Here is a 57,671-nt window from a genome sequence, read left to right on the forward strand (position 1 = left end):
TGATTACTACAACAATAAACGAATTAAGGTAAAACTAAAAGGACTCAGTCCTGTGCAATACAGAACTAAATCCTTCGCATAAATTAATTGTCTAACTTTTTGGGGTCAGTACACTTATAGGGAAGGTTTTTATCTTTGCTGACAAAAAACATTTGAACTCTTGAACTAAAATCTTTATACTTTTTTATTATGATTTTAGTTGGGAGTGTTTTTAATTTGGATACAAAAATTATTGATGAAAGAGAATTTGTAGAGAAATTTAAAGAGAAAAATCTACAAGGATTTCATAAATTTGTAAGTGATTATGACAACTATATTGCTCCCACAATGAGAGCTAGAGGCTACAAATTTGTAAACTATGCTGAGAGAACCGTTACTTTTACGTTTGGCCAGGTAACTTTTTCAAGAAGGCGCTGGTATAAGAATGGGAAATGTAGGATTCCAGTAGATGAGAAGTTAGGTTTGGAGAAACGTATTGCCTATTCCAAAGAACTGCTGTATCAAATCACTAAACTAGCTACAATGTTACCGTATAGAAAAGTTGTAGAAGTTATTGAACTGATGTACCAGGTTTATATTACTAAAGACACAGTGTTAAAAGCAATTAAACTAGCAAGTCAGTTATTAAATGAAAAAGAAGATTATCGTTACTATAGTGATGAGGTAGTTGTCAAGAAAATTGAGGCACCTGTCATTTATCTTGAAGGAGATGGTGTTTGGATAAAGGTCAGTGGAAGAGAAAAAGAACAACAGAATAAAGAATTATCTCATTTTGTCATTCATACCGGAACGGAGGAGTATGGAAAGAGGAAAATTTTAAAAGATAAGGTGGAAATTGTGTCTCCCAATAATCGAATAGCAAGAAAAAGAGTAGTAGATTATATTTATAATCATTTTAAAATTACGTCAGATACTCTACTTGTGACAAATTCAGATATGGGCCACGGTTATACTCCACATTTATTTAAAGAGATATCACATGATCTAGGAATTAAACATCATCAACATTTTTGGGATCGATACCATCTGAACAAAGAAATAAAAAAGTTGGTCAAGCCGTATTCAGTAGAGCTACTAGATCAATTTATGAAAGCCATAGACAGTCATTGCAAGCAGAAATTGAAAACAGCTATTGATACACTAGAATCATTTGTCCTACTTAATCAGAACGAAAAGAAGATTGATACATTTAAGGTTTTTAAGAATAGAATCCTTGGAAATTTTAAATATACGCAACCTCCTGAGCAGAGGAATCTAGATACAGCAAGTTTAGGAATTATGGAAAGCCAGCATCGGAAAATCAGTTATCGGATGAAAAATAGAGGAATGTATTGGTCATTAAATCATGCAGATGCTATGTCCCATCTTATTTTGTTGTCTTACAATCAAGAACTCCGAGATTTATTTTTTGGTAATTGGAGAAATGAATATGAAAAATACCACTCAGAAGGAATGAGCAGTGCAAAAGTACGCAAAAAGATCGATCAAGCCCCAAGGAGTTTAGGAACTATTGTAAATGCTTCTTGGAAGGGTCGAAAACAGCGAGACAAACAACGTTTTGCAGGGAAAAAAATCAATAAATAAGATGCCATGGAGTCAGTAAACTCTTGACTTATAGTAATAAATATTGTATAATAATCTTATCAATAAAAAAAGAGGCACGCAGCAACGTACCTCTCATAAAGATAAACAATTGGTGCTTGTTTATCAGTAAGATTAATACTATCAGAAATTTTAGTAGATGTCAAGGCTGAGCAAGTAAATTGTTTAGCCTTGTTTTTACATTCCGTTTTTGATGTATTTTTTTACTACCTCAAAAGAATAGACACAAACTTCTGCTATAAATTTCTTTACTTTTTTATGGAAATTTGGTAAACTGTATCTTGTGTGTAATGGACGCACAAAAATACAGTTTATCCGCTGAGGAAGATTCCTCAAGATTGACAAAGATAGGAGAATAAAATGAATCCATTAATCCAAAGCTTGACTGAAGGTCAACTTCGTACAGATATCCCATCATTCCGTCCTGGTGACACTGTTCGTGTACACGCGAAAGTTGTCGAAGGTAACCGTGAACGTATCCAGATTTTTGAAGGTGTTGTTATCGCACGTAAAGGTGCTGGTATCTCAGAAAACTACACAGTTCGTAAAATCTCTAACGGTGTGGGTGTTGAGCGTATCTTCCCAATCCACACTCCACGTGTTGAAAAAATCGAAGTTGTTCGTTACGGTAAAGTACGTCGTGCGAAATTGTACTACTTGCGTGCTCTTCAAGGTAAAGCAGCTCGTATCAAAGAAATCCGTCGTTAATTCGACTAAAAAACTCTGCTTTTTCAGCAGAGTTTTTATCTAGCTCCCTTAGTTCAATGGATATAACAACTCCCTCCTAAGGAGTAGTTGCTGGTTCGATTCCGGCAGGGGGCATTTTTAGAAATGTAAAGAAAGACAAAGAAAATTCAAAATGTTTATTTGAAGGCAATTATCACAAGTTCATTTTTAAAAATAATTTAGTATTTTTTGTCTTTTTTGACCAAATTTTGAGCAAAAGTTATATTTTGATGAATGAGTACAGATAAAGTGGATCAGCAAAGTAACTTTGACATCTATTAGTTAAAAAATAAGGACTTCCTTTGTTAGAATGTCCTTATTTTTATTATGGAATTGGACAAATGAGGTTAAGGTTCAGCTTTATGAACTTAGAAAGCAAGTAAAAAACTTTAAACACCTTTCAAAAAGATTGGGTGTGGATTTTTCGGGCTAAGGTATGTGATAAAATGAATTGATTGTTATGAAATAGAGAGCCTAAAAAATGGGGAAAATCGAAAACTAAAAATTTATGTACAATTGACTAAACTAGAGCTAAACCATTGATACAACTGAATTAGAAGCACAAAGTACATTCTTTAAAAAGTGTACTTTATTTTTGTTTTATACATTATTCTGGAGTGGTGTTTTGTATGTTTTCTAGTACATAATATTATCCAATCTAAGAAATTGATTTGTACCTTTTTACTCTAATAGGTGTAGAAGAAGTGGTGGTTCAATTGTACATTTTTGTTTAAAATATTTATGGTTATAATAATAGTATTGAAGCATAAATAAAGTAGATGTAGTGGTATAATAGTGTCAAAAGACTTTCAGGAGAAATGACATGAGATCACATACAGTTATTCTAGGCGCTGGTGCTACTATTGCAGCAATTCCAGATGGTGATAAAAATGGCAAAAGTTCTTCAGTTATGAATGGATTGCTAAAAAAACTAAATTTAGAAGAAATTCTTGCTGGTGTTGAATTACAGACAAAGAGCGAAAATTTAGAGGATATCTATTCAGAATTATTTAAGAGAGAAGAGTGCTCCGAAATCGTTAGAAAACTAGAAAAAAGGCTCTATGATTATTTTGCTTCTTTGGAGTTACCTGATGAACCAACAATTTATGATTTCTTAATATTAAGTTTAACTAATAAAGATTGTATAGCTACGTTTAATTGGGACCCTTTACTTATACAGGCTTATATTCGCTGCTCAAAAATTACTCTGAACTTGCCACAAATTCTTTGTTTACATGGTAATGTAGCTGTTGGGTTTTGTGAAGAACATATTGAGTTTGGAGGAGTAGATTGCTACTGCTCAACATGTCATAATAAATTTTATCCAACAAAATTATTGTATCCAGTGAAAAATAAAGAATATTCTTCCGACGGCTACATAAATTGGTGTTGGAAAGGATTAGATTACTTTATCGATCATTCATATATGTTAACTATTTTTGGATACAGTGCTCCTAAAAGTGATGTAGATGCTGTTAATTTAATGAAAAAAGCATGGGGAAATATTGAAGACCGACCACTTGAAGAAGTTTCTGTAATAGATATTGTAGACGAAGCGACTATGCTAAATACATGGAAAGACTTTATTCATAGTCATCATTATAGGTATTCAAATTCATTTTTTGATTCTTACTTAGCAAAATTTCCAAGAAGAACTTGTGAAACCGTATTTGCAACATTTTCATTAAATGTTCCTTCTGATGGTAGTAGAGGATTTAAAGAGAATTTTAATTGGGACATGATAAAAGAGTTTTTATCTGATATGTTAGTTGAAGAACAGGAAAATAAAGGAAAATCAAATTTAAAATCGAAATATTTAGTTTGGGATGAAGATGTTAACAAATAATCCAATTAATCATAGTGTACTTAAATTGTCAATGGATTTCGATAATGCTTTTAAACATAAAAATATAGAGGAAATCTATAGACTAATAGAATTTGGAAAAAATATGGAAAATACTATTGATGATATTTCCAAAATTCAATTATTTTATTCTATTGGGACAGCATACGCTGATATATTTGAACTAAGTGATAACTTAGTTTTCAACATAGATACCGATTTTACAGTTCAACAAATTTATTACTTTAGAAAAGCTATCGAAATTTCAAATAACGTTGATATAAATTCTGAGAACAGTAGGTTTGTTTTCCCATTATTATGTTCACTTTACACTAATTACGCAAATTTATTAGATGCTTGTGGTAGAAAGCAGTTAGCTATTAAGATGTATTGTAAATGTATACAAATCAATCCAAGATTCACAATGGCTAGTGGTAACTTGGCTATTTGTCTAGATCATTATCGTAATTTTTTGAATGATAACGAACACCTCCACTTTATTAAAAAAATTAAAAATTTAATAGAAACAAGCATAACTGTTTCAGATCCAAACAGAGTTGATTATGCAGAAAAGCGATTTATTGAACTTTACGAACAATATCTTAATTATAAAGACTTAGATGAATGCTCTTGTAAAACCATCGATTATAATCCTAATTCACAAAAGTATCGCGAATGGTGTTGGAACAACGGGCTGTATCTTAATCCACTTAATGACTTACAAGCTGACGATATAAATAGATATGATGATAATCTTTTACTACCAAGTTTATTATTTCAATCGGATAAAGATTTAAACAAATATATTTCTATGTTTAATCAAATTAAGCAAGAATATGTTTATGCGCGTTATCTCTGTTTTAATAGCATTGAGATTGATTCGGTTCATTATGCTGACGAGAATGTTAATCTTATTGATGGTCTAGAATACGTACAATATTCTATCCGAGTAGAAGGATTAAAAGCAGCTTTTAAAACACTATATTCATTATTAGATAAAGTAGGAATGTTTATAAATGAATATTATTCTTTAAAAATTGAGACTCGACAAGTAAATTTTCATTCAATTTGGAGAACAGATAGCAATTTAGATAAGTTGTTGGATAAGAATATTGGTCTATCATCTATATTTTGGATATCGAAAGATTTTGATAATGGTAATAATTCTTTGACAGCAAATCCACACTCAAAGCGATTAAAAACTATTAGAAATTATTTAGAGCATAGGTTTACTAATATCACATTGAATTTTTTTGATGGAAGTGTAGATAATAACGAAAGTAGATTGTATCTAACTGAATTTGAATTGCAAGAGTGTACATTAGATTTATTAAATCTTGTAAGAGAAGTTATTTTTTCACTCAAAAATGCCATTCAAATAAGTGAAAATGAAAAACAATCTACTCTAAGCAGTGAAGTTGCTTTAATTCCGATAAATTATGAAGAAGTAGATTCTGAAGACAAATTATAGCATTGAGCATACAATTTATAGTCGTTATAAAAAGCAATAGTCTAAATTCATTGAACTAATCAACTTAAAAGTTGCTTAAAACCCGTTGTTTTATAGACAGAGTTATTGTAGTATACAGATAATAGACTTTTAATTAGGTGATAAATTTGTGTGATGAGAATGATGATTGCTGTCCTTACTGTTTTGGACGAAAAGTATTACCAGGATACAACTCATTTGATGTTACTCAGCCAATCTTAAGTTCACGAATGGGATTACTTAAATAATATTCTATTATCTAACCCTAGTGAAGTCAGTGAAAAGAGTCGGAACAATGTGTGGTGGACCTGCATAAATAATGATAAACATAGGTACAAGATGTCCTTATATAATAGAGCTTTATTTGAGAAACGTCATAAAGAACCATGTTTAATTTGCAAGGGTCGAAGAAGAAAAAGGAAACATTTCGTGCCTTTCAAGAAGATTTTGGGAGACCAAGTTGCTAAAATGTAGCTTGGTTTTTTCAGTTTAGGTCAATTTCGACGAGCATAGCAGCTACATAAAAACGCTTTGATATGTCAAAAATTTTATTTTAAAAAGTACATTTTTGGATTATGTACAATTGAAAAAATTTCCAGTTTTCACTTTGATAATGTACATCTTTAGCTATTTTTGTTCCAAAAAATTTTTTTAGTTATAAATCTTTATTATTCCCCTGAATTTGATATGTTGTAAAAGACTATTTCTGGTCTGTTAAATCTATCAATATCAAAATCTAAACGTGATAGTCTAACATCTAGTACATTTAACGTTAATAGTTTTATCAATCGTTTGAGTAAGAAAATTTCAAAAGAAGAAATGATAGGTTTTCAAAAATAACCTATTTAGTCATTGTTTATATATAATTTGTATCTTTTGGTTTATTAATTTGTATTTAAAATTTAATCATGTTACAATTGAAATTGATATCAAATTGAAAAGGAAAATGCAGACGTGGGCACACTGTTAGCAACAAGATTAAAAAATAGACGAAAAGAATTAAAAATGTCTCAGCGAGAATTGGCTGAGGGGATATGTAAACAGGGACAGATTAGTCGATTGGAGAATGGAGAATTTACTCCAGGAGCGGACTTTTTATATGCTCTGTCTAAGAAGTTAAAAGTTAGTATAGATTATTTTTTTAATGAGCAGATTGGAGAGGAGATTGATGAGCTATCAGAGTTTAAGAAGTTAGCCCAGACTTTTATCACAAATCGAAATTATGAGTCTTTGAAATATATATATGAACTAGAGAGTGTAAAGGTACATCGTTTGTCTTTAGTAGATAAGTTTTATATGGAGTGGATAAAATCTCTTATAGATTTTTATTTCTATGGGCAAAAAGAGGAGGCTGTGGCAAGATTGGAGAAGGTACTGTATCAGTTAAGTGTAACTGACTTGACCTACCTTCAAGTTGCAAATACTCTATTCAATTTTTATTATGATATTGAAGATTTAGAAAGTTTTAATGAAATTAGAGAAAAGTTAGAGTATCAAGTAAATCAACTCAAGTTAAACACAATCGAAGAATTAAACCTTTCTATTAAATTTAATTATAATGTTTGTCGCTACCTATGGTTGCAGAATAATACTGAAGAGGCTATTACTAAAATCACAGATACGATAAAGCAGTGTAAGACGTATAGAACAACATATCTTTTGGCTGATTTGTATGTATTGATGGGAAATGTCAGTAAGAATTTTTCTTCTAAAGTTGCAGTAAAAGAGTACTTTGAAACGGCTTATTTCCTATATAAGCTTGAGGGAAATATGTCAATGGCTCTTAAAATCGAGCATTACATTGCAGATATAACAGAATAGTAAAGACGATGTTCACTTAAGCATCGTTTTTTTAATCCAAAATAATACAAATATGTATTTAATAAAAATAAATAAAAAATATTATCAAAAATCTTGACATTATTATATTGAAGTGCTAAAATGACTGCAAGAAAATATTAGGCTTTTTGTCCATAAAACATCTACAGAAACTTACTATAGACTGAGTGAATGTAAAGAGACTTCAGCCTTTGAAGAATTGAGAGGTAAAATTAATGAATGAATTAGAAGTTAGATTTGAACTCAACGATGAGAAAGATTATACTAATGCTATTTCATATTTAGAAAAATCTTATAAATTTAAGAATGAAAATAAGCAAGTTGATAAATATTTTAAAACAAAAGGAAGAGAATTTGAAAATGATGAGGTAGGTAGCTTTATCTACAGAATTCGCCAAGAAGATGATAATAAAGCATGTGTTTTTACAAGAAAAGATACGATAAAACAAGGAATGTGGAGTGAAAGTGAAATAGAGCTAGAATCTAAAAAATTAGAATTTGTAAGAAATATCTTACAAGATGGATTTTCAAATATTTTCACAATAAGTAAACATAGAAAGACTTATCATGATGCATTAGAAAATAAAACGATCAATCTAGATAAGATTGATGGTCTTGGATTTTATCTTGAAATAGAGATTTTAGGAGATTTTTCAAAAGAAGATTATAATAATTTTTATGATAAAATGTGCGGAGAGTTCTCGTTTTTAAATTCAAAAATAGAAACAAAGGGCTATGTCCAACTAATGAGAGAAAAAAATGGACGTAATTAAAATTATCAAATAGTCTTGTTGGAATTGTTTACTCAATTGCTGGATTTGGAAGTTTGATAGCAGTTACCTTTCTTTCTACTTTTTTGAATAAGAAGGATGCCTTTATATTGTTGAATATATCAATGGCAACCATCCCACTTGTCATTATGGTGAGTGGAATAGTAGAAAATTGGATATTTTTTGGAATTTGTTATTCAATTTTGAGTGGATTAATTATCATTAGAAAAAATAATATTAATTCGTAGTGAAATAAAAAAATGAAAAAGGTTTTACATAATGTACTACCTTTTTCAGATTTAATAATTATTAAGGGAATAGAACTAGAAACCAAAAATACTGAATATTAAACTGCCCCCAAAAGTAAGATTTTTCTGTCTAACTTTTGGGGGCAGTACATTATCTATAACTTCTGGAGTGCTTTTTTACATTCAAATTATTTTATAGTACCCACGTTCGAATAGCATGGGCAACGCCGGATTCATCGTTAGATTTGGTGATGTATTTGGCGATTTTTTTGATTTCTGGATTTCCGTTTTCCATGACAACAGGGTTACCAACGACTTCCAGCATGGCACGGTCATTTTCTTCGTCACCGATAGCCATGGTTTGATCTTTGGTCAATCCTAGTTTTTCAGCTAGGTGGGTAATAGCTGACCCCTTATCTACATTCTTTTTAAGGAGTTCGAGGTAGAAAGGAGCAGACTTGTTGATAGAGTAGCGTTCGTAAAATTCCGCTGGTATCTTTTCAATGGCAGCATCCAGAATCTCTGCTTCATCGATGAACATACATTTGACAATTTCCTTGCCAGCCATTTCTTCAGGTGTGCGGTAGAAGATAGGCATGCTGACGAGGGTTGATTCGTGCACAGTGTATTTTCCGATATTGCGATTGGCTGTGTAGATGCCGTCCTTGGTAATGGCGTGCATGTGGACACCGAGCTTACGACTGAGAAATTCCATATCAAGATAATCCTCATAAGTCAAGGATTCGCTGATAATCTCATGCCCTGTAGCAGTTTCTTGGACAAGGGCACCATTGAAGGTCACCACATAATCACCCTCGTCTCTCAACTGCAAGTCGTCCAGAAGTTTGGCAACACCTGCGATAGGGCGGCCAGTTGCAATGACGACTTTGACACCAGCTTCTTTGGCATCTTGGATGGCAGAAAAGACTTCAGGAGTGATTTCCTTTTGGCTATTGACTAGGGTTCCGTCGATATCGACAGCGATTAGTTTAATACTCATAAATTTCCTCTTCTAGTTTTTATTTGGGGTAAAATGATCGTTTTCAATCAAGTGTAAAAATTGCTGGGTAATGCTAGCAAAGATACTGTTTTGGTCCAACATTTCTTTCGGGAAATAAAAACGATTATCTCCGTGGCGACTGCCAGCAAGGGATTGGACGATAGGAGACAGGCTAGAGAGTTCGGCCAGTTCTCCATTTTTTTGTAAAATTTCAATCTGTGTACGTGGATTTTCAGATTCGGGACGATAGATATCATAAGGGAGGTCGAAGTTCTTATGAATGGCAGTATAGTAGTCAGGATCAAAGCCGATGTCCTCAACCAATTTTCTCATGCTGGCGAGCTGGTTTTGATCTTCTTGTGAAAAGGTAATGGATTTAAAGACCTTGCGGTTGACAAAGCGTTGCGACAGGTCTGCAAGAATCTTATCAGGACTGGTCATCCAGAGCTGGAAGTAGGTATTCATCACACCATCATCTAGAGCCAGATAGTCAGACAAGGTCACATTTTTTTCAAAGAAAGGCAGGAGATGTGGAGAAGTTCGTGCAAAGAAATCTTTATCTTTAGGATAGAGTTCCTTGGCGCGCTTTAGAAGGTTCTGTAGGAGAACTTCCATGGCGCGTGTTGCAGGGTGGAAATAAACCTGCATATACATTTGGTAGCGACTAAGAACATAGTCTTCTATGGCGTGCATGCCATTGCGCTGAAAGGCGATACCATTTTCGACAGGACGAATGACTCGGAGGATTCGAGTCAGGTCAAATTCCCCATAGGATGCTCCAGTAAAATAGGAGTCGCGCAAGAGATAGTCCATGCGGTCTGCATCAATCTGACTAGAAATGAGTTGCACGACCTGCTTGTTAGGATAGGTATGTTCGATGACACTGGCTACCTTTTCTGGAAAATCTGGCGCCACTTGTAGCAGGACTTGGTGAATCTCTGTCTCAGGACTTTGGATAATCTCCTGAGTGATGGCTTCATGGTCTGTATCAAAGAGATGTTCAAAAGTATGGGAGTAGGCACCATGCCCAAGGTCATGTAGGAGAGCAGCTGTCATAGTCAAGAGAGACTCAGCAGGATTCCATTCCTCAGGATATTTTTCTTCAAAAATTTCTGTGATACGTCGTGCAATCTCATAGACTCCTAGACAGTGGGAGAAGCGGCTGTGTTCTCCACCGTGGAAGGTATAACTGGAAGTTCCCAGTTGCTTGATCCGGCGCAAGCGTTGAAATTCTTTTGTATTAATCAAGTCATAGATGATCTGATTATTGACATGGATGTAGTTGTGAACTGGGTCACGGAATACTTTTTCGTTCATATGACCATTATAGCAAAAAGGTAGAGTTTTTGGTAAAATAGTAGGACAAGAGACAAGAAAGAGGACTTGATGTGAAGATTCGGATGCGAAATACGATTCAGTTTGATGAGCAGTTGGAAGTGATTGACCAGCTTTATGACGTGGAAGTGCATGAAAAAGGAGATTATAGCTACCTGCTTTTCTATAATGAGGAAAAGGAAAAAGTGGTTATTAAATTTCATGGTCAAGAACTTGTGATGAGCCGTTTTTCCAATCCCAAGACCATTATGCGCTTTTTAAAGGATAGTGATAGTTTAGCCTATATTCCCACACCTATGGGCATGCAGGAGTTTATCATCCAAACGACTCATTATCAAGTTGATGGGCAAAAGATTGAGCTAGATTATCAACTACAAAATCAAGAGGGACATCCCTTTGCCAGCTATCAATTGGAAATTACTTGGGGCTAGGCTCATGTCTTTTTCAAATTTACCTGGCTATCTTCTCGGATTAGCCTGCTAATGTGGTAGATTAGGCTAATTTTTGGTATAATAAAAGTTATGGAAATTGAAAAAACCAATCGTATGAATGCGCTCTTTGAATTTTATGCGGCGCTTTTGACAGATAAGCAAATGAATTATATCGAACTCTACTACGCTGATGATTACAGCCTTGCTGAGATTGCCGAGGAGTTTGGTGTCAGTCGTCAGGCTGTCTATGATAATATCAAGCGGACAGAAAAGATTCTGGAAGATTATGAGATGAAATTGCACATGTACTCGGACTACATTGTCCGAAGTCAGATTTTTGACCAGATTTTGGAGCGCTATCCCAAGGATAACTTTCTGCAGGAGCAGATAGAAATTTTAACAAGCATTGATAATAGAGAATAAGAGGAAGAAGAATGGCATTTGAAAGTTTAACAGAACGTTTGCAGAACGTCTTTAAAAATCTACGTAAAAAAGGAAAAATCTCTGAATCTGATGTTCAAGAGGCAACCAAAGAAATTCGCTTGGCCTTGCTTGAGGCCGACGTTGCCTTGCCTGTTGTAAAGGACTTTATCAAGAAAGTTCGTGAGCGTGCAGTCGGGCATGAGATCATTGATACCCTTAATCCTGCGCAACAGATCATCAAAATCGTTGATGAGGAATTGACGGCTGTTTTGGGTTCTGATACGGCTGAGATTATCAAGTCACCTAAGATTCCAACCATCATCATGATGGTCGGTTTGCAGGGGGCTGGTAAAACAACCTTTGCCGGTAAATTGGCCAACAAACTCAAGAAGGAAGAAAATGCCCGTCCTTTGATGATTGCGGCGGATATTTATCGTCCTGCGGCTATTGATCAGCTGAAGACACTGGGACAACAGATTGATGTGCCTGTATTTGCACTTGGAACAGAAGTACCAGCTGTTGAGATTGTACGTCAGGGTTTGGAACAAGCCCAAGCCAATCATAATGACTATGTCTTGATTGATACGGCAGGTCGTTTGCAGATTGATGAGCTTCTCATGAATGAGCTTCGTGACGTGAAAGCATTGGCTCAACCAAATGAAATTTTGCTCGTCGTTGATGCCATGATTGGTCAAGAAGCGGCCAATGTTGCGCGTGAGTTTAATGCTCAGTTAGAAGTGACTGGGGTTATCCTTACCAAGATTGATGGGGATACTCGTGGTGGTGCGGCTCTATCTGTTCGCCACATTACTGGAAAACCAATCAAGTTCACTGGTACGGGTGAAAAGATTACGGACATTGAAACCTTCCACCCAGACCGTATGTCTAGCCGTATCCTTGGCATGGGGGATATGCTCACTTTGATTGAGAAAGCTTCTCAAGAATACGATGAGCAAAAAGCCCTTGAAATGGCTGAGAAGATGCGTGAAAACACCTTTGATTTCAATGATTTCATCGATCAGTTGGATCAGGTGCAAAACATGGGGCCGATGGAAGACTTGCTCAAGATGATTCCAGGCATGGCCAACAATCCAGCCCTTCAAAACATGAAAGTGGATGAGCGCCAGATTGCGCGCAAACGTGCCATTGTGTCTTCAATGACACCTGAAGAACGTGAAAATCCAGATTTATTAAATCCAAGTCGTCGTCGTCGTATCGCTGCAGGTTCTGGAAATACCTTCGTCGAAGTTAATAAATTCATCAAAGACTTTAACCAGGCTAAACAACTCATGCAAGGAGTTATGTCTGGGGATATGAACAAGATGATGAAGCAAATGGGGATCAATCCAAACAACCTTCCTAAAAATATGCCAAATATGGGAGGAATGGATATGTCTGCCCTTGAAGGAATGATGGGACAAGGTGGGATGCCTGACTTGTCAGCTCTCGGAGGAGCAGGAATGCCAGATATGAGCCAGATATTTGGTGGCGGACTCAAAGGTAAAATCGGTGAATTTGCTATGAAACAGTCCATGAAACGCATGGCTAATAAAATGAAGAAAGCGAAGAAGAAACGTAAGTAAGACAAAGGAAGGCCGCAGGGCTTTCCTTTTTTAGAAAGAAGAAAAACGAGCACTTCCGTAATTGGAAATGCTCGTTTTTTGATGTGTTTAGATTCTTAGTCTTTATTTTCGTATGGCAAGATTAAGTTCAAAATAATTCCTGTCATGGCTGATAAGGCAGTACCTGAAAGCGTAACTGGACCGAGTTTAAGGATAGCTCCTCCAAGTCCAAGGACCAACATAGCACTTGCGATGATGAGGTTACGCATTTGAGCGAAATCAACACGTTCTTTGATCAAGACTTTCAAACCGTTGCTGGCGATAACCCCATAGAGAAGGATTGACATACCACCAAGTACAGCGTTTGGAATAGTTGAAATCAAGGCTGTGAATTTACCAAGGAAGCTAAGGGCAATCGCGATAAAGGCAGCGTTACGGATAACTGAGACAGAAGCGATACGAGTCATACCGATAACCCCTGTATTTTCTCCGTAAGTGGTATTGGCTGGTCCACCAAGAAAGGCAGAAACAGAAGTTGCGATACCGTCACCAAGAAGAGTACGGTGAAGACCTGGTTCTTTCAAGAATTGACGGCCACAGATTTGACCCAAAACAGTATGGTCTCCGATGTGTTCAGAGATTGTTACGATAGCGATTGGCAAGATAGCGATAGTTTCTGGACCGAAGTAAAGATTGTATTCTTTAAAGGCACCACCTGTGCTAAATGGCAAGTAGAAACCAGGAATTTCGAACCAGTTGGCTTTAAGAACTGGTGTAAAGTCAACCAAGCCAAGGGTTAGTGCGAAGAGGTAACCACCGATAATGGCAAAGAGGAATGGAATGATTCGTAGGAAGCCTTTGCCTTTTGTATTGATAAAGGCAGCAATCAAGAAAGTAACAACTGCTACAAGAGCATTTTTCCAATTTCCATCAGCTACAAGACCAGCGTTAGTGACTGCTGAACCTGCAAGTCCAAGACCGATAACGATGATCATAGGTCCGATGATGATTGGTGGCAAGAGTTTATCAATCCACTTTGTACCCGCAAAACGAACACTTGCAGCCACAAGGACATAGACTAAACCAGTCAAGATAACCCCTGTTTGAGCAGCAGATACATCACCACCCATTTCTTTCATAGCCAGTGACATTGCTGTGATAAAGGCAAATGAAGAACCTAGATAAACGGGAACTTTAAAACCAGTTGAAATCATATAGATGAGTGTCCCGACACCTGAAGCAAAAAGAGCAACAGATACAGGCATTCCCAAAATCAATGGTACCAATATGGTCGCCCCAAACATGGCGAAAACGTGTTGGAAACTAAGGAGAATTCCTTTTCCAGCCGAAGGACGTTGGTCAACGTCTAGTAACAAATCAACAGTTGATTCTTGTTTCATATAAACCTCACTTTTGGGCATCAAAAAAGAGCCCATTATTTTACAGCAATAGGCCCTCAGAGTAAGACTTCTCTAAAATCTAGACTTTAAAGAGTTTCAAGTATTTCTGCGTCTTCGTCACCTCACGGGATGACATTAAAAACCTTTGCTTAGGATAGTATAGCAGAAAAAAATGATTTTGTAAATCATTTTTTCCCGAGCCTAAAAATAAAAGAGCGAGGCTAACTTTGTAAACATTTTTTACTAAAAAATTTAAAGTGGGCGTTTGTTGGGCATGCCAGCCTTTCTTGGATATTTATTTGGTGTTTCTTTTTTCTTTTCTACCACTGAGATATAACGCGAATCTCCATTAGGTAGAGCGTAGCTGAGATTGTCTTCTACTTTACTAAAAAGGAGGTTGAGGGCATTCTTAGCTTCTAATAATTCCTCAGGCGCATTGCTAGCCTTGAGTGCCAATAGTTTTCCGCCAACTTTAAGGTAGGGAATAGTTAATTCAGATAGGACTTGCATACGGGCAACCGCACGAGCCGTTACAAAATCATAGTGAGCACGGAAGTTTTTGTCTTGGGCCAAGTCTTCTGCACGTCCATGGTAGAAATGAACATCGTCCAAATCCAGTTCTTGAGCCAAAAGTTGGAGGAAGTTGATGCGCTTATTGAGTGAATCAATGATGGTCACATCTAACTGAGGATAGAGGATTTTCATTGGTAAACTAGGAAATCCTGCCCCAGCACCGATGTCAAGAAGTTTGATAGTTTCATTGGGAATCAAGCCTTGCAGAATAGGTGCAATCGAATCGTAAAAATGCTTGAGATAAACTTCATCCTTGTCTGTAATAGCCGTCAAATTAATCTTTTCATTCCACTCGACCAAGAGTTCAAAATAACGATCAAATTGTTTTTTTTGCTGGTCCGAAAGTGGAAGATTCTGCTCGGCAAGCAAGTTGTAAAATGTTTCTGGTTTCATAGTTATTTCCTTCTTTAGTATCATCTTATTTTACCACAATCATTAAAAATTTGATATACTGGTACTAATCTAAAAGTAGAAAGGACTTATATAATGACTTGGATTATTCTTGGAGTTTTGGCTCTTGTTGTTATTTTTGTGATTGTTAGCTATAACGGTTTGGTTAAGAATCGTATGCAAACAAAGGAGGCTTGGAGTCAGATTGATGTTCAGTTGAAACGTCGAAATGATCTCTTGCCAAACTTGATTGAGACTGTAAAAGGTTATGCCAAATATGAAGGTTCTACCCTTGAAAAGGTGGCAGAACTACGTAACCAAGTGGCGGCAGCGACTTCACCAGCAGAAGCTATGAAAGCTAGTGATGCACTTACTCGTCAGGTTTCAGGTATTTTTGCAGTTGCAGAAAGCTATCCAGATTTGAAAGCTAGTGCAAACTTTGTTAAATTGCAAGAGGAGTTGACAAATACAGAAAATAAAATTTCTTACTCTCGTCAACTCTACAACAGTGTTGTCAGCAACTACAATGTAAAATTAGAAACTTTCCCAAGCAATATTATCGCTGGGATGTTTGGATTTAAAGCAGCAGATTTCCTTCAAACACCAGAAGAGGAAAAGGCAGTTCCTAAAGTTGATTTTAGCGGTTTAGGTGACTAAGATGTTGTTTGATCAAATTGCAAGCAATAAACGAAAAACGTGGATTTTGTTGCTGGTATTTTTCCTACTCTTAGCTCTTGTTGGCTATGCGGTTGGCTACCTCTTTATGCGATCTGGGCTTGGTGGTTTGGTTATCGCACTGATTATCGGCTTTATCTATGCCTTGTCCATGATTTTTCAATCGACAGAGATCGTCATGTCCATGAATGGGGCGCGTGAGGTGGATGAGCAAACGGCACCAGACCTCTACCATGTAGTGGAAGATATGGCTATGGTGGCTCAGATTCCTATGCCTCGTATTTTCATCATTGATGATCCAGCCTTAAATGCCTTTGCGACAGGTTCTAACCCTCAAAATGCGGCGGTTGCTGCGACGTCAGGTCTCCTAGCTATCATGAATCGTGAAGAACTAGAAGCTGTTATGGGACATGAAGTCAGTCATATTCGTAATTACGATATCCGCATTTCGACTATTGCTGTTGCCCTTGCTAGTGCTATCACCATGCTTTCTAGTATGGCAGGTCGTATGATGTGGTGGGGTGGATCAGGTCGCAGACGAAGTGACGATGACCGAGATGGAAATGGTCTTGAAATCATTATGCTAGTGGTCTCACTACTAGCTATTGTACTGGCCCCTCTCGCTGCAACCTTGGTGCAACTAGCTATTTCTCGTCAGAGGGAATTCCTAGCTGATGCTTCTAGTGTTGAGTTGACTCGCAATCCTCAAGGGATGATTAATGCTCTACGTAAGTTAGATAATAGTAAACCGATGAGTCGTCCTGTCGATGATGCCAGCAGTGCACTTTATATCAATGATCCTAAGAAAGGTGGAGGGTTCCAAAAACTCTTTTATACCCACCCACCTATTTCAGAACGGATTGAACGTTTAAAACATATGTAAAAAGAATCCAGAGGTTGTCTCTGGATTTTTGCTATGTTCAAAGTTTATAAATCTTCTAAATTAACTATCTCCAAACCATGATCTGTCAAGCGATAGATGGTCGAACAGACCTCTTTTAAGAAACGACGGTCATGCGAAACAGTGACGAGACCGCCTGGATAAGTGGCAAAGAGTTTTCTGATTTCGGGTTGAGAAGTGGGAGAAAAGTTTCGTGTGGGTTCATCCAGAAGGAGAAAGTTTGGTTTGCGCAGGACTAAATCCAAAAGCAGGAGTTTACCCTGTTGCCCGCCAGATAAGGAGCGAATTTGATGTTGCATTTCTGGATAACTGAAATTGAGACTGGCTAAGTGAGATTGGATTTTCTGTAGTTCCTCTTTTTCTCCAGATTGGCTGAGATAGGTTATTGGGGATAAATCCAATTGCAGTTTCTTGTGATAATCTTGTGGCATAACACCAAGAGAAATCTCTCGTTTATCACCTAGTAGTTGTTGTAAATTGGCTAATAGAGTTGATTTTCCAATACCATTTGGCCCGATGATACCGATTTTTTCTTGGCCACGGACAGTTAGTTGAAGTCCTTGAGCCAAAACTCGCTCACCAATGGACAAAATCTCTTTCTCCAGTTGGATTAAGACTTTAGAAGCTGGTAATGGCTGTATATCTGAGAAGAAAAGTCTGATTTCTTCCTCGTCAAGTGGCTTTTGGATCATGGATTGAGTTGCCCTTTCGTAGCGTTTTTCTTGAGAGAGGACAGTTTTCATCTTTTTAGCCAATAGGCGACCGGCAGTACTGTCTTTGGTAGCTCGAAGGGCAGTTTCTACATTTTGCTTGACTCGGCGATGTTTTTCCATGGTTTTGTCATAGGCTCTCTGGTCGTTAGCAGCTTGCTGACTTTGTCTTGCAAAACTAGCCTTTCTCTGCTCACTATAGCGATCATAGTCTAAATGCTCGACTAGCGTTTCCGCTTCTTTTCGGTGCTTGACCAGTCGCAAGTGAACAATAGTGTCTGCCGTTTGAGAAAGAAAGTCTTCATCATGGGAAATAAAAATAACAGTTTGCCTAATCTTGCGAATCTTACCTTTTAGCCAATCAACCGTCTCAAGGTCTAGGTCATTTGAAGATTCATCTAAAAATAAAATCTCAAAGGGTTTGGCTAATTCATGGATGAGCTGAATTTTCAAAGCTTCGCCCCCTGATAGACTGCCAATCTCTTGGTTGCTAGCGAAACGATTGCTATCAAAATGCAATTCCTCAGCCAAACGATAGAGGACACTGTAATCTAAATCAATAGTATCTAAAAAGAAGTAGTCGTGTAGACTTTTCTTTTTCAGCTCCTCGGGAAGTTTTTGAGGAATATAGGCCAGTGACTGATAGTCAGACTGGATGTCTCCCTTGATAGTGAAATCAGACAAATATTCCCCCATTAAAGTTTTAAGTAAGGTTGATTTGCCATTTCCTTCTTCGCCAATAATAGCTACCTTTTCCCCGTCTTGGATAGTCATGTTTAAGTCTGAGACAAGGTCTCGTAAATCTTTGTTTTGTGTGATGGTCAGGTGATTGATTTTTATCATATCATTGCCTGATTGCCCTTTCTAGAATGTCCATAGTGCATAACAAAAAGCTCTACTTTACCTAGTAGAGCCAAAGTTTATGTCAAAAAAACTCTATTAATACTCTTCGAAAATCTCTTCAAACCACGTCAGCGTCGCCTTACCGTATATATGTGACTGACTTCGTCAGTCTTATCTACAACCTCAAAACAGTGTTTTGAGCAGCTTGTGGCTAGCTTCCTAGTTTGCTCTTTGATTTTCATTGAGTATAAAATGCCAGAAAAAGAGCATAAAAGAGCACACAAAAAGAGACAAAAACAAGATCTACTAAATAAAGGTTCTTTATTTGATAGACTTAGTTGTTCATGTCTCCCTTACCTCCGAGTATTAGTACCTCTATCCTATACCTTTCAGGATATTTTGTCAACAGAAAACTGACAATTCTAATCTCTAAAATCCGAAAACAGGTCCATAGAGAGTTAGTACGTGTTTGACATGCTCATAATGGAACTTGTCATAGTTGCGCCAAGCGGTGCGTGCTTGATCATTCAGTTTTAGGCTACCGAGACCAATCAGAAGACTGGTACGTTGGTAAAATTTCTCAAGGTCTATTAAGATACTGTTGTTCAACTTTTCCGCTTTTTTGAGCTCTTGCATAGTAGTGTTTAGTAGCTCTTGTAGTCGAATATCATCTGCCCTACCCTGTTTGCAGCTTTGGAAACTTTTATTTAACTCGGATAGGAGTTGGGTTGCATTAGTAATGAGTTCTTTGTCTTCCATGTGAGCATCCTCCTTGCTCTGATGTATTATTGCCTATAGTATAACACTAAAAAACAAAAATGTCATAGTAAATATGTTAAAAACTCGAATGTTAATTACAAAGTTTGGTGGGCTGATTTGTAGCCTTTTCATGGTATAATCAAAAGAGTAAATCTTTATGGAGGAAGTATGAAATTAAATATTCAAGAAATTCGTAAGCAGTCTAAAGGCTTGCATTTTGAACAAACGTTAGTCCTATCCGTAGACCTGCGTGCACGTAATCAAGAAATTTTAGATGTAAAAGATATCCTTGCAGTTGGGAAAGTACAGTACGAAGACCGTATGTATTTCTTAGATTATCAACTATCTTATACCATTGTTCTTGCTTCAAGTCGTAGTATGGAGCCAGTTGAGTTAGCTGAATCTTATCCAGTCACGGAAGTTTTCATGGAAGGCGCAACTAACCAGCTAGATCAAGAAGTGTTAGATGATGATTTGGTCTTGCCTATCGAAAATGGGGAACTTGACCTTGCTGAGAGCGTGTCAGACAATATCCTACTAAACATTCCTATTAAGGTTTTGACGGCTGAAGAAGAAGCTGGTAAAGGTTTTGTGTCAGGAAATGACTGGCAAATCATGACAGAGGAAGAATACCAAGCCCAACAGGCAGTTAAGAAAGAAGAAAACAGTCCTTTTGCTGGCTTACAAGGACTATTTGATGGAGACGAATAATGGTTTTATCAAAAAAACGAGCACGAAAAGTGCTAGAAGAAATCATTGCTCTGTTTCCAGATGCCAAGCCCAGTCTTGATTTTACCAATCATTTTGAACTCTTGGTTGCGGTCATGTTATCAGCTCAGACAACGGATGCAGCGGTAAATAAGGTCACACCAGGTCTCTTTGCTGCCTTTCCAACTCCACAAGCCATGTCTGTTGCGACAGAGAATGAGATTGCCTCACACATTTCTCGTCTGGGTCTGTATCGAAATAAGGCTAAATTCCTTAAAAAATGTGCCCAACAGCTACTAGACGATTTTGATGGTCAAGTCCCTCAGACACGTGAAGAATTGGAGAGTTTGGCAGGTGTTGGTCGCAAGACAGCCAATGTTATCATGAGTGTGGGTTTTGGAATTCCAGCTTTTGCAGTGGATACTCATGTGGAGCGTATTTGTAAACACCACGATATTGTCAAAAAATCAGCGACACCTCTTGAGGTGGAAAAGCGTGTCATGGATATCTTGCCGCCTGAGCAGTGGTTAGCAGCTCATCAGGCTATGATTTATTTTGGACGAGCCATTTGTCATCCTAAAAATCCAGAGTGTGACCAGTACCCACAGTTATATGACTTTAGCAATTTATAAGATGGATCATCAAAAGTTTTTGCTTGATTTTAGGCCTGCTTTGTGCTATAGTATTTGGTAACTAAATATTCCTTTAAACCTGTCCCGTGAGGCAGGCAAGGAGCGCGATAAAGTAGAAGGGTGAAGTCTATACTGTTTGCAGTAGGGCTCGCTTGGCTATACATTTCAAGTCTCCTTGTTTAAGGAGACTTTTCTTTTTGGAGGTTTGTCATGAAGGCAAAAGAAGTTGTAGACGAATTGACCGTCAAACGAGCGATTACGCGTATTACTTATGAGATTATCGAACGCAACAAAGATTTGAATAAGATCGTCTTGGCTGGTATTAAAACTCGTGGTGTCTTTATTGCCCACCGAATCCAAGAACGTTTGGAACAACTAGAAAATCTTTCAGTTCCTGTTGTGGAATTGGATACCAAACCTTTCCGTGATGATGTTAAAAGTGGAGAAGATACTTCTTTGGTTTCTGTTGATGTGACAGACCGTGAAGTTATCTTGGTGGACGATGTGCTTTATACAGGCCGTACTATCCGTGCTGCTATTGATAATATTGTCGGTCATGGTCGTCCTGCGCGCGTGAGTTTAGCAGTTCTAGTCGATCGTGGACATAGAGAATTGCCAATCCGCCCAGATTACGTTGGAAAAAATATCCCAACCAGTCGTTCTGAAGAAATCATCGTAGAGATGGCAGAACTTGATGGCCAAGACAGAGTTCTGATTACTGAAGAAGCTTAGAAAGCTAAAGGAGTAGCCATGTCAGAAAATCAACAAGCATTGAACCATGTGGTGTCCATGGAAGACCTCACTGTCGATCAAGTGATGAAATTGATCAAGCGAGGAATTGAGTTTAAAAACGGAGCTCAGCTTCCTTATGAAGACCATCCGATTGTTTCCAATCTTTTCTTTGAGGATTCTACACGGACGCATAAGTCCTTTGAAGTGGCAGAGATTAAACTGGGGCTGGAACGACTTGACTTTGATGTGAAGACCAGCTCGGTCAATAAGGGTGAAACACTTTATGATACCATTTTGACTTTGTCTGCTTTAGGAGTGGATGTCTGTGTGATTCGCCACCCAGAGGTTGACTACTACAGAGAGTTAATTGCTAGTCCCACGATTACGACTTCCATCATCAATGGTGGAGATGGTTCGGGACAACACCCTAGTCAGAGCTTGCTTGATTTGATGACTATTTATGAGGAATTTGGTCACTTTGAGGGTCTCAAGGTTGCGATTGCAGGTGACTTGGACCACTCACGCGTTGCTAAATCCAATATGCAGATTTTGAAACGCTTGGGAGCTGAACTTTATTTTGCTGGACCTGAGGAATGGAGAAGTCAAGAGTTTGCAGATTATGGACAGTTTGTAACCATTGATGAAATCATTGATCAGGTGGATGTCATGATGTTTCTCCGTGTGCAACATGAACGCCATGATAGTGGAGCTGTCTTTTCAAAAGAAGACTACCATGCCCAACATGGCTTGACTCAAGAACGTTATGACCGTTTGAAAGAAACAGCAATCCTTATGCACCCAGCCCCAGTCAACCGTGATGTAGAAATCGCAGACCACTTGGTTGAAGCACCAAAATCACGGATTGTCCAACAAATGACCAATGGAGTCTTTGTTCGAATGGCAATCTTAGAATCCGTACTGGCGAGTAGAAACGCCAACTAAAACACAAGACGTTAAAAGACGCCAGTGAGCGTCCACGAGAGGTGAAAATATGACAAAAAGACTTCTAGTATTAGAAGATGGCACAGTTTTTGAAGGTAAGGCCTTCGGAGCAGATATTGATGTTACAGGCGAAATCGTCTTTAATACAGGCATGACCGGCTACCAAGAATCCATTACAGACCAGTCTTATAATGGACAAATCTTGACCTTTACTTATCCTTTGGTAGGAAATTATGGAATCAACCGTGATGATTACGAATCCATTATTCCAACTTGTAAGGGAGTCGTTGTTTTTGAAGAAGCGCGTAGAGCAAGCAACTGGCGCAACCAAATGACCTTGGATGAATTTTTGAAAGCCAAGAAAATACCAGGTATCTCAGGTATTGATACGCGTGCACTTACCAAGATTATCCGTAAGCATGGTACCATGCGAGCAACCTTGACCCATGTTGGGGACAGCATGGACCATGTGACGGACCAGCTGCAAGCAACAGTCTTGCCGACAGACAATATCAAACAGGTTTCCACTAAAACTTCCTATCCAGCTCCAGGAGTTGGTTTGAGTGTTGTCTTAGTGGACTTTGGTCTCAAGCACTCAATCCTACGTGAACTTTCTAAACGCAACTGTAACGTGACGGTTGTTCCGTATTCGACAACGGCTGAAGAAATTCTTCATCTTAATCCTGACGGAGTGATGTTGTCAAATGGGCCAGGTAACCCAGAAGACGTTCCACAAGCACTTGACATGATTCGCGGTGTGCAAGGGAAAATTCCAATCTTTGGTATTTGTATGGGACATCAACTCTTTGCCATGGCTAATGGTGCAAAAACTTATAAAATGAAATTTGGTCACCGTGGATTTAACCATGCGGTACGCGAAATTGCTACAGGACGAGTAGACTTTACTAGCCAGAACCATGGTTATGCAGTCAGCCGTGAGGACTTGCCAGAGCACTTAATCATTACCCACGAAGAAATCAATGATAAGTCAGTTGAAGGAGTTCGCCACAGATACCAACCTGCTTTCTCTGTCCAATACCACCCAGACGCAGCCCCTGGTCCACACGACGCAAGCTACCTATTCGACGAGTTTATCGAGATGATGGAAGCTTTTAAACAATCAAACTAAGAACGAGTAAAAGCTCGTCGGAGAATTTATGTAACTGAACACGGACGGAAAGATCGGAATTTAGAGAAACCAATTTGGATTGTCAATCCTTCCTGGGTTTCCTAAAATTCAATCGCTTTCTATTCGTCCTTTGTATCTTATTTAATGGCAACCTGAGAGTTGCCGAATAGAAAGGCAGGTCGTTTCTTTTAGTCGCTATCAGGCGAACTAAAAACTCCCTGCACTAGATTTTTTACCGAAAAGTATCGTTTCGCTAAAAAATCGTCGGAGAATTTATTTAATGTCGCTCTGTGAGGCGACGAATAGAAAGGAGAAGGGTGCTCCGTATTTGCTGAACTGAATACGGGCTACGGACGGTGCTAAAAAGATAGTTATTCCTAGAACTGACAGTTCTTCGTCATAACTCCTATTTTAGCTTTGTCCGCTTGACGCCCTTAATATCTTATATATGCCTAAACGTACTGATATTCAAAAAATTATGGTGATTGGTTCTGGTCCGATTATTATTGGTCAGGCTGCTGAGTTTGACTACGCTGGGACCCAGGCTTGCTTGTCTTTGAAAGAGGAAGGTTATGAGGTTGTCTTGGTTAACTCAAATCCTGCAACTATCATGACGGACAAGGAAATTGCTGATAAGGTTTATATTGAACCAATTACACTTGAGTTTGTGACACGTATTCTTCGTAAGGAACGTCCAGATGCCTTGCTACCAACACTCGGTGGTCAGACAGGTCTCAACATGGCCATGGAATTATCTAAAAATGGTATCCTAGATGAACTTGGTGTTGAGCTTCTGGGTACTAAACTATCTGCCATTGACCAAGCGGAGGACCGTGACCTCTTTAAACAATTGATGGAAGAGCTCAACCAACCAATCCCAGAATCTGAAATTGTCAACACCGTCGAAGAAGCTGTTACCTTTGCAGCAACAATTGGCTACCCAGTCATCGTTCGTCCAGCCTTTACACTTGGTGGTACTGGAGGTGGTATGTGTGCAAACGAGGAAGAATTGCGTGAAATCGCTGAAAATGGTTTGAAATTGTCACCTGTTACCCAATGTTTGATTGAACGTTCAATCGCAGGTTTCAAGGAAATCGAATACGAAGTGATGCGTGACTCAGCTGACAATGCTTTGGTTGTTTGTAACATGGAAAACTTTGACCCAGTTGGGATTCACACAGGGGATTCCATTGTATTTGCCCCTGCGCAAACCATGTCAGACTATGAAAACCAAATGCTTCGTGACGCGAGCTTGAGCATCATTCGTGCCCTTAAGATTGAAGGGGGATGTAACGTTCAGCTAGCCCTTGATCCCCACAGCTTCAAGTACTATGTCATCGAAGTAAACCCTCGTGTGTCTCGTTCTTCAGCCCTGGCATCTAAGGCGACAGGGTATCCGATTGCAAAATTGGCTGCTAAGATTGCTGTAGGTTTGACCTTGGATGAGGTTATTAACCCAGTCACGGGTTCAACCTATGCCATGTTTGAGCCTGCCCTTGACTACGTTGTTGCCAAGATTCCACGTTTCCCATTTGACAAGTTTGAAAAAGGTGAGCGCCGTCTTGGGACACAGATGAAGGCAACTGGAGAAGTCATGGCAATCGGTCGAAACATCGAAGAATCTCTCCTTAAAGCTTGTCGTTCCCTTGAAATTGGTGTGCACCACAATGAAATGCCTGAACTTGCATCAGTTTCTGATGATGCCTTGATTGAAAAAGTTGTCAAAGCCCAAGATGACCGTCTTTTCTACGTATCAGAAGCTATTCGTCGTGGTTATACACCTGAAGAGATTGCAGAGCTTACAAAAATCGATATCTTCTATCTTGATAAACTCTTGCACATCTTTGAAATTGAGCAAGAATTGGGCGCTCATCCACAAGATTTAGACGTTTTGAAAACTGCCAAACTTAATGGATTTTCAGACCGTAAGATTGCTGAACTCTGGGAAACGACAGCTGACCAAGTCCGCCAACTTCGTTTGGAAAACAAGATTGTCCCAGTTTATAAGATGGTAGATACTTGTGCGGCAGAATTTGACTCTGAAACACCATACTTCTATTCAACCTATGGATGGGAAAATGAGTCTATCAAGTCTGATAAGGAATCCGTTCTAGTTCTAGGTTCAGGTCCAATCCGTATCGGTCAAGGGGTTGAGTTTGACTACGCAACTGTTCACTCGGTTAAGGCTATCCAGGCTGCTGGCTACGAAGCCATCATCATGAACTCAAACCCAGAGACCGTTTCAACAGACTTTTCTGTATCAGACAAGCTTTACTTTGAGCCATTGACATTTGAAGATGTTATGAATGTCATCGACTTGGAGCAACCAAAAGGTGTTATCGTTCAGTTCGGTGGTCAAACAGCCATCAACCTTGCGGAGCCATTGGCAAAAGCAGGTGTGACCATCCTTGGTACACAGGTTGCCGACCTAGACCGAGCTGAAGACCGTGACCTCTTTGAGCAAGCTCTCAAAGACTTGGATATTCCACAGCCACCAGGACAAACGGCTACCAATGAAGAAGAAGCAGTCCTTGCAGCTCGCAAGATTGGCTTCCCAGTTCTTGTTCGCCCATCTTATGTACTTGGTGGACGTGCCATGGAAATCGTAGAAAATGAAGAAGATCTTCGTTCTTACATGCGTACAGCGGTTAAGGCTAGTCCAGACCATCCAGTTCTTGTTGACTCTTATATCGTTGGACAAGAGTGTGAAGTTGATGCCATTTCAGACGGAGAAAATGTTCTCATCCCTGGTATCATGGAGCATATAGAACGAGCCGGTGTCCACTCAGGTGACTCAATGGCCGTTTACCCACCACAAACCTTGTCGCAAAAGCTTCAGAAAACCATTGCAGACTACACAAAACGCCTAGCAATCGGTCTTAACTGCCTTGGAATGATGAACATTCAGTTTGTCATCAAGGATGAAAAAGTCTACGTTATTGAGGTCAATCCACGTGCTAGCCGTACGGTTCCATTCCTTTCTAAAGTGACCAATATCCCTATGGCTCAAGTAGCGACCAAGCTCATTCTTGGTCAAAAACTTGAAGAACTTGGCTACCAAGATGGACTTTACCCTGAAAGCACCCGCGTTCATATCAAGGCACCTGTCTTCTCCTTTACCAAACTAGCTAAGGTAGACAGCTTACTTGGTCCTGAAATGAAGTCAACAGGTGAAGTTATGGGTTCTGATACTACTTTGGAAAAAGCTCTCTATAAGGCCTTTGAAGCTTCTTACTTACACTTGCCAACTTTTGGTAACGTTGTATTTACCATCGCTGATGATGCCAAAGAAGAAGCCTTGGACTTGGCTCGTCGTTTCCAAAATATTGGCTATGGAATCCTCGCGACAGAAGGGACAGCAGCCTTCTTTGCCAGTCATGGATTGCAAGCCCAACCTGTTGGTAAGATTGGTGATGACGATAAGGATATTCCAAGTTTTGTTCGCAAAGGAAGAATCCAAGCTATCATTAATACAGTAGGAACCAAACGAACTGCAGACGAAGATGGTGAGCAGATTCGTCGTTCAGCTATTGAACACGGAGTGCCCCTCTTCACAGCCCTAGATACAGCTAACGCCATGCTCAAAGTATTGGAAAGCCGTAGTTTTGTCACAGAAGTGATCTAGTTGAGAAAAATTTTTTCATATTTTTAAAACCAGCGTCAGAAAACGCTGGTTTTTTTCAATACTGTTCTTGCTTGTTTTAACTATCATGCTTTCCTTAAGAATCATTTCAAAATGTGATATAATAAGAATAAATTGGAAATAGGAAATTATTTTCATTATATTTTCAAAACTCCATTAATAAAATAGGCAAAGACAAGATTAGAAAGTGAATATTCCGATGTCTTCTTACAAAAAGGTCTCTCTTTCTGAGATCAATCAATCTATTGAAACTCCGAATAACAATCATTTTTGGCAAAATCTAAAAGCATTTTTAGGTTCTGGAGCTCTTGTGGCAGTTGGTTATTTTTTATTTTAAAGACTTGTCCTGAGCCCATTCGTATTTATATCATAAAGTTAGCTAATAAGAAATGAAGGGCAGTAAGCCAAGCAATCACTTTGGAGTTTCAAAGTTTTATTTTAAGCTTTCTTTAAGAAAACTATATTATTCTGAAGAACTCTAAAATTTCACAGCCATTTATTAGTAATGACTACAGAATTCCTAGTCACTACTAGAAATGGACTAGTTTCTTTGAATAATGGAACTGCTTAATCCTCCTATTCTAGAACAGGAGGGCCGGTATTTCTTTCATGATAGGACTAGATTGTGGTATAATAGAGAGAATAAGTTTTTTTAGTAAGACAAAGGAGAAAATAGATGATTTATGCAGGAATTCTTGCTGGTGGAACTGGCACACGTATGGGAATCAGTAACTTGCCAAAACAATTTTTAGAGCTAGGTGATCGACCTATCTTGATTCATACAATTGAAAAATTTGTCTTAGAACCAAGCATTGAAAAAATTGTGGTTGGTGTTCACGGAGACTGGGTTTCCCATGCAGAAGATCTTGTAGATAAATATCTACCTCTTCATAAGGAGCGTATCATTATTACAAAAGGTGGTGCTGACCGTAATACGAGTATTGAGAAAATCATTGAAGCCATCGATGCTTATCGTCCGCTTACACCAGAGGACATCGTTGTTACCCACGATTCTGTTCGTCCGTTCATTACGCTTCGCATGATTCAGGACAATATCAAACTTGCTCAAAATCATGATGCAGTGGACACAGTGGTAGAAGCGGTTGATACTATCGTTGAAAGCACTAATGGTCAATTCATTACAGATATTCCAAATCGTGCTCACCTCTATCAAGGACAAACACCTCAAACATTCCGTTGCAAGGACTTCATGGACCTTTACGGCTCTCTCTGCTGAAGAGAAGGAAATCTTGACAGATGCATGTAAGATCTTTGTAATCAAAGGAAAAGATGTGGCCTTGGCTAAGGGCGAATACTCAAACTTAAAAATCTCAACAGTGACAGATTTGAAGATTGCAAAAAGTATTATTGAGAAAGACTAGCGATATGATTAATCAAATTTGTCAACTGACTAAGCCCAAGTTTATCAACGTCAAATACCAGAAAGAGGCTATTGACCAAGAGAATCATATCCTTATCCATCCCAACTACATGGCGGTCTGTCATGCGGATCAGCGTTACTACCAAGGAAAACGTGATCCGAAGATTTTGAATAAAAAGCTTCCAATGGCAATGATTCACGAGTCATGTGGAACCGTTATTTCTGACCCTACAGGAACCTACGAGGTTGGGCAAAAAGTTGTCATGATTCCTAATCAGCCTCCTATGCAGAGCAATGAAGAATTCTATGAGAACTACATGACAGGGACTCATTTCTTGTCTAGTGGCTTTGATGGCTTTATGAGAGAGTTTGTTTCTCTTCCTAAAGACCGTGTGGTGGCTTATGATGCTATCGAAGATACGGTTGCAGCCATTACAGAGTTTGTCAGTGTCGGTATGCACGCTATGAATCGTCTATTGACCCTTGCTCATAGCAAGCGGGACCGAATTGCCGTTATCGGAGATGGAAGTTTAGCATTTGTGGTTGCCAATATTATCAACTATACTTTGCCAGAAGCAGAGATTGTTGTTATTGGTCGTCATTGGGAAAAGTTGGAACTCTTCTCATTTGCCAAAGAATGCTATATCACTGACAATATTCCTGAAGATTTGGCCTTTGACCACGCTTTTGAGTGTTGTGGTGGTGATGGTACTGGACCAGCCATTAATGACTTGATTCGCTACATTCGTCCTCAGGGAACGATTCTTATGATGGGAGTTAGCGAATATAAAGTCAATCTCAATACTCGTGATGCCTTAGAAAAGGGCTTGCTCTTGGTTGGGTCCTCTCGTTCTGGTCGCATTGATTTTGAAAATGCAATCCAAATGATGGAAGTCAAGAAATTTGCCAATCGTCTTAAAAATATCCTTTATCTAGAAGAACCTGTAAGAGAAATTAAAGATATTCACCGTGTCTTTGCGACCGATTTAAACACAGCCTTTAAAACAGTGTTTAAGTGGGAAGTATAAGTGCTGGAGGTTAATTGTGGAGAAAATCATTAAAGAAAAAATTTCATCCCTACTTAGTCAAGAAGAGGAAGTCCTCAGTGTTGAACAACTGGGGGGAATGACCAATCAAAACTATTTGGTCAAAACAACAAATAAGCAATACATTGTTAAATTCTTTGGTAAAGGGACAGAAAAGCTGATCAATCGTCAAGATGAAAAGTACAATCTTGAACTACTAAAGGATTTAGACTTAGATGTAAGAAATTATCTTTTTGATATTGAAGCTGGTATCAAAGTAAATGAGTATATCGAATCTGCGATTACGCTTGATTCAAGGTCAATCAAGACTAAATTTGACAAAATTGCTCCAATATTACAAACCATTCATGCATCTGGTAAGGAATTAAGGGGAGAATTTGCTCCTTTTGAAGAAATCAAAAAATACGAATCCTTAATTGAAGAAAAAATCCCGTATGCTAACTATGAAGCAGTTCGAGAAGAAGTCTTCTCCTTAGAGAAAAGACTGGCTGACTTAGGTGTTGACAGAAAATCTTGTCACATCGATTTGGTACCTGAAAACTTTATCGAATCACCTCAAGGACGTCTATATCTGATTGACTGGGAATATTCATCAATGAACGATCCAATGTGGGATTTGGCTGCTCTCTTTTTAGAGTCTGAATTCACTTCCCAAGAGGAAGAAGCTTTCTTATCTCACTATGAGAGTGAGCAAACACCTGTCTCTCGTGAAAAGATTGCAATCTATAAAATTTTGCAAGATGCTATTTGGAGTCTATGGACAGTCTACAAAGAAGAGCAAGGTGCAGATTTTGGTGACTATGGTGTGAGTCGTTACCAAAGAGCTGTTAAAGGTTTGTCATATTATGGAGGTTTAGATGAAAAATAAAAATGGAGTTTCTTTTGGTCTACTCTCAGGTATTTTCTGGGGTTTAGGTCTAACGATTAGTGCTTATATCTTTTCGATTTTTACAGATTTGTCGCCCTTTGTGGTGGCCGCTGCTCACGATTTCTTGAGTATCTTTATCTTACTAGCTTTTCTCTTGGTGAAAGAAGGAAAAGTTCGTCTCTCAATTTTCTTAAATATTCGCAATGTTAGTGTTATCATCGGAGCCTTATTAGCAGGTCCTATCGGTATGCAGGCCAATCTTTATGCGGTTAAGTATATCGGAAGTTCCTTAGCTTCATCTGTATCGGCTATTTATCCTGCGATTTCAGTTTTATTGGCTTTCTTCTTTTTGAAGCACAAGATTTCGAAAAATACTGTGTTTGGGATTGTCTTGATTATTGCAGGGATTATTGCTCAAACTTATAAGGTTGAACAGGTTAATTCTTTCTACATTGGGATTGTTTGTGCTTTAGTTTGTGCTATTGCATGGGGAAGTGAGAGTGTTCTTAGCTCTTTTGCCATGGAAAGTGAATTGAGTGAAATCGAAGCCCTCTTAATCCGTCAAGTAACTTCATTCTTGTCCTATCTTGTGATTGTGCTCTTCTCTCATCAGTCATTTGCTGAAGTAGCTAATGGACAATTGCTAGGTCTTATGATTGTCTTTGCAGCCTTTGATATGATTTCCTACTTGGCTTATTATATTGCTATCAATCGCTTGCAACCAGCCAAGGCTACAGGCTTGAACGTAAGTTATGTAGTTTGGACTGTCTTGTTCGCAGTTGTTTTCTTGGGTGCACCGCTAGATATGCTGACAATTATTACGTCACTTGTTGTTATTGCTGGAGTTTATATTATTATTAAAGAATAAAGGAGATTCGTGTGAAAGCCATTATCTTAGCAGCGGGATTGGGAACTCGCTTGCGTCCTATGACTGAAAATACCCCTAAAGCCTTGGTTCAGGTTAATCAAAAACCCTTGATTGAATACCAAATTGAGTTTTTAAAAGAAAAAGGAATCAATGAAATCATCATCATTGTTGGTTACCTTAAAGAACAATTCGATTACTTGAAAGAAAAATATGGTGTTCGCCTCGTCTTCAATGATAAATACGCTGACTACAATAACTTTTACTCTCTCTATCTTGTAAAAGAAGAATTAGCTAACAGTTATGTTATTGATGCCGATAATTATCTCTTTAAAAATATGTTCCGCAATGATTTGACACGTTCGACTTATTTTAGTGTTTATCGTGAAGATTGTACCAACGAATGGTTCTTGGTCTATGGAGATGACTACAAGGTTCAAGACATTATTGTTGATAGCAAGGCGGGTCGCATCCTTAGTGGTGTATCCTTCTGGGATGCTCCAACTGCAGAAAAGATTGTCAGCTTTATCGATAAGGCCTATGCAAGTGGTGAATTTGTTGATCTCTACTGGGATAATATGGTTAAGGATAATATCAAAGAGCTGGATGTCTATGTTGAAGAATTAGAAGGCAATAGCATCTATGAAATCGATAGTGTCCAAGATTATCATAAATTAGAAGAAATTCTTAAAAACGAAAATTAAAGATTCCAACATCTGGCTGAAATAGTCGGATGTTTTTTGATTTTTTTACGAATAAATAGATGAGTAGAAAAAGAAATGGAGATATTTATGAAAATCACAAACTATGAAATCTATAAGTTAAAAAAATCAGGTTTGACCAATCAACAGATTTTGAAAGTCCTAGAATACGGTGAAAATGTTGATCAGGAACTTTTGTTAGGTGATATTGCAGATATATCAGGTTGCCGAAATCCAGCCGTTTTTATGGAACGTTATTTTCAGATAGACGATGCGCATTTGGAGAAGGAGTTTCAAAAATTTCCATCTTTCTCTATTTTAGATGACTGTTATCCTTGGGATTTGAGTGAAATATACGATGCACCTGTGCTTTTATTTTACAAGGGAAATCTTGACCTCTTGAAATTTCCTAAAGTAGCAGTTGTGGGGAGTCGTGCTTGTAGCAAACAGGGAGCTAAGTCAGTTGAAAAAGTCATTCAGGGATTGGAAAATGAACTGGTTATCGTCAGTGGATTAGCTAAGGGCATTGATACAGCAGCTCATATGGTAGCTCTTCAGAATGGCGGCAAAACCATTGCAGTGATTGGAACAGGACTAGATGTATTTTATCCAAAAGCCAATAAACGCTTGCAAGACTACATCGGTAATGACCATCTGGTTCTTAGTGAATATGGACCTGGCGAAAAACCTCTGAAATTTCATTTTCCTGCCCGTAATCGCATCATTGCTGGACTTTGCCGTGGTGTGATTGTAGCAGAGGCTAAGATGCGCTCGGGGAGTCTCATTACCTGTGAGCGAGCAATGGAGGAAGGGCGCGATGTCTTTGCTATTCCTGGTAGCATTTTAGATGGACTATCAGACGGTTGCCATCATTTGATTCAAGAAGGGGCAAAATTGGCCACCAGTGGGCAGGATGTTCTTGCAGAATTTGAATTTTAATACTCTTCGAAAATCAAATTCAAACCACGTCAGCTTCACCTTGCCGTAGGTATGGTTACTGACTTCGTCAGTCTCATCTGCAACCTCAAAGCAGTGCTTTGAGCAACCTGCGGTTAGTTTCCTAGTTTGCTCTTTGATTTTCATTGAGTATAAGAAGAAAGTCCGCTTACTAAACAAACTTTTCTTCTATATATAGGAGCTAAGTCTTGACAGTTATGGCAAAATGGTTTACACTTTATAAAGTTTATTACTTTGAAAAGGTGTGATACTGTGGCTACGGCAACAAAAAAGAAAAAATCAACAGTTAAAAAAAATCTAGTAATCGTGGAGTCGCCTGCTAAGGCTAAGACGATTGAAAAATATCTCGGCAGAAACTACAAGGTTTTAGCCAGTGTCGGGCATATCCGTGATTTGAAGAAATCCAGTATGTCAGTCGATATTGAAAATAATTATGAACCGCAATATATCAATATCCGAGGAAAAGGCCCTCTTATCAATGACTTGAAAAAAGAAGCCAAAAAAGCTAATAAAGTCTTTCTGGCGAGTGACCCGGACCGTGAAGGAGAAGCGATTTCTTGGCATTTGGCTCACATTCTCAACTTGGATGAAAATGATGCCAACCGTGTGGTCTTCAATGAAATCACTAAGGATGCGGTCAAAAATGCTTTTAAAGAACCTCGTAAGATTGATATGGACTTGGTCGATGCTCAACAGGCACGCCGTGTCCTGGACCGCTTGGTAGGGTATTCGATTTCGCCTATTTTGTGGAAGAAGGTCAAGAAGGGCTTGTCAGCAGGTCGCGTTCAGTCTATTGCGCTTAAGTTAATCATTGATCGTGAGAATGAAATCAACGCCTTTCAGCCAGAAGAATACTGGACAATTGATGGTGTCTTTAAAAAGGGAACCAAGCAATTTCAGGCTTCCTTCTATGGAGTGGATGGTAAAAAACTGAAACTGACTAGCAATGATGAGGTCAAGGAAGTCTTGTCTCGTCTGACTAATAAAGACTTTTCAGTGGATCAGGTGGATAAGAAAGAGCGCAAACGCAATGCTCCTTTACCCTATACCACTTCATCTATGCAGATGGATGCGGCCAATAAAATCAATTTCCGTACTCGAAAAACCATGATGGTTGCCCAACAGCTCTATGAAGGAATTAATATCGGTTCTGGTGTTCAAGGTTTGATTACCTATATGCGTACCGATTCGACTCGTATCAGTCCTGTAGCGCAAAATGAAGCAGCAAGTTTCATTACGGACCGTTTTGGTAGCAAGTATTCTAAGCATGGTAGCAAGGTCAAAAATGCATCAGGTGCTCAGGATGCCCATGAGGCTATTCGCCCGTCTAGCGTTTTTAATACACCTGAAAGCATCGCTAAGTATCTGGACAAGGATCAACTCAAGCTTTATACTCTTATTTGGAATCGTTTTGTGGCTAGCCAGATGACAGCTGCTGTCTTTGATACCATGGCTGTTAAATTGTCTCAAAATGGGGTTCAATTTGCTGCTAATGGTAGTCAGGTTAAGTTTGATGGTTATCTTGCCATTTACAATGATTCTGACAAGAATAAGATGTTACCAGATATGGCTGTTGGAGATGTGGTCAAACAGGTCAATAGCAAACCAGAGCAACATTTCACTCAACCGCCTGCTCGCTATTCTGAAGCGACACTGATCAAGACCTTGGAGGAAAATGGGGTTGGACGTCCGTCAACCTACGCACCTACCATTGAAACCATTCAGAAACGTTATTATGTTCGCCTTGTAGCCAAACGTTTTGAACCGACAGAGCTGGGAGAAATTGTCAACAAGCTCATCGTTGAATATTTCCCAGATATCGTAAACGTGACCTTCACAGCTGAAATGGAAGGTAAACTGGATGATGTCGAGGTCGGAAAAGAGCAGTGGCAACGCGTTATTGACGCCTTTTACAAACCATTCTCTAAAGAAGTCGCAAAGGCTGAAGAAGAAATGGAGAAAATCCAAATCAAGGATGAACCAGCTGGATTTGACTGTGAAGTGTGTGGCAGTCCAATGGTCATTAAACTTGGTCGTTTTGGTAAGTTCTACGCTTGTAGCAATTTCCCAGATTGCCGTCATACCCAAGCAATTGTGAAAGAGATTGGTGTTGAGTGTCCAAGTTGTCATCAGGGACAAATCATTGAGCGTAAAACCAAACGTAACCGCCTCTTCTATGGTTGCAATCGCTATCCAGAATGTGAATTTACCTCTTGGGACAAGCCTGTTGGTCGTGACTGTCCAAAATGTGGCAACTTCCTCATGGAGAAAAAAGTCCGCGGTGGTGGCAAGCAGGTTGTTTGTAGCAAAGGCGACTACGAGGAAGAAAAGATTAAATAAGAGGAGTGTCCTGAAAGTTAATTTCAGGCTCTTTTGGTTAGAACTTGACAAAATTCATCATTGTATGCGAAACTAGAAGAAGATTATTTTATACTCAATGAAAATCAAAGAACAAACTAGGAAACTAGCCGCAGGTTGCTCAAAGCACTGCTTTGAGGTTGCAGATAAGACTGACGAAGTCAGGAACCATACCTACGTCAAGGCGACGTTGACGCGGTTTGAAGAGATTTTCGAAGAGTATTAACTAGGAGAAGTTATGCGTCTTATCTATCTAATAATTGGTTTTTTATCACTAGCCTTGGCTATTGTTGGGGTAGTTTTACCCTTGTTGCCTACAACGCCTTTTCTTTTGTTGTCTATTGCTTGTTTCTCAAGAAGTTCCAAGCGCTTCGAAGACTGGCTTTATCATACCAAGCTCTATCAAGCATATGTGGCTGATTTTCGCGAGACTAAGTCTATTGCGCGTGAACGTAAGAAAAAAATCATCGTATCCATCTACATCTTGATGGGAATTTCTATTTATTTTGCCCCTCTCTTACCAGTCAAAATCAGTCTGGGAGCCTTTACCATCTTTATCACCTATTATCTATTCAAGGTTATTCCAGACAAAGAATAAGTAAAATTTGTTACTATTTCCCTTGATAAAAATGAAAGCATATTCACAATGATATGATATAATAAATTCAAAGTAATCTTCAAGGAGAATCAAATGATTTACGAATTTTGTGCTGAAAATGTGACCTTGCTTGAAAAAGCGATGCAGGCTGGGGCTCGTCGAATCGAACTCTGTGATAATCTTGCAGTTGGTGGGACAACACCCAGCTATGGAGTGACTAAGGCAGTAGTTGAACTGGCAGCTAACTATGATACGACCATCATGACCATGATTCGTCCACGTGGTGGCGATTTTACCTATAATGATATGGAAATTGCAATCATGCTAGAAGACATTCGATTGACTGCTCAGGCTGGAAGTCAAGGAGTTGTATTTGGTGCTTTAACTGCTGACAAGAAGTTGGATAAACCTAATCTTGAAAAGTTAATTACTGCATCAAAAGGAATGGAAATTGTCTTTCACATGGCCTTTGATGAATTGAGTGATGAGGATCAACTGGAAGCTATTGACTGGCTTAGTCAAGCTGGAGTCACTCGTATCCTAACTCGTGCTGGTGTGTCTGGCGATTCACTAGAGAAACGTTTTGCTCACTATCACAGAATTTTGGAACATGCTAAAGGTAAGATTGAAATTCTACCAGGTGGGGGGATTGACCTTGACAACCGTCAAACCTTTATTGACCAACTGGGCGTGACACAATTGCACGGAACCAAGGTTGTCTTTTAAAAAATAGAAAGGAACTGCTAGCTTTGGGTAGCAGTTTTCACTTATGTTTGAAATTTTTAAATCCTATCAGTTTAATCAAGAAAAGGCTCATGATTATGGTTTTGTAGAAAATGGTGGAGTGTGGACCTATAGTTGCCAAATTTTGCAGGATGACTTTGTCATGACTGTGTCCATCACTACTGATAATGTGAGTTTTCAAGTCTTTGACCAGGAGACTGGTGACCTCTATCCTCAAGTTCATATGGAAAGTATGACAGGAAGTTTTGTTGCAAGTGTCCGTGAGGCTTGTCTGGAGATTCTCTACCAGATTCGGAAGGCTTGTTTTGAGGTACAGGATTTTATCTGCCCTCAGACTAAGCGAATCATGACTCAAGTTCAGGAAAAGTATGGTAATCAGTTGGAGTATTTGTGGGAGAAATCGCCTGATACGGCAGTGTTAAGACATGAAGGCAATAAAAAGTGGTATGCCGTCTTGATGAAAATCTCTTGGGATAAGCTGGAAAAGGGCAGAGAAGGACAGGTGGAAGCAGTCAACCTCAAACATGACCAAGTAGCTGACTTACTTTCAAAAAAGGGCATTTATCCAGCTTTTCATATGAATAAACGATACTGGATTAGTGCGGCCCTTGATGATACTTTGTCAGATGAAATGGTACTGGAATTGATAGAAAAAAGTTGGAACTTAACTACTAAAAAATGAAACATTTCAAGGATTTTCAATTAGCAAAATATTCTCTACTGAAGAAATTTTCAGAAAATATTGGATTTTTTCTTGACAAGTACTTTTGCCTATGCTAAAATACTAAACAAGATATCAAACGAAGGAGAAAGTCAAACATGAAAGCAGCTAAGTTTAATCAATTCGCTTTGTTGTTGAGGTACTCGGGCTAGTGCAAAAAGCATTAGTCCTGTTTGGCTTACCAAGCGGGAGTGAATCAACATCTCGCTTGGGTTTCTGAGCGAGATGTTTTTTTAAAACCACATTTGGAAAAGGGGAAATCTTATGAGAACAGTTGAATTTCTAGATACCAGCCTTCGGGATGGAGAACAGACACCGGGTGTTAACTTTTCAATCAAGGAAAAAATTGCCATTGCAAGACAGCTGGAGAAATGGGGCATTTCAGCCATCGAAGCTGGTTTTCCAGCGGCTAGTCCAGACTCATTTACGGTAGTTCAGGAGATTGCTAAGACCTTGAAGAAAACGGCAATAACTGGTCTGGCACGCTCTGTCAAGTCTGATATTGATGCTTGTTATGAGGCTCTCAAGGATGCCAAGTATCCACAGGTTCACGTCTTTATCGCTACCAGTCCGATTCACCGCAAGTATAAGCTCAATAAGAGCAAGGAAGAGATTTTGGAAGCTATTAAGGAGCATGTTTCTTATGCCCGTTCTAAGTTTGAAGTGGTCGAATTCTCTCCAGAGGATGCGACTAGAACAGAGTTGGATTTCCTCTTGCAAGTTGTTCAAACAGCGGTTGATGCAGGGGCGACTTATATCAATATCCCTGATACGGTAGGATTTACAACGCCAGAGGAATACGGAGCTATCTTCAAATACTTGATTGAGAATGTCAAGACGGAACGTCAGATTATCTATTCGCCTCACTGTCATGATGACCTCGGAATGGCAGTAGCTAATAGCCTTGCTGCTGTCAAGAATGGGGCAGGTCGTGTTGAAGGGACTATCAATGGTATCGGGGAACGAGCTGGGAATGCTGCTCTTGAAGAAATTGCAGTGGCCCTCAATATTCGTCAAGATTACTATCAAGCAGAAACTAGTATTGTTTTAAATGAAACCATCAATACGTCAGAAATGGTTTCTCGCTTCTCAGGTATCCCAGTTCCTAAAAACAAGGCCGTTGTTGGTGGCAATGCCTTTTCTCATGAATCTGGTATTCACCAAGACGGAGTCCTTAAAAATCCTCTTACTTATGAGATTATCACCCCTGAATTGGTCGGTGTCAAGAGTAACAGCCTCCCACTTGGAAAATTGTCAGGTCGCCATGCCTTTGTTGAAAAACTAAGAGAACTGGCCTTAGGCTTTACAGAAGAGGATATCAAACCACTCTTTGCTAAGTTCAAGGCACTGGCCGACAAGAAGCAAGAAATCACAGATGCAGATATTCGTGCTCTGGTAGCTGGAACCATGGTTGAAAACCCAGAAGGTTTCCACTTTGATGATTTACAACTGCAAACTCATGCAGATAATGACATTGAAGCACTCGTTAGCCTAGTTAATATGGATGGCGAGAAAGTTGAATTTAATGCGACAGGGCAAGGTTCCGTTGAGGCTATCTTCAACGCTATCGATAAGTTCTTTAACCAATCCGTCCGCTTGGTATCCTACACTATCGATGCGGTTACGGATGGAATCGATGCCCAAGCTCGTGTCTTGGTCACTGTTGAAAACAGAGATACAGAAACCATCTTTAACGCAGCAGGTCTTGATTTTGATGTACTGAAAGCATCTGCTATTGCCTATATCAATGCCAATACCTTTGTTCAAAAAGAGAATGCTGGTGAGATGGGACGCAGTGTTTCCTATCGTGACATGCCTAGTGTGTAAAGGAGAAGGCTATGACAAAGAAAATAGTAGCTCTAGCAGGGGACGGAATTGGCCCAGAAATCATGGAGGCTGGTTTAGAGGTTCTGGAAGCTCTAGCTGAAAAAACAGGTTTTGACTATGAGATTGATAGACGACCCTTCGGAGGTGCAGGTATTGATGTTGCGGGGCATCCCTTACCTGATGAAACCCTCAAAGCCAGTAGAGAAGCAGATGCTATTCTCCTAGCGGCTATCGGTAGTCCTCAGTATGATGGAGCAGCGGTTCGGCCTGAACAAGGTTTGCTGGCTCTCCGTAAGGAACTCAATCTTTACGCTAATATTCGCCCTGTAAAAATCTTTGACAGTCTCAAGCATTTGTCACCACTCAAACCAGAACGAATTGCTGGTGTAGACTTTGTTGTGGTGCGTGAGTTGACAGGAGGGATTTACTTTGGAGATCATATCCTTGAAGAGCGCAAAGCGCGTGATATTAACGATTATAGTTATGAGGAAGTGGAGCGAATTATTCGTAAAGCCTTTGAAATTGCAAGAAGTCGGAGAAAAATCCTTACCAGCATCGATAAGCAAAATGTGTTGGCAACATCAAAACTCTGGCGGAAAGTAGCTGAGAAGGTTGCACAGGATTTCCCAGATGTGACCTTGGAACACCAGTTGGTGGACTCAGCTGCCATGCTCACGATTACCAATCCTGCCAAGTTTGATGTTATTGTAACGGAGAATCTTTTTGGAGATATTCTCTCTGATGAATCAAGCGTTCTATCTGGTACACTTGGAGTTATGCCATCAGCCAGTCATTCTGAAAATGGACCAAGTCTCTATGAGCCCATTCACGGTTCAGCTCCTGATATTGCAGGTCAAGGAATTGCAAATCCTATTTCCATGATTTTATCAGTGGCCATGATGTTGAGAGACAGTTTTGGACGTTATGACGATGCAGAGCGTATCGAACGTGCAGTAGAAGCCAGTTTGGCAGCAGGAATTTTAACGAGAGATATAGGAGGACAGGCTTCGACCAAGGAAATGACAGAAGCCATTATTGAAAGGTTATGAAGTTAGACGAAAAAATTACTCTAGTTCTCTTGATTTGGAATGTCATCATTTTCTTGATTTATGCCATTGACAAATCCAAGGCAAGGAGAAGAGCATGGCGCATCCCAGAGAAAATCTTACTTATTTTAGCCTTTGTTTGTGGTGGTTTTGGTGCTTGGTTAGCAGGAATCACTTTTCAACACAAGACTCGAAAATGGTATTTTAAAACAGTTTGGTTTCTCGGGATGGTGACTACACTAGTAGCCTTATATGTTATTTGGAGGTAATGGATGGCAGGAAAATCGATTTTTGATAAATTATGGGACCGCCATGTGATTACAGGAGAAGAAGGACAACCTCAACTCATGTATGTAGATCAGCACTATATTCACGAGGTGACCAGTCCTCAAGCTTTTCAAGGATTGCGTGATGCAGGACGTAGATTGAGACGACCAGATTTAACATTTGGTACCTTTGACCACAATGTCCCGACGGTCAATATATATGATATTCGAGATGTAATCTCCAAAGCACAGATTGATAAGTTAGCTGAAAATGTTGAAGAGTTTGGAATCGAACATGCTGCCCACGGTTCTGAAAAACAGGGGATTGTCCACATGGTGGGTCCAGAGACAGGACGAACCCAACCAGGAAAATTCATCGTCTGTGGAGACAGTCATACGGCTACTCACGGAGCTTTCGGAGCAATCGCCTTTGGGATTGGGACCAGTGAGGTGGAGCATGTCTTTGCTACCCAGACACTCTGGCAGGTTAAACCTAAGAAAATGTTGGTTGAATTCACTGGAGTTCCTCAAAAAGGAGTTTATTCTAAGGATTACATTTTAGCCTTGATTGCCAAGTACGGCGTTGCCTGTGGTGTTGGCTATGTGGTGGAATATCGAGGACAGGCTATTGATGCACTGAGCATGGAAGAGCGAATGACCATCTGCAATATGTCCATCGAGTTTGGTTCCAAGATGGGAATCATGAATCCGGATCAAACTACCTATGATTATCTCAAGGGACGGGAATGTGTTCCAGAGGAGTTTGAAGAGGCTGTGGCGGATTGGAAAACAATTGTCAGTGATGATGATGCCGTTTACGATAAGGTTATCCGGATGGATGTCTCAGGCCTTGCTCCTATGGTGACCTGGGGAACCAACCCTGCTATGGGGGTTGACTTTGACAGTAGCTTCCCAGAAATTAAGGATATGAATGATGAACGAGCCTACAATTATATGGATTTGGAACCTGGTCAAAAGCCAGCGGATATTGAACTAGGATATATCTTTATAGGTTCATGTACCAATGCTCGACTCAGTGATTTGCAACTGGCTGCGCGATTTGTCAAAGGGAAGAAAATAGCTCCTAACTTAACGGCTATCGTGGTTCCGGGCTCTCGTCCTGTGAAACGAGCTGCTGAGAAGTTGGGCTTAGACAAGGTCTTTCTAGATGCTGGCTTTGAGTGGAGAGACCCCGGTTGCTCTATGTGTCTAGGGATGAATCCTGATAAGGTACCTGATGGTGTCCACTGTGCCTCAACCAGCAACCGGAACTTTGAAGACAGACAAGGCTTTGGCGCTAAGACTCATCTCTGCAGTCCAGCCATGGCAGCTGCGGCAGCTATCGCAGGGCACTTCGTAGATGTTCGACAAATGCCAGAAGCCCAGTAAGGAGAGGATATGGAGAAATTTACAGTTTATACGGGAACGACCGTTCCTCTCATGAATGATAACATCGACACCGACCAAATCCTACCCAAGCAGTTTCTCAAGTTGATTGATAAGAAAGGCTTTGGTAAGTATCTCATGTATGCTTGGCGTTATCTAGATGACAAGTATACTGAGGATCCAGATTTTGTCTTTAACCAACCTGAATATCGTAAAGCCAGTATCCTTATCTCAGGGGATAACTTTGGGGCAGGTTCTTCAAGGGAACACGCAGCTTGGGCACTAGTAGACTACGGTTTTAAGGTCGTGATTGCAGGATCTTTCGGTGACATTCATTACAATAATGAACTCAATAATGGCATGTTGCCAATTGTTCAGCCCAGAGAGGTTAGAGAGAAACTAGCCCAGCTAAAGCCAACCGATCAGGTAACTGTGGACTTGGAACAACAAAAAATCATCTCACCAGTTGGAGAATTCACTTTTGAAATTGATAGCGAATGGAAACATAAACTCTTAAATGGTTTGGATGATATCGGTATTACTTTGCAGTATGAAGATTTGATTGCTGCATATGAAAAACAACGACCAGCTTACTGGCAGGATTAGAAAAAATAGAAAAGGAAATATAGAACTATGACAAAACACATTCAATGGAACGGAACACTTTCACAAGAAGGCTATGATATTTTAAAAGGTGAGGGTGGATGTATAGTTTGCCCTACTAAAGTTGGTTACATTATCATGACTAGCGACAAGGCAGGACTTGAGCGCAAGTTCGCAGCCAAAGAACGTAACCGCAACAAACCAGGTGTTGTCCTCTGCGGTAGCATGGATGAGCTTCGTGCTTTAGCACAACTTAACCCAGAAATTGAAGCTTTTTACCAAAAACATTGGGACGAAGATATTCTCCTTGGTTGTATCCTTCCTTGGAAACCAGAAGCTTTTGAAAAACTCAAAGCCTACGGTGATGGCCGTGAAGAACTTATGACGGACGTGCGTGGTACAAGCTGTTTTGTCATCAAGTTTGGTAAAGCTGGTGAACAATTAGCTGCCAAACTTTGGGAAGAAGGTAAAATGGTTTACGCTTCATCTGCAAACCCATCTGGAAAAGGAAACCGTGGTAAGGTAGAAGGTATCGGAGAACGTATCGAAGGAGCAGTGGATCTTGTCATTGAAGCAGACGACTATGTGGCATCTATCCAACCTGACAAAACGATTGAAACTCGCTACGAGCAAGGCGTGATGGTGTCTATGGTCGATAAAGATGGTAAACTCATTCCAGAACAAGGAGGAGCACGTTCAACTTCACCAGCTCCAGTTGTAATCCGCAAAGGACTTGACATTGATAAAATCATGATGCACTTGTCAAATACCTTTAACTCATGGGACTACCGTCAGGGTGAGTATTATTAGGATAGAGAAGGAGAGGAGAGAAAATAATTTCTCCTCTTTCTTTTGTTATTTATGCAATAAAATCCGAACAATATATTTTAATTTATAAAATTATTTGACAAAAACTGTACTTTGATTTATAATTAATTAAGGAAACGTCGGAAAAGGCGTAGTGATGCGAGAGCATAGGTAGGTCATTACAAAAGAAACGAGACATCGATATGTTAAATGAATTTCCAATTTTTGATTACGAAGATATTCAATTGATCCCAAATAAATGTGTCATTAAAAGTCGTGCAGAAGCGGACACAAGTGTCACTCTAGGAAATCACACCTTTAAACTACCTGTTGTGCCAGCTAATATGCAGACAATTTTGGATGAAAATGTAGCAGAGCAACTGGCTAAAGGTGGTTACTTCTACATTATGCACCGTTTTGATGAGGCAGGACGTATTCCTTTTATTAAACGCATGCACGATCAAGGGCTCATTGCTTCTATCTCTGTCGGTGTTAAGGATTATGAGTATGATTTTGTTAGCCAGCTCAAGGCTGATGCTCCTGAGTACATCACGATTGATATTGCCCATGGTCATGCGGATAGCGTGATTTCTATGATTCAACACATCAAGAAAGAATTACCAGATACTTTTGTTATTGCAGGAAATGTGGGAACACCAGAAGCTGTGCGTGAACTTGAAAATGCTGGTGCGGATGCTACTAAGGTCGGAATCGGTCCTGGTAAGGTTTGTATTACCAAGGTCAAGACAGGTTTTGGTACAGGTGGTTGGCAGTTGGCTGCTCTACGCTGGTGTGCCAAAGCTGCACGTAAACCGATTATCGCTGATGGAGGAATTCGTACTCACGGTGATATTGCCAAGTCTATCCGATTCGGTGCCAGCATGGTTATGATTGGTTCCCTCTTTGCAGGACACGTCGAAAGTCCAGGGAAAACGATTGAAGTCGATGGTGAACAGTTCAAAGAGTACTACGGTTCAGCTTCACAATATCAAAAAGGTGCTTACAAAAATGTGGAAGGCAAACGTATCTTGCTTCCTGCCAAAGGTCATCTGCAAGACACTTTAACTGAGATGGAACAAGACCTTCAAAGTGCCATTTCATACGCAGGTGGACGTCAGGTTGCTGACCTTAAACACGTTGATTATGTTATCGTGAAAAACTCCATCTGGAATGGAGATGCTTCCCACTAAGACGGGCTATCTCACTAGAGTAAGTGGTAAGAGTTTTTAGAAAATCAAATAATTCAATATTTTTAGGAGAACAGAGAAATCTGTTCTCTTTTTTGTTCGCTTAAAATTCTATTTGAGAGGAGCTCAACGATGGTAGGATTAGAGATTGTAATGAATTTAGACACGTTAGAAATCTTTGACGTTATCGATCATGATAAGAATGGAAACAGCGAACAAGCGCCTACAACCATCCAATTAAGCTTATTTGACTCAATGACGTGCATTTGACAGAAGGAGATAAATTAGGATGGATAGAGAAGCGCTATACAATGAATTAATTCAAAGCGAACCATTAGGTTTCATTGATCCTTTTTCTGACCTTGGCGAATTTGATCCTCTTCAGCTGAAATTTAAACAACCCGTAAAGGATCTAGTGAATCGATATTCAGGCCAACCTTACAGCTTGGCTTGGCAACATAAAATTATGGAAATGCGGAAGTTGTTTATTGATTATCAGATAGCATTAAATGAAGAAGATAAGAAGATTAACTTTCAGCGAAGAACAAGAAGCGAAGATTCCAAAGAACATGCTACAACTATTGTAACAACCTACTTGAAATTGGGATTTAGTTTTAAAGAGATTGAGAAGCGTGTTTCTTTATCTTACAAACAACTTCGTCGAGGATGGAAAAGAAGTGATCACATAATGACACATCCTCCTGAATTTTATAGTAAAGGAGATTTATCGGAAGGTTATTGTTTACCGAGTAAAAAGTTACCTAAAAGCATGAGAATAAACGAGGGATAGAAAATGGAAACTGGAATTTGTAGACGATGTGCTTGCAACTGGGTTACACCTTGTATCGATGAAAAGTATGGTCCTTGCTGGTGGATAGATAAAGACAGAACGCTGTGTAGTCATTGTTTTTATGGATTTAATGATGAACCATATCAGACGAAAGTTTACTATAGACCTGGTCATGACTTCCTTGAGAGAGATAGAGAATTTGCTTTGGAAACATTGACAAATCCAAAAAGCCACTGGGTCTATGATATAGAACATGATGTGTTGTGCGTAGTTGGTTTAGGAGATCATATTGGAGCAGTTAGATTTATTGTAAGGAACTTTTATGGACTTAATCGCATTTATCGTGAGGAGATTCCTAAATGGCAAGAAATTATTGGGAATAATATGATTTTTTATAATGCAAAGGTCAATGATTCAGAACATTACGCTAGTTGTTTGCCTAGAAAGTATAAAAATTTGGATTGATATGGATAATAAAATAATTGAGAAGATACAGAATCTTTTAGAGTTAGCTTACGATGCACCAAACGATGAAGAGGGACAGACTGCCCTTCTGATGGCTCAAAGACTTATGGTGAAGCATAATCTTTCTATGAATGATTTAACGAATAGTAAAATTCAAAAGGATATTGGTGAAACAATAGGAACATGGGAATATAGACTTCCATGGTGGCAAGAAAAGTTAGCAGGTATTTTAGGTGAAAATTTTAGATGTAAAACGATAAGAAGACGACTTCCTGAAGACGGCATCACACAGATAATTTTCTTTGGATATCAATCTGATGCTGAATTTTGTAGTAAGGTTTACGAAGGTGCGCTCTTATATCTTAAATATCGGTTGAAACGACTTTTCCCTACAGTCTCAAGAGCAAGATGGAAAGACTATAAGAAATCGTACTTACTAGGTTTCTTAAACGGAATAGATCAACGTTTTCAGGACCAGGCTCAATTATCAGAAGAATTTGGTTTGATGGTAAAAATCCCAGCAGAAGTTTTAGAAGAACAACGACTACGTATGGGGAAATTAGAGAGCAGAAGCCTAAAAATCGAAATTGAAGTTGATTATGAGGCGTATATTGCTGGTTTGGAACACGCAAAAGAGACCAAGTTGTTATCAGAAGAATTATTGAATCAATGAGGAGTAATTATTATGAAAGAAGCAGTATTAAAGAGGAGTGTTTGTACTTGGGAACGTCTTCTAGATGAACTATTACAAAACGAAACAAAGGTGGAGATGGATGAAATTGATCTAATTCCAATTAAAACATCTTGTAGAAAAGAGTATTTCTGGATAGCAGAGGTAAATGTTGAAAATCAGCACAACACAAGTACTACTGAATTTGGGTATTGCCCATTTTGTGGGTTAAAGAAACGAGAGACTCTTATAGTTGATTTGTAGAAATTAAAAAACATGAAAAAGATTGATTTATTAAAATGTTTATCCATCATCATAAAAGATGGATTAAGAATACAAAAATATAAGAATAGCCATCTACAGCTCATCTCTTCAGCTGAAGAAGGAAGACGAGGGTCTGTATTTGCTTATCGTTCAAAAGCGAATATGGTGAAGGCACGTGGTGTTGTTTTAACCTCTGTCGAATCATTGCTGGAGAACCAGGATCAGTTTACACACTGGACTCCTAACGTATATTGCTACGGAAGCTATAGTGATGCTGGTCGACGGATTACACGTGGCCACTCTGAGGATAATCTTAGACAGATTAACACATTCTACATTGACTTCGATATTGCCTCTGCAGCTGAAGAAATGACGACAGGAGATATTCTAACTGCTTCCCTGGAGCTAGGTTTTATGCCGACGTTGATTCTAAAATCTGACAAAGGATTTCAAGCCTATTTTGTCCTCTCAGAATCAGCTTATGTTACAGCTCATTCTCAATTTCGAGTGGTGAAGGTGGCCAAAGCTATCTCTCAAAATTTGAGAAATTATTTCGCTCAAACTTTACCAGTAGATATGACTTGTAACCATTTTGGGATTGCTCGGATTCCTCGAACTGATAACGTTGAATTCTTTGATGCTGATTATACCTATTCATTCCAGGAGTGGTTAGATTGGTCAATGAAGCAATCAGATCTTCCCTTCCCAAGTAAAAAGCCAAATTTGACGGTTATTTCAGGTTCTGAAGGGGTGAAACAGATTGATGAACCCTGGTATCAATTGCTGATGAGAGAGGGAAATATCAAAGGTGGAAAAGCCTTGATGGGAAGAAACAACGTTCTTTTCACGCTGGCTTTAGCTAACTTCTCTTCAGGAATTGATCAAGGAGAATGCGAGGAAGTTCTTTCTAACTTTAATGCAAATCTAGACGAACCACTCTCTTCAGCTGAATATCATAAGATTATCACAAGCGCCTATTCAGGAAAATATGAAGCTGCTGGTCGTGACTATGTAATGACTTTATGTAAAGCATGGGTTAACCAGGAACTCAAGGCTTCAGATCTCTTTGTGAAGCAACGTTGGTATAAGTTTAAGAAGAAACGTGCGGACAGAAAGAATAGTCATCTCTATGAATGGAAAACAGATGTCATGGCCTATTTAGAAGGCTTCTATCAATCTGAGGATCCATTTATCCAGACGACAAAAAAAGAGATACGAGAGAAGTTGAACATTCCTGAGCGCTCATTGGATAAAGTATTGAAAGTTCTCAAAGCAGAACAAAAGATCTTCTTCACAGTCAAACACGGTCGTGGAGGAGGCATCAGATTAGCCTCTATCAAAGCAATCTTGCTTTCCCTTATCCAGGTGAAGAAAGAACGTCAGGAGGCTTATATGGCCAATATTGCTGCTTTCTTTGAAGAAAGCTTAGAGTTCACCCAGAGAGTGATAGAAAGGGTTAAAGATGACTTTAAACAAACACAACAACTATCTCTATTTGAGCTTGACATTGGATAATTTTAAAAACCCGCAAACTGCCTTTACATTATATCTATGATTATCGATATAGAATTTGAAATTGATGGAGGAATGATATGATTTTAATTTTAGGTGGATTCTTTAGCCTTATATTTGTTGGAGGAGTTTTAATAATTCTCTCACTTATAGGGATTCGTCAACGAATTCGTTTAGAAAACGGATATGATTCTGAATTAGAGACAGATCAGCTGGCAATGATTGGCCAAAATAGAAAGTGAGATTAAGAATGAAGTATGTAATTTTTAGTTTTGAATTAGGTGATTATATTTGTAATGGGGAGAATAAAGTTTTAGTTTTTGATACATTGGGACTAGCTTTTCAGTATCTTCAAAAACATTATCGTAAACCACTTCCTGAGCAAAGAAAAAAGAGATTGATTCACTATCCTGATGTGTATCAAGCTCCGTTTAGGCTTTTAAAAGTTTGTTAGGAAGGAGAAAGGTCGATGTCAGAGTTATTCAAAATTATTAGAGGGTACTACCTAACAGGAGTTGGACAAGAACCATTGGCTTATTATTTCAAACTTTCATCGGATAACTTAAAATTTGAGTCTATTTCTGCAGGGGATGTAGCTTTAACTTTTTATCAAAACGAGGAGAGTATTACTAGCATTCCAGCGATTATTAGAGTAGATAGTGTTATCTCGAATGATAAAATGATTTCAGATTATCTCCAGGAGGAGTTGAGAGATCACTATCCAATGTTACCAATTGTCCGTGTATTGGATTCCGAGGAATTTGATCCTTTACTCTTTCAGGAAGTGATGATAACGTTCGCTAACTTAAAATCAGAAATAAAAGAATTGGCCAAGATTGATTATGTTCAAGGTTCCATATTTGATTTTATGGATGAGGAGGAAGTAGTATGAGAGAGCTTTTTAGACACATTAAGTTAGCTGTAGGTGCTATTCTCGTTATTTTATTTGTGAGTCTCGCAGTTCTAGGAGGATATAGGATGTATAAAGATCATTTTATCTTAGATTATGATCCTCATCTTACTCAGAAGGAATATCAGAATACTGTACTTGATCAAAATGTAAATCTAGTATTTTATAAAAAAGATTGTCCTTACTGTCAGGTTGGAAAAAGTGTAGTTGTAGATGCAGCCAATAAAGGTTCTTATCCTACATTTTACATTGACACTCAGACAGAAGAAGGTCAAAAGTTGGTAGAAAAATACCAAGTTGAAAAAGCTGCAACTATCATTAAAATTCGTAAGGGAAAAATAAAGAAATATCTGTATGCCTCAAGAGATTCAGAGGAAAAGATTGTAGCAGATGAGAAAGGGATCCAGGAGGCCATAAATGATTAAAAGGGTAAGGTTTAGTAAGTGGGCTAAGAAACCTTTTCAAATATTGAAGTATGTCTAAGGAGGTAGTATGTATCAATTTTTAAATGCTATTGCGCATGGCGTGGTTGGAACTGTCTTGATTGCGATTTGGTTTGTACCTCTCTTCAAGATAACTATATGTGATAACTTTGGAAATGAAATCAAAACGAAAAGGCTGCCATTGGCATTTTTAATGTTATTAAAAAGTGTTTGGCCTAAAAGTAAGATTTCATTTATTTGGAAAGGATGTAAGAAGCATGAGGAACAGAGATAAGGTATTGTTCTAAAAACAAAAATTCACATAAAGTAGAAAGGATATATCCACTATGATAGATACAATCAAACGCTGGATTGAAAAGATAAAATCTAGCCCAATTTTGAAACCATTTATTAAGACTAAAGTTTGGTTTCAAGAGAATATTATTAAGAGAAAACTAGTTATTTTCTCAATGTTGTTTGTGACCTGGTTAAGTCTTTTGATGGGAGCAATTTTCTCACCACAAAGACAAACCTATACTTCAGAACAACTCAAAACAAAGCAAGTTTTTGCGAATGGAAGTGGTGAGATGAAACTGGTCAGCCAGGAATATTCCCCAGATACTGGAATTATTGTTTTACAATTTGAGACGAAAGATGCTACGACTTCGATAGATCGGGGTATCGATGCCAAACGATTAAAATGGAAACTCTATGCACAGCATAAAGACTCAAAAATAGAGATGGATGTTGTACCAATCATTGATAATAAAGTATCAGTTATTATTAAAGGAGTTCCGAAAAATTTTGGTGCATTTGCGATTGATGTGACGAATCAGACGGTCTCTTCTAGTTCAATTGATGTAAATATTTCATCGCCATCCAGTGATTCTAAAAAGGTTTCTCAGAAGAAATCTGAAGAAGATGACACTGTACAATTCTTTGTAACTCCTCAAAATACTCAGCTTGAAATCAAAGCTATTGAGCTTGTCTCCAGAGAAGAATTTACTCTTCAGGAAATAGAAAAAGAGATCAATTTCCAGAATGAACAGTCTCAAAAATTGACAACATCAATTGCTCAATTGAAGGAATCAATTGAAGATGATAATTCACGAAAAGCGAGTCTTCAAACAGAAGCAAAATATCTAACAGGTGATGATCTCGAAGCCAATCAAAAGAATATTGCTACGCTGGATACAAACATTGAAACGAAGAATAGAACCATCGAAACAGCCTATAAAAACATTGAAAAGTTGAAGGCTAAATTGGAGTCTTTGGATAAGAAAAAACAGGCAGTCAAAGATGGAACATTTGAATTTTCAAATCCTATTGAAACTGTAGAAATGAATTAAAGTGAGATAAAATAAAATGAAAAATTTAATTAAAATGGTAAAAGGAACTGATAAATTGGGATATAAATTATCTGCGATTTGTGGAATAAATTGGCTGGTTGGTCAGATGTTTAAATGGCAATCTTTAGTGTTTGAGATGATAGCGTGTGCTGTTCTGGTTAAAATAATATCAGAAGCACTTGAAATTAGTTCAAATTATTTAGGATTTTTAATGATTATTTTTATCCTAGCTGTTCCTTTTTCAAAATTGCGTTTTGGTGTTGAGAGATTTATTTTTTCATTTTTTGAAAGTGTTGTGTTAGGCTTGATTTTTTCCATCGCAGTAGTTTTTCCATTTCAAGAGAATGAATCATCGTTCTGGCTTTTAGCCACAATCTTTAGTATTGGTATTTATTATTTCATGAAGTGGTTTCAAGCAAAACTTTTTCAGCGTTATCTATTCAAAAATATCTTAAACAAGGATTACCTTGGAATCCGAAAATTAAAAGATAAGTTACCTCCTAAAATCAATATTTTTATGGATGCTGATGAAGGTGATGCAAACCAACGAATGATTACGATTAATCAGCGAGCAGTGAAAAAGGATTATCAAGATATTGTAGAATTAAGTTTTTTGAATAGAGAAAAACGGACAGGTATTTCCTATTATAGAAAAGCATGGAATGGTTCTGAAGCTCCTCTTGAAAGAGAATTTGTAGATATTGAAGAATTGTATCATCCAGTATTTTATGTCTTCCCGTTTGGGAAAAAACATGATTTTTCTTTCTGGCTGATTCAACTTGATGTAAGTAAAAAGGATGCATTTTCTATGAAAGCCGAGTTCGTGTTTACCAACAAATAGTAGTCAAAAATCTCCTTAATTTTTGAATTAAGGGGATTTTTTTTTTATGATTGTCCCTTTAAAAAATTTTTTTCAGTTATCTCTTATACTAGAATCAATCAAAAAAAGAAAGGCAGAAAAATGAAAGAACAACTTAAATTAGCACCAAAGGAAAATCAGCCAGTTAGAAAGCATCGTACTGTATTCACAAGTACAAAAGGTTTGATTAGAAAACAGAAATGGGTTGTGCTGGATATTGATGAATATGGAATAACCTATCATAGTAATCCAGGGTGTAAAGGAGAAATGTTTTCTTCAATGTACCTCGTTCTAAAGGAAATTAAAATTGATGAACGTTCTTTCACACTAACCATCAAGAAAAATGATCATGAAGTTTATGTGATTGATTTGAAGAAATTAGATGGCGATTTGTGGAGCAACTTCCAAATTGTAAAAGAAAAAATTACCAGCTTTGCAGGAAATAAATTAAGGAATTAAGAAATACGAAATTAGAAAAAAGGAGAAGTAATCATGGCTAAAAATGATTTAAAAAAAATTGATAATCAACTAGAAGAGGCAAAGAAAAGAGTTGCCCTTTTGGAACAGGAACGTAAAGAAGCAGAAGAGAATCTTCAAAAACAAATTGGTAAAATTTATGTTCAAATTCAACTGAAGAAAAATAAAAATCAGTCGTATGAATCAATTTTTGAAGAGTTAAAAATGGAATTAAACCTCATCAAAGAAGATGAAAAAGAACAACGTTTAGCAGCGAAGAAAAATCGTGAAGAAGGAAACTTTCCAGCTGAAGATCAGTCTTAATCTTTGAGTTTTGAACTTCTAAATGAAGTCAAAAACGGTGTAAGTAAAAGTATGTAAAGAAGAAAAACAGTGTAAGTATAACACCTATAAAGTGTGTAAAGGTAAGTATAGTATGTGTGTGTAAGTAGGTGAAACCGAGAAAATTACCGGTACCGGAAACGTTGATACTATCAACATATCACGGCACGTGATATCAGTTTCCCTTATGCTCTTTTCTACCACAACACACCTAAAATGGACCTTAGTCCCTCTGTGTGTGTTAGTGTGTTGAAAAACCGCAAAAATAGAACCGTATCGGTTCGTGATGTTGCGAGGTTGAAGTTTTCTTTTTTGCTTCTTTTTGCTTTTGCTTCGACAAAAGAAAAAAGAAGGGCGCTATTTTTTAGAAAGGAAAATTTAAAATAATGGCAAATATAAAACAAAATCGAATTGAGATTAGAGGCCTTACTGATGATGAAATTAATTATCTAAAATCTCTTGCGAAAAAAAATAAAGCCAACTCATTTAACGATTTTTTGCTTTTAATCTGTCGTGAAAAAATTGAGTATGGAAAATTTAATCGTGCTCAAGACTTGTATGTTGCTCATTTGGAAAATATGAAATTAGCTTCTGACCATGTTTTGAACCAAATGAAAAAACAGAAAAAAATATTATCTGAATTTGAAGAAAAAATGGATCGTTATGGTGATTATATTTCACGTTGGTTAGAGTATGAAGGAGAGGTGGAAAGTGATGACTAAAAATTTTTTAATTCGAAATGTTCCCGACGATATGTTTGAACAACTTCAGGCTATTTCAAAAAAATATAACTATCCGAGTTTCAATGAGTTTATGTTATCGCAAGTTCAAAATATCGTAATGAATGACGGATTGAATTTGTACAATAACCAATTTGCGGAAACATTATCTGTCATCAAAAAACAACAAAGTCAGATTTTAGATTTGATGTTGAAGAATGAAATTTCTCTTTCAGCTTTAAATGTTAAACAAGATATTGTAAATGATCTAACTACAAATTGGTTACATTTTATGGATGATGTATCTGCACTTGAAGCTGAACGACGGTCAGGTGGTGTTTAACAATGAAGAAGAATAAATCTCTGTTCATCATTCTCATTTTTCTTGCAATCTTTATCGTACAACCTAACAATTTTAATGCTATCAAATCTGGCTTGACACAAAATGATATCCCGACTCAATTGAACATAGCCGATTCAGCTGAAGAAAAAAATTCCAACTCAAATTTGAATTCTACTCTGAAAAATGATGATTTGAAATCGAAGGAGTATGATGGAAAAAATCAAGTGATTGTTGTCAATGAAAAATCACAATTTACAAAAAGCGAATTGAGTTTAGAAAATGGCAGCTGGGAAAAATATTCTGATCTAGATTTTTTAAATCGTGTAGGAATTGCTGAAGCGATGTTGGGAAAAGATTTGATGCCAACTGAAGATAGAGAATCTATTTCGTCTATCACACCAACAGGATGGAAAAATAAAAAAATAATTTTCAACGGGAAAGAAGATTATTTATATAATCGTTCTCACTTAATCGGTTTTCAATTAAGTGGAGAGAATACGAATGCTAAAAATTTATTTACAGGTACACGTGCTTTAAATGCAAATTTTGAAGATGAACAATCATCAATGGTCTACTATGAAAATAAAATTGCTAACTACATAAAAAATACGAACCACCATGTCCGCTATCGAGTAACTCCTATATTTAGAAATGTGGAATTAGTTGCTAGAGGAGTTCGTATGGAAGCGCAGAGTATTGAAGATGATGAGATCTCATTTGATGTATATATCTTTAATATTCAACCAGGATACAAAATCAATTATTTGACAGGATCATCTCAGAAAAATTGAGGAGGGAAAAATGAATCCAAGACTTAGCTTATATTTTAGCGAAGAAACACATGAAAAATTTAAGGAAATAAAATCCTACTTGAAAGAATCGTCTGCTTTGCAGAAACAATATCGAAATAATTCAGCAACGCTTGTCACTTTGATTGAAGTTTTTTATAAACTCTTTATTGAATTAGGAGAAGGAAAAAATTTCTATGAGCGACTGACTCAGCTGGAAAAAAATTGGGGGGATGCCTTTGATTCTGGAAATGACAACAAGGCAATTCATCGTCAACTTGATCAAATTCTCTATTTAACACTAACCAACTTTCATGCTATTACGAAAGATGATTTTGATGTTCAAGATTTGGAATCTATTCATTCACGACTGGATCCTACACAGCATGAATTAATGGCACGGATTAACGATGTCATTCAAGAAGATGTTGCACGTGGTCAAACAATGAAACATTCTCATTGAGGTATAGTAAATGGTAGATGTTGTTGAGATCTATTTAGAAACAGGAGATTTTCATGAAGCGGTGAGACAGTCAGGGTTGCCTACTCATATAGCTCATTTGAAATTGATTAAGAGTGGCTGTCTGAAAATTCAAGATAAAATTCAGTATGGTTCTAGGACAGCTAAGCTTGGGGGAATGGCCGAGGAGCTTTTTCAAAAGTATGTTCCAGATGCAACGGATGCGAATAAGTATTTCAAGAAAAATAATCCAGTATATGATTTTTGGCTAGATGGTCTAACGATTGATGTAAAATACAGCTCATTGTATAAAAGGAAAAACGGGAACTCCCATCACTGGCAATTGAGAACAAAAGGTAATCAAGATTTTATTGTCGCCTTTTTAGAACGAGAAAGTGGTTCAGAGTTAGAAAAACCAAATATCTTATTGATTCCCATGCAATTTATTGAAGAGCAAAAAGAATTACATATTTCTCAATCAGGACGGTGGATCAATGATTTTCAAGTTGAACCTGAAGAATTACAACCGTTATTAAAAGACTATGCTCTTTTAAGAAAAAATGGACTATTTTAATTCAAAGAGAGGAAAATAATGAACGTATCTTCTAGTCCAAGTATTACCTTCATGCTGCAATACACTGAAGCAAATAGTGGCTTTGTAGACTACACTAATAGAGACGAAGCTGTTGAGGTTGATAATGAATTAAATTTAGAAACACACAGACAAAATATCGAGTCTCTAACTGAAGATGAAATACAAAAAATTCAAGCTGAAGTTCCAGAAACGAAACTAAATTTTCAGGAATACATTGATTATATGAATCGCTCTTATGCTACTGAAAACCAAAATGAAGAGATGACAGCGATTTTTACAAAAGAGGCCAATTACTTGCAGCGTAGCAAAGTAACTGAATTGAAAAGTAAGTTAGAACAGGCTTATCAAAATGGCTCTCTTCTATGGCAGGGTGTTATCTCTTTTGATAATGATTTTTTGGCCAAAGAGGGATTATATGATCTGGAAACTGGAAAAGTCGATCAGCAAGCTATCAAGTCGGTCATACGTGAAGCATTGCCGAGGTTGATTGAAAAAGAAGGCTTATCTGATTCATCATTTTGGTGGGCTAACATTCACTTGAATACGGATAATATTCATGTGCATTTTGGTTTATCTGAAGTTGAATCTGCAAGAGAAAAAATTTTCTATCGACCTCGTGGACGAATGGAGTACAGAGGGAACTTTTCCCAAAAAACCATTGAGCGTTTTAAAAGTGATGTTTTTCATGGCCTGTTAAATGAACAGACTAGAGGAATGATTGTTAGAAGAGAACAAATTTTGGCCAATATCAGAAGTGAGTTGATCAATTCTGTCTTTAGAGATCAGAAGGTTCGTTCTTCGGCTGAAAAAAATTTTTTGGAGCAGGCTTACAACCATTTGCCAATGGATAAAAAATGGCGTTATGGATCAAATGCAAGAGATTTTGCAGTCAGTAAATTCTTCATCGACCGCTATCTGGATTCCTATTTAGAAAATGATGGGAAAGAGCTCTATCAAGAATTTCTGAAAGAAACGAAGGACTTCCTAGAAACTTATAGAGGAGCTTATTCAGCTGAAAAAAAATCAACCTACGAAAAGATTCGGAAAGTTGATGGTCGTTTTGAGAAAATACAACAGGAAGCTGCAGGCTATCATCTACAGCAATTAATAGCGAATCGAGAGAAGGAGTTGAGAGAACGACTAGCAAATAAAATTTTGCACTTATTTCGTGAGAATGCTCCTGAAATAGCTGATGTTCGGCTGGAAAAAAATTTGTCCAATTTCTCAGTAAAGAATCAACAAATGATTTTAGAACAGGATCCCAATGCAAGTGTTATCAAAACACTAGATGCTTGGAAAAAACTGGGTTATGAATTGAAAGATGGGGCAAAACCTCTTGAAATCACAAAACCAGTCTATGCTGCTTATGACAAACACGGAACAGGTTTGGGACGTCCTGAATATGTTACGGAATTAGTTTATGATGTGAGTCAGATGAAAGAAGACTTACTGGAGAAGCAACTTAGTTTACGAGACTTATCGCTATTTTCTTCGGCTGATTTGAAAGCTCTTGTAGAAGCAGCTAAAAAGAAAAGTGATCGATCATTAAAAGAGCGCCAGGAATTAGGAACATTTCGCTATGCTTTAAAATTGAGTTTATTGGAGGAAAAACAAAGTAGTTTATTAGTTCGTAAAACTCTTTTTGATCAAATTCAACCACTTGAAACTGATCAGCCATTTGTTGAATTAAAAAAGAAGGAGATTCTTCAAAGACTGAAGCTGACTGAATTGCAACTGACTCCAAATTATAAACTAGGTGAAGCAGACCAATCTCTAAAACAATCTCTTGCTAACCAGTTTGAAGATAGTGTTTCATTTTCAGTAGAAAAGGCTGATTCATTAGCAATTCAAGCACCTATTAAACGTTTGAAGCTAGAATTAGTGGCAGTTCAACCTCTTCAAGATGAAGGAGTGCTGACTATTCTAAAGGGCTATCCTGTGACGAAAGATAGCTATATAGAAGAGCTACAGACCCATATCTCAATTTTTCAGCTGAAACATCAGATTTACAGTCGAAACAAGGAAATTTTACAAACGACTGATCAAGCGATTATTCAAAAA

The 57,671-nt window shown here is 38.1% G+C and carries 61 protein-coding genes, 1 tRNA gene and 2 pseudogenes (1 of these 64 running past the window's edge); 58 read left to right on the plus strand and 6 right to left on the minus strand.

Annotation, left to right across the window (positions count from 1 at the left end):
- The 9 genes from OCF96_RS05665 to OCF96_RS05705 all read left to right on the plus strand — a co-directional run.
- A partial coding sequence (locus OCF96_RS05665; RefSeq protein ID WP_155169774.1) for an IS3 family transposase occupies positions 1–82 on the plus strand: 82 nt, incomplete at its 5' end.
- 134 nt (positions 83–216) lie between these two features.
- Positions 217–1,584, plus strand: coding sequence for an ISLre2 family transposase (locus OCF96_RS05670; RefSeq protein WP_261446653.1), 1,368 nt, complete (start codon positions 217–219; stop codon positions 1,582–1,584).
- A 378-nt stretch (positions 1,585–1,962) separates the two neighbouring features.
- Complete coding sequence (gene rplS, locus OCF96_RS05675; RefSeq protein WP_001068669.1) at positions 1,963–2,310, plus strand: 50S ribosomal protein L19; 348 nt, start codon at positions 1,963–1,965, stop codon at positions 2,308–2,310.
- 42 nt (positions 2,311–2,352) lie between these two features.
- Positions 2,353–2,424, plus strand: a tRNA-Arg gene (locus tag OCF96_RS05680).
- 727 nt (positions 2,425–3,151) lie between these two features.
- Positions 3,152–4,174 (plus strand): hypothetical protein, encoded by a 1,023-nt coding sequence (locus tag OCF96_RS05685; protein WP_136936994.1) that lies wholly within the window; start codon positions 3,152–3,154, stop codon positions 4,172–4,174.
- Complete coding sequence (locus OCF96_RS05690) at positions 4,161–5,642, plus strand: LA2681 family HEPN domain-containing protein (RefSeq protein WP_136936993.1); 1,482 nt, start codon at positions 4,161–4,163, stop codon at positions 5,640–5,642. Before OCF96_RS05685 ends, OCF96_RS05690 begins: the two co-directional genes overlap by 14 nt.
- 267 nt (positions 5,643–5,909) lie before the next feature.
- The gene (locus OCF96_RS05695) at positions 5,910–6,134 is read left to right on the plus strand and encodes a zinc-ribbon domain-containing protein (protein WP_136937075.1); all 225 of its coding nucleotides are present in this window, start codon (positions 5,910–5,912) and stop codon (positions 6,132–6,134) included.
- Between the two features lie 480 nt (positions 6,135–6,614).
- Positions 6,615–7,481, plus strand: coding sequence for a helix-turn-helix domain-containing protein (locus tag OCF96_RS05700; protein WP_136936992.1), 867 nt, complete (start codon positions 6,615–6,617; stop codon positions 7,479–7,481).
- 233 nt (positions 7,482–7,714) lie between these two features.
- Positions 7,715–8,272: a CYTH domain-containing protein gene (locus OCF96_RS05705; RefSeq protein WP_261446654.1), complete on the plus strand. Its 558-nt coding sequence runs from the start codon at positions 7,715–7,717 to the stop codon at positions 8,270–8,272.
- A 438-nt stretch (positions 8,273–8,710) separates the two neighbouring features.
- Here the strand turns inward: OCF96_RS05705 and yidA are convergent, their stop codons facing one another.
- Together yidA and OCF96_RS05715 are read right to left on the minus strand one after the other, a co-directional pair.
- Entirely contained in the window at positions 8,711–9,517 is an 807-nt protein-coding gene (gene yidA, locus OCF96_RS05710; RefSeq protein ID WP_136936990.1) for a sugar-phosphatase, read from the minus strand.
- A 12-nt stretch (positions 9,518–9,529) separates the two neighbouring features.
- Positions 9,530–10,834 carry an HD domain-containing protein gene (locus OCF96_RS05715; RefSeq protein WP_261446655.1) on the minus strand — a complete coding sequence of 435 codons (1,305 nt, stop codon included), beginning with the start codon at positions 10,832–10,834 and terminating at the stop codon, positions 9,530–9,532.
- Between the two features lie 71 nt (positions 10,835–10,905).
- On the opposite strand from OCF96_RS05715, the gene OCF96_RS05720 reads away from it, so the two are divergent.
- From OCF96_RS05720 to ffh, 3 genes are all read left to right on the plus strand, one after another.
- Entirely contained in the window at positions 10,906–11,283 is a 378-nt protein-coding gene (locus tag OCF96_RS05720) for a YwiB family protein (protein WP_223330726.1), read from the plus strand.
- 90 nt (positions 11,284–11,373) lie between these two features.
- Positions 11,374–11,706, plus strand: a complete 333-nt coding sequence (locus OCF96_RS05725; RefSeq protein ID WP_000402071.1) for a putative DNA-binding protein — start codon at positions 11,374–11,376, stop codon at positions 11,704–11,706.
- 11 nt (positions 11,707–11,717) lie between these two features.
- On the plus strand, positions 11,718–13,289 hold the full coding sequence (ffh, locus tag OCF96_RS05730) for a signal recognition particle protein (RefSeq protein ID WP_261446656.1): 1,572 nt from the start codon (positions 11,718–11,720) through the stop codon (positions 13,287–13,289).
- 95 nt (positions 13,290–13,384) lie between these two features.
- Here ffh and OCF96_RS05735 read toward each other — a convergent pair whose 3' ends face one another.
- Together OCF96_RS05735 and rsmG are read right to left on the minus strand one after the other, a co-directional pair.
- On the minus strand, positions 13,385–14,668 hold the full coding sequence (locus OCF96_RS05735; RefSeq protein WP_031237775.1) for a uracil-xanthine permease family protein: 1,284 nt from the start codon (positions 14,666–14,668) through the stop codon (positions 13,385–13,387).
- Between the two features lie 252 nt (positions 14,669–14,920).
- Positions 14,921–15,634: a 16S rRNA (guanine(527)-N(7))-methyltransferase RsmG gene (rsmG, locus tag OCF96_RS05740; RefSeq protein ID WP_261446657.1), complete on the minus strand. Its 714-nt coding sequence runs from the start codon at positions 15,632–15,634 to the stop codon at positions 14,921–14,923.
- A 93-nt stretch (positions 15,635–15,727) separates the two neighbouring features.
- Between rsmG and OCF96_RS05745 the strand changes: the two genes are divergently transcribed.
- Positions 15,728–16,288 (plus strand): LemA family protein, encoded by a 561-nt coding sequence (locus OCF96_RS05745; RefSeq protein ID WP_000219846.1) that lies wholly within the window; start codon positions 15,728–15,730, stop codon positions 16,286–16,288.
- A 1-nt stretch (position 16,289) separates the two neighbouring features.
- The gene (gene htpX / locus OCF96_RS05750) at positions 16,290–17,189 is read left to right on the plus strand and encodes a zinc metalloprotease HtpX (RefSeq protein WP_049502233.1); all 900 of its coding nucleotides are present in this window, start codon (positions 16,290–16,292) and stop codon (positions 17,187–17,189) included.
- Between the two features lie 44 nt (positions 17,190–17,233).
- Here the strand turns inward: htpX and OCF96_RS05755 are convergent, their stop codons facing one another.
- Both OCF96_RS05755 and OCF96_RS05760 read right to left on the minus strand, forming a co-directional pair.
- A complete protein-coding gene (locus tag OCF96_RS05755) occupies positions 17,234–18,760 on the minus strand; it encodes an ATP-binding cassette domain-containing protein (protein WP_261446658.1) in 1,527 nt (508 codons plus the stop codon).
- A 429-nt stretch (positions 18,761–19,189) separates the two neighbouring features.
- Positions 19,190–19,519 (minus strand): helicase BlpT, encoded by a 330-nt coding sequence (locus OCF96_RS05760; protein WP_075825837.1) that lies wholly within the window; start codon positions 19,517–19,519, stop codon positions 19,190–19,192.
- 168 nt (positions 19,520–19,687) lie between these two features.
- Between OCF96_RS05760 and OCF96_RS05765 the strand changes: the two genes are divergently transcribed.
- The 44 genes and pseudogenes from OCF96_RS05765 to mobP2 all read left to right on the plus strand — a co-directional run.
- Positions 19,688–20,230 (plus strand): YceD family protein, encoded by a 543-nt coding sequence (locus OCF96_RS05765; RefSeq protein ID WP_261446659.1) that lies wholly within the window; start codon positions 19,688–19,690, stop codon positions 20,228–20,230.
- Entirely contained in the window at positions 20,230–20,859 is a 630-nt protein-coding gene (gene nth / locus OCF96_RS05770) for an endonuclease III (protein ID WP_261121847.1), read from the plus strand. Before OCF96_RS05765 ends, nth begins: the two co-directional genes overlap by 1 nt.
- A 210-nt stretch (positions 20,860–21,069) precedes the next feature.
- Positions 21,070–21,591, plus strand: a complete 522-nt coding sequence (gene pyrR, locus OCF96_RS05775; RefSeq protein ID WP_000644747.1) for a bifunctional pyr operon transcriptional regulator/uracil phosphoribosyltransferase PyrR — start codon at positions 21,070–21,072, stop codon at positions 21,589–21,591.
- 18 nt (positions 21,592–21,609) lie between these two features.
- A complete protein-coding gene (locus OCF96_RS05780; protein ID WP_004260121.1) occupies positions 21,610–22,533 on the plus strand; it encodes an aspartate carbamoyltransferase catalytic subunit in 924 nt (307 codons plus the stop codon).
- A 49-nt stretch (positions 22,534–22,582) separates the two neighbouring features.
- On the plus strand, positions 22,583–23,662 hold the full coding sequence (locus OCF96_RS05785; RefSeq protein ID WP_000166853.1) for a carbamoyl phosphate synthase small subunit: 1,080 nt from the start codon (positions 22,583–22,585) through the stop codon (positions 23,660–23,662).
- Positions 23,663–24,110: 448 nt separating this feature from the next.
- On the plus strand, positions 24,111–27,287 hold the full coding sequence (carB, locus tag OCF96_RS05790) for a carbamoyl-phosphate synthase large subunit (RefSeq protein WP_261446660.1): 3,177 nt from the start codon (positions 24,111–24,113) through the stop codon (positions 27,285–27,287).
- 217 nt (positions 27,288–27,504) lie between these two features.
- Positions 27,505–27,630 (plus strand): annotated as a pseudogene (locus tag OCF96_RS05795) (Nramp family divalent metal transporter); the annotation flags it as partial.
- Between the two features lie 351 nt (positions 27,631–27,981).
- A pseudogene (locus OCF96_RS05800) lies at positions 27,982–28,687 on the plus strand (IspD/TarI family cytidylyltransferase).
- A 4-nt stretch (positions 28,688–28,691) separates the two neighbouring features.
- Entirely contained in the window at positions 28,692–29,714 is a 1,023-nt protein-coding gene (locus OCF96_RS05805) for a ribitol-5-phosphate dehydrogenase (protein WP_084927334.1), read from the plus strand.
- A 16-nt stretch (positions 29,715–29,730) separates the two neighbouring features.
- Complete coding sequence (locus OCF96_RS05810; RefSeq protein WP_261081189.1) at positions 29,731–30,600, plus strand: phosphotransferase family protein; 870 nt, start codon at positions 29,731–29,733, stop codon at positions 30,598–30,600.
- Positions 30,590–31,468, plus strand: a complete 879-nt coding sequence (locus tag OCF96_RS05815) for a DMT family transporter (RefSeq protein ID WP_261446661.1) — start codon at positions 30,590–30,592, stop codon at positions 31,466–31,468. Before OCF96_RS05810 ends, OCF96_RS05815 begins: the two co-directional genes overlap by 11 nt.
- Positions 31,469–31,479: 11 nt before the next feature.
- The gene (locus OCF96_RS05820) at positions 31,480–32,169 is read left to right on the plus strand and encodes a sugar phosphate nucleotidyltransferase (protein WP_000643976.1); all 690 of its coding nucleotides are present in this window, start codon (positions 31,480–31,482) and stop codon (positions 32,167–32,169) included.
- Between the two features lie 87 nt (positions 32,170–32,256).
- On the plus strand, positions 32,257–33,105 hold the full coding sequence (gene dprA / locus OCF96_RS05825) for a DNA-processing protein DprA (protein ID WP_173876053.1): 849 nt from the start codon (positions 32,257–32,259) through the stop codon (positions 33,103–33,105).
- 270 nt (positions 33,106–33,375) lie between these two features.
- On the plus strand, positions 33,376–35,463 hold the full coding sequence (gene topA, locus OCF96_RS05830; protein WP_173876054.1) for a type I DNA topoisomerase: 2,088 nt from the start codon (positions 33,376–33,378) through the stop codon (positions 35,461–35,463).
- A gap of 256 nt (positions 35,464–35,719) precedes the next feature.
- The gene (locus OCF96_RS05835; protein ID WP_261446662.1) at positions 35,720–36,079 is read left to right on the plus strand and encodes a YbaN family protein; all 360 of its coding nucleotides are present in this window, start codon (positions 35,720–35,722) and stop codon (positions 36,077–36,079) included.
- 93 nt (positions 36,080–36,172) lie between these two features.
- Positions 36,173–36,805, plus strand: coding sequence for a copper homeostasis protein CutC (locus OCF96_RS05840; RefSeq protein ID WP_261446663.1), 633 nt, complete (start codon positions 36,173–36,175; stop codon positions 36,803–36,805).
- 43 nt (positions 36,806–36,848) lie between these two features.
- Positions 36,849–37,505: an MmcQ/YjbR family DNA-binding protein gene (locus tag OCF96_RS05845; RefSeq protein ID WP_084927329.1), complete on the plus strand. Its 657-nt coding sequence runs from the start codon at positions 36,849–36,851 to the stop codon at positions 37,503–37,505.
- A 303-nt stretch (positions 37,506–37,808) separates the two neighbouring features.
- On the plus strand, positions 37,809–39,371 hold the full coding sequence (locus tag OCF96_RS05850) for a 2-isopropylmalate synthase (protein ID WP_261446664.1): 1,563 nt from the start codon (positions 37,809–37,811) through the stop codon (positions 39,369–39,371).
- Positions 39,372–39,382: 11 nt separating this feature from the next.
- On the plus strand, positions 39,383–40,420 hold the full coding sequence (gene leuB, locus OCF96_RS05855; RefSeq protein WP_261446665.1) for a 3-isopropylmalate dehydrogenase: 1,038 nt from the start codon (positions 39,383–39,385) through the stop codon (positions 40,418–40,420).
- Complete coding sequence (locus OCF96_RS05860) at positions 40,417–40,686, plus strand: DUF1294 domain-containing protein (protein WP_261081194.1); 270 nt, start codon at positions 40,417–40,419, stop codon at positions 40,684–40,686. Before leuB ends, OCF96_RS05860 begins: the two co-directional genes overlap by 4 nt.
- Positions 40,687–40,689: 3 nt before the next feature.
- Positions 40,690–42,072 carry a 3-isopropylmalate dehydratase large subunit gene (gene leuC / locus OCF96_RS05865; protein WP_261446666.1) on the plus strand — a complete coding sequence of 461 codons (1,383 nt, stop codon included), beginning with the start codon at positions 40,690–40,692 and terminating at the stop codon, positions 42,070–42,072.
- A gap of 9 nt (positions 42,073–42,081) precedes the next feature.
- Positions 42,082–42,675, plus strand: coding sequence for a 3-isopropylmalate dehydratase small subunit (leuD, locus tag OCF96_RS05870; RefSeq protein ID WP_261446667.1), 594 nt, complete (start codon positions 42,082–42,084; stop codon positions 42,673–42,675).
- A 27-nt stretch (positions 42,676–42,702) separates the two neighbouring features.
- Positions 42,703–43,482: an L-threonylcarbamoyladenylate synthase gene (locus OCF96_RS05875; protein ID WP_261446668.1), complete on the plus strand. Its 780-nt coding sequence runs from the start codon at positions 42,703–42,705 to the stop codon at positions 43,480–43,482.
- 200 nt (positions 43,483–43,682) lie between these two features.
- Positions 43,683–44,669: a GMP reductase gene (locus OCF96_RS05880; protein WP_055356792.1), complete on the plus strand. Its 987-nt coding sequence runs from the start codon at positions 43,683–43,685 to the stop codon at positions 44,667–44,669.
- A 286-nt stretch (positions 44,670–44,955) separates the two neighbouring features.
- On the plus strand, positions 44,956–45,456 hold the full coding sequence (locus OCF96_RS05885; RefSeq protein WP_261446669.1) for a modification methylase Sau96I: 501 nt from the start codon (positions 44,956–44,958) through the stop codon (positions 45,454–45,456).
- 3 nt (positions 45,457–45,459) lie between these two features.
- Positions 45,460–45,921, plus strand: a complete 462-nt coding sequence (locus tag OCF96_RS05890; RefSeq protein WP_152905724.1) for a hypothetical protein — start codon at positions 45,460–45,462, stop codon at positions 45,919–45,921.
- 1 nt (position 45,922) lies between these two features.
- Positions 45,923–46,594: a DUF2786 domain-containing protein gene (locus OCF96_RS05895; RefSeq protein ID WP_261446690.1), complete on the plus strand. Its 672-nt coding sequence runs from the start codon at positions 45,923–45,925 to the stop codon at positions 46,592–46,594.
- A 12-nt stretch (positions 46,595–46,606) separates the two neighbouring features.
- Positions 46,607–46,855, plus strand: coding sequence for a hypothetical protein (locus OCF96_RS05900; RefSeq protein ID WP_049550469.1), 249 nt, complete (start codon positions 46,607–46,609; stop codon positions 46,853–46,855).
- A 12-nt stretch (positions 46,856–46,867) separates the two neighbouring features.
- Positions 46,868–48,370 carry a primase C-terminal domain-containing protein gene (locus tag OCF96_RS05905; RefSeq protein WP_261446670.1) on the plus strand — a complete coding sequence of 501 codons (1,503 nt, stop codon included), beginning with the start codon at positions 46,868–46,870 and terminating at the stop codon, positions 48,368–48,370.
- A gap of 77 nt (positions 48,371–48,447) precedes the next feature.
- Positions 48,448–48,609 carry a hypothetical protein gene (locus tag OCF96_RS05910; protein ID WP_261446671.1) on the plus strand — a complete coding sequence of 54 codons (162 nt, stop codon included), beginning with the start codon at positions 48,448–48,450 and terminating at the stop codon, positions 48,607–48,609.
- Between the two features lie 8 nt (positions 48,610–48,617).
- On the plus strand, positions 48,618–48,821 hold the full coding sequence (locus OCF96_RS05915; protein ID WP_000878299.1) for a hypothetical protein: 204 nt from the start codon (positions 48,618–48,620) through the stop codon (positions 48,819–48,821).
- A gap of 15 nt (positions 48,822–48,836) precedes the next feature.
- Positions 48,837–49,259, plus strand: coding sequence for a hypothetical protein (locus tag OCF96_RS05920; protein ID WP_261446672.1), 423 nt, complete (start codon positions 48,837–48,839; stop codon positions 49,257–49,259).
- A complete protein-coding gene (locus tag OCF96_RS05925) occupies positions 49,256–49,702 on the plus strand; it encodes a thioredoxin domain-containing protein (RefSeq protein WP_261446673.1) in 447 nt (148 codons plus the stop codon). Before OCF96_RS05920 ends, OCF96_RS05925 begins: the two co-directional genes overlap by 4 nt.
- A gap of 67 nt (positions 49,703–49,769) precedes the next feature.
- Complete coding sequence (locus tag OCF96_RS05930; protein ID WP_261446674.1) at positions 49,770–49,994, plus strand: multidrug transporter MATE; 225 nt, start codon at positions 49,770–49,772, stop codon at positions 49,992–49,994.
- 52 nt (positions 49,995–50,046) lie between these two features.
- Complete coding sequence (locus OCF96_RS05935; RefSeq protein ID WP_261446675.1) at positions 50,047–51,048, plus strand: hypothetical protein; 1,002 nt, start codon at positions 50,047–50,049, stop codon at positions 51,046–51,048.
- 16 nt (positions 51,049–51,064) lie between these two features.
- Positions 51,065–51,889, plus strand: a complete 825-nt coding sequence (locus OCF96_RS05940; RefSeq protein ID WP_261446676.1) for a hypothetical protein — start codon at positions 51,065–51,067, stop codon at positions 51,887–51,889.
- A 120-nt stretch (positions 51,890–52,009) separates the two neighbouring features.
- The gene (locus OCF96_RS05945; RefSeq protein WP_261446677.1) at positions 52,010–52,366 is read left to right on the plus strand and encodes a hypothetical protein; all 357 of its coding nucleotides are present in this window, start codon (positions 52,010–52,012) and stop codon (positions 52,364–52,366) included.
- Between the two features lie 33 nt (positions 52,367–52,399).
- On the plus strand, positions 52,400–52,687 hold the full coding sequence (locus tag OCF96_RS05950; protein ID WP_216732928.1) for a hypothetical protein: 288 nt from the start codon (positions 52,400–52,402) through the stop codon (positions 52,685–52,687).
- A 404-nt stretch (positions 52,688–53,091) separates the two neighbouring features.
- On the plus strand, positions 53,092–53,427 hold the full coding sequence (locus tag OCF96_RS05955) for a hypothetical protein (protein WP_261446678.1): 336 nt from the start codon (positions 53,092–53,094) through the stop codon (positions 53,425–53,427).
- Positions 53,420–53,767 (plus strand): hypothetical protein, encoded by a 348-nt coding sequence (locus tag OCF96_RS05960; protein ID WP_261446679.1) that lies wholly within the window; start codon positions 53,420–53,422, stop codon positions 53,765–53,767. Before OCF96_RS05955 ends, OCF96_RS05960 begins: the two co-directional genes overlap by 8 nt.
- Before the next feature lie 2 nt (positions 53,768–53,769).
- Positions 53,770–54,558, plus strand: coding sequence for a DNA/RNA non-specific endonuclease (locus OCF96_RS05965; protein ID WP_261446680.1), 789 nt, complete (start codon positions 53,770–53,772; stop codon positions 54,556–54,558).
- A 10-nt stretch (positions 54,559–54,568) separates the two neighbouring features.
- Complete coding sequence (locus tag OCF96_RS05970; RefSeq protein WP_261446681.1) at positions 54,569–55,018, plus strand: hypothetical protein; 450 nt, start codon at positions 54,569–54,571, stop codon at positions 55,016–55,018.
- A gap of 10 nt (positions 55,019–55,028) precedes the next feature.
- Positions 55,029–55,589 carry a hypothetical protein gene (locus OCF96_RS05975; protein WP_084910554.1) on the plus strand — a complete coding sequence of 187 codons (561 nt, stop codon included), beginning with the start codon at positions 55,029–55,031 and terminating at the stop codon, positions 55,587–55,589.
- A gap of 18 nt (positions 55,590–55,607) precedes the next feature.
- A protein-coding gene (gene mobP2, locus OCF96_RS05980) for a MobP2 family relaxase (RefSeq protein WP_261446682.1) crosses the window boundary here: on the plus strand, positions 55,608–57,671 show its 5' portion. Its footprint extends 306 nt past the window's final position; 2,064 of the gene's 2,370 nt are visible here — the first part of the coding sequence; the start codon lies at positions 55,608–55,610; its stop codon lies off the right edge, out of view.

The sequence above is a fragment of the Streptococcus mitis genome, from assembly GCF_946190065.1.
Lineage (GTDB): Bacteria > Bacillota > Bacilli > Lactobacillales > Streptococcaceae > Streptococcus > Streptococcus mitis_DE.

Bases quoted from the DNA above. Each gene is read 5' to 3' on its own strand.
- OCF96_RS05945 (WP_261446677.1), top strand. From the start codon at position 52,010: ATGAAAGAACAACTTAAATTAGCACCAAAGGAAAATCAGCCAGTTAGA.
- OCF96_RS05745 (WP_000219846.1), top strand. From the start codon at position 15,728: ATGACTTGGATTATTCTTGGAGTTTTGGCTCTTGTTGTTATTTTTGTG.
- OCF96_RS05910 (WP_261446671.1), top strand. From the start codon at position 48,448: ATGATTTTAATTTTAGGTGGATTCTTTAGCCTTATATTTGTTGGAGGA.
- dprA (WP_173876053.1), top strand. From the start codon at position 32,257: ATGAAAATCACAAACTATGAAATCTATAAGTTAAAAAAATCAGGTTTG.
- OCF96_RS05955 (WP_261446678.1), top strand. From the start codon at position 53,092: ATGGCAAATATAAAACAAAATCGAATTGAGATTAGAGGCCTTACTGAT.
- pyrR (WP_000644747.1), top strand. From the start codon at position 21,070: ATGAAGGCAAAAGAAGTTGTAGACGAATTGACCGTCAAACGAGCGATT.
- OCF96_RS05900 (WP_049550469.1), top strand. From the start codon at position 46,607: ATGAAAGAAGCAGTATTAAAGAGGAGTGTTTGTACTTGGGAACGTCTT.
- OCF96_RS05915 (WP_000878299.1), top strand. From the start codon at position 48,618: ATGAAGTATGTAATTTTTAGTTTTGAATTAGGTGATTATATTTGTAAT.
- OCF96_RS05920 (WP_261446672.1), top strand. From the start codon at position 48,837: ATGTCAGAGTTATTCAAAATTATTAGAGGGTACTACCTAACAGGAGTT.
- OCF96_RS05975 (WP_084910554.1), top strand. From the start codon at position 55,029: ATGGTAGATGTTGTTGAGATCTATTTAGAAACAGGAGATTTTCATGAA.
- yidA (WP_136936990.1), bottom strand. From the start codon at position 9,517: ATGAGTATTAAACTAATCGCTGTCGATATCGACGGAACCCTAGTCAAT.
- OCF96_RS05930 (WP_261446674.1), top strand. From the start codon at position 49,770: ATGTATCAATTTTTAAATGCTATTGCGCATGGCGTGGTTGGAACTGTC.
- OCF96_RS05760 (WP_075825837.1), bottom strand. From the start codon at position 19,519: ATGGAAGACAAAGAACTCATTACTAATGCAACCCAACTCCTATCCGAG.
- OCF96_RS05935 (WP_261446675.1), top strand. From the start codon at position 50,047: ATGATAGATACAATCAAACGCTGGATTGAAAAGATAAAATCTAGCCCA.
- OCF96_RS05785 (WP_000166853.1), top strand. From the start codon at position 22,583: ATGACAAAAAGACTTCTAGTATTAGAAGATGGCACAGTTTTTGAAGGT.
- OCF96_RS05905 (WP_261446670.1), top strand. From the start codon at position 46,868: ATGAAAAAGATTGATTTATTAAAATGTTTATCCATCATCATAAAAGAT.
- OCF96_RS05765 (WP_261446659.1), top strand. From the start codon at position 19,688: ATGAAATTAAATATTCAAGAAATTCGTAAGCAGTCTAAAGGCTTGCAT.
- leuC (WP_261446666.1), top strand. From the start codon at position 40,690: ATGGCAGGAAAATCGATTTTTGATAAATTATGGGACCGCCATGTGATT.
- OCF96_RS05735 (WP_031237775.1), bottom strand. From the start codon at position 14,668: ATGAAACAAGAATCAACTGTTGATTTGTTACTAGACGTTGACCAACGT.
- ffh (WP_261446656.1), top strand. From the start codon at position 11,718: ATGGCATTTGAAAGTTTAACAGAACGTTTGCAGAACGTCTTTAAAAAT.
- OCF96_RS05960 (WP_261446679.1), top strand. From the start codon at position 53,420: ATGACTAAAAATTTTTTAATTCGAAATGTTCCCGACGATATGTTTGAA.
- rsmG (WP_261446657.1), bottom strand. From the start codon at position 15,634: ATGAAACCAGAAACATTTTACAACTTGCTTGCCGAGCAGAATCTTCCA.
- htpX (WP_049502233.1), top strand. From the start codon at position 16,290: ATGTTGTTTGATCAAATTGCAAGCAATAAACGAAAAACGTGGATTTTG.
- OCF96_RS05890 (WP_152905724.1), top strand. From the start codon at position 45,460: ATGGAAACTGGAATTTGTAGACGATGTGCTTGCAACTGGGTTACACCT.
- OCF96_RS05845 (WP_084927329.1), top strand. From the start codon at position 36,849: ATGTTTGAAATTTTTAAATCCTATCAGTTTAATCAAGAAAAGGCTCAT.
- OCF96_RS05965 (WP_261446680.1), top strand. From the start codon at position 53,770: ATGAAGAAGAATAAATCTCTGTTCATCATTCTCATTTTTCTTGCAATC.
- leuD (WP_261446667.1), top strand. From the start codon at position 42,082: ATGGAGAAATTTACAGTTTATACGGGAACGACCGTTCCTCTCATGAAT.
- OCF96_RS05715 (WP_261446655.1), bottom strand. From the start codon at position 10,834: ATGAACGAAAAAGTATTCCGTGACCCAGTTCACAACTACATCCATGTC.
- OCF96_RS05885 (WP_261446669.1), top strand. From the start codon at position 44,956: ATGGATAGAGAAGCGCTATACAATGAATTAATTCAAAGCGAACCATTA.
- OCF96_RS05860 (WP_261081194.1), top strand. From the start codon at position 40,417: ATGAAGTTAGACGAAAAAATTACTCTAGTTCTCTTGATTTGGAATGTC.
- OCF96_RS05925 (WP_261446673.1), top strand. From the start codon at position 49,256: ATGAGAGAGCTTTTTAGACACATTAAGTTAGCTGTAGGTGCTATTCTC.
- OCF96_RS05755 (WP_261446658.1), bottom strand. From the start codon at position 18,760: ATGATAAAAATCAATCACCTGACCATCACACAAAACAAAGATTTACGA.
- OCF96_RS05880 (WP_055356792.1), top strand. From the start codon at position 43,683: ATGTTAAATGAATTTCCAATTTTTGATTACGAAGATATTCAATTGATC.
- OCF96_RS05895 (WP_261446690.1), top strand. From the start codon at position 45,923: ATGGATAATAAAATAATTGAGAAGATACAGAATCTTTTAGAGTTAGCT.
- OCF96_RS05780 (WP_004260121.1), top strand. From the start codon at position 21,610: ATGTCAGAAAATCAACAAGCATTGAACCATGTGGTGTCCATGGAAGAC.
- OCF96_RS05950 (WP_216732928.1), top strand. From the start codon at position 52,400: ATGGCTAAAAATGATTTAAAAAAAATTGATAATCAACTAGAAGAGGCA.
- nth (WP_261121847.1), top strand. From the start codon at position 20,230: ATGGTTTTATCAAAAAAACGAGCACGAAAAGTGCTAGAAGAAATCATT.
- OCF96_RS05725 (WP_000402071.1), top strand. From the start codon at position 11,374: ATGGAAATTGAAAAAACCAATCGTATGAATGCGCTCTTTGAATTTTAT.
- OCF96_RS05850 (WP_261446664.1), top strand. From the start codon at position 37,809: ATGAGAACAGTTGAATTTCTAGATACCAGCCTTCGGGATGGAGAACAG.
- OCF96_RS05805 (WP_084927334.1), top strand. From the start codon at position 28,692: ATGATTAATCAAATTTGTCAACTGACTAAGCCCAAGTTTATCAACGTC.
- OCF96_RS05705 (WP_261446654.1), top strand. From the start codon at position 7,715: ATGAATGAATTAGAAGTTAGATTTGAACTCAACGATGAGAAAGATTAT.
- OCF96_RS05835 (WP_261446662.1), top strand. From the start codon at position 35,720: ATGCGTCTTATCTATCTAATAATTGGTTTTTTATCACTAGCCTTGGCT.
- OCF96_RS05685 (WP_136936994.1), top strand. From the start codon at position 3,152: ATGAGATCACATACAGTTATTCTAGGCGCTGGTGCTACTATTGCAGCA.
- OCF96_RS05875 (WP_261446668.1), top strand. From the start codon at position 42,703: ATGACAAAACACATTCAATGGAACGGAACACTTTCACAAGAAGGCTAT.
- OCF96_RS05840 (WP_261446663.1), top strand. From the start codon at position 36,173: ATGATTTACGAATTTTGTGCTGAAAATGTGACCTTGCTTGAAAAAGCG.
- leuB (WP_261446665.1), top strand. From the start codon at position 39,383: ATGACAAAGAAAATAGTAGCTCTAGCAGGGGACGGAATTGGCCCAGAA.
- OCF96_RS05815 (WP_261446661.1), top strand. From the start codon at position 30,590: ATGAAAAATAAAAATGGAGTTTCTTTTGGTCTACTCTCAGGTATTTTC.
- rplS (WP_001068669.1), top strand. From the start codon at position 1,963: ATGAATCCATTAATCCAAAGCTTGACTGAAGGTCAACTTCGTACAGAT.
- OCF96_RS05970 (WP_261446681.1), top strand. From the start codon at position 54,569: ATGAATCCAAGACTTAGCTTATATTTTAGCGAAGAAACACATGAAAAA.
- OCF96_RS05940 (WP_261446676.1), top strand. From the start codon at position 51,065: ATGAAAAATTTAATTAAAATGGTAAAAGGAACTGATAAATTGGGATAT.
- carB (WP_261446660.1), top strand. From the start codon at position 24,111: ATGCCTAAACGTACTGATATTCAAAAAATTATGGTGATTGGTTCTGGT.
- OCF96_RS05690 (WP_136936993.1), top strand. From the start codon at position 4,161: ATGTTAACAAATAATCCAATTAATCATAGTGTACTTAAATTGTCAATG.